Origin of the sequence: Lacinutrix algicola (genome assembly GCF_001418085.1) — a bacterium.
Lineage (GTDB): Bacteria > Bacteroidota > Bacteroidia > Flavobacteriales > Flavobacteriaceae > Lacinutrix > Lacinutrix algicola.
The window spans coordinates 115,344-173,014 of the sequence record NZ_LIQH01000039.1 but is presented as its reverse complement, the minus strand read 5'-3'; the positions used below and the strand labels follow the sequence as shown (position 1 = coordinate 173,014).

General features: G+C 31.0%; 58 protein-coding genes (2 of these 58 cut by a window edge). 31 read left to right on the top strand and 27 right to left on the bottom strand.

Annotation, left to right across the window (positions count from 1 at the left end; all coding sequences use genetic code 11):
- The 6 genes from ASC41_RS11765 to ASC41_RS11745 form a co-directional block, all read left to right on the top strand.
- A protein-coding gene (locus tag ASC41_RS11765) for a hypothetical protein (protein WP_055436844.1) crosses the window boundary here: on the top strand, positions 1-266 show its final stretch. Its footprint begins 649 nt before the window's first position; 266 of the gene's 915 nt are visible here — the last part of the coding sequence; its start codon lies off the left edge, out of view; it ends in the stop codon at positions 264-266.
- A gap of 33 nt (positions 267-299) precedes the next feature.
- Positions 300-830 (top strand): mechanosensitive ion channel domain-containing protein, encoded by a 531-nt coding sequence (locus ASC41_RS11760; RefSeq protein ID WP_055437075.1) that lies wholly within the window; start codon positions 300-302, stop codon positions 828-830.
- Between the two features lie 10 nt (positions 831-840).
- Entirely contained in the window at positions 841-1,920 is a 1,080-nt protein-coding gene (gene corA / locus ASC41_RS11755) for a magnesium/cobalt transporter CorA (protein WP_055436843.1), read from the top strand.
- A gap of 148 nt (positions 1,921-2,068) precedes the next feature.
- A complete protein-coding gene (locus ASC41_RS11750) occupies positions 2,069-2,455 on the top strand; it encodes a DUF2306 domain-containing protein (protein WP_055436842.1) in 387 nt (128 codons plus the stop codon).
- A 75-nt stretch (positions 2,456-2,530) separates the two neighbouring features.
- Entirely contained in the window at positions 2,531-2,695 is a 165-nt protein-coding gene (locus tag ASC41_RS16840; protein ID WP_152971467.1) for a Lacal_2735 family protein, read from the top strand.
- A 39-nt stretch (positions 2,696-2,734) separates the two neighbouring features.
- Complete coding sequence (locus ASC41_RS11745; RefSeq protein ID WP_055436841.1) at positions 2,735-3,850, top strand: SDR family oxidoreductase; 1,116 nt, start codon at positions 2,735-2,737, stop codon at positions 3,848-3,850.
- A 21-nt stretch (positions 3,851-3,871) separates the two neighbouring features.
- Here the strand turns inward: ASC41_RS11745 and ASC41_RS11740 are convergent, their stop codons facing one another.
- Complete coding sequence (locus ASC41_RS11740) at positions 3,872-4,654, bottom strand: alpha/beta fold hydrolase (protein WP_055436840.1); 783 nt, start codon at positions 4,652-4,654, stop codon at positions 3,872-3,874.
- Between the two features lie 9 nt (positions 4,655-4,663).
- Positions 4,664-5,803 carry a cysteine desulfurase family protein gene (locus ASC41_RS11735; protein ID WP_055436839.1) on the bottom strand — a complete coding sequence of 380 codons (1,140 nt, stop codon included), beginning with the start codon at positions 5,801-5,803 and terminating at the stop codon, positions 4,664-4,666.
- A gap of 167 nt (positions 5,804-5,970) precedes the next feature.
- Here ASC41_RS11735 and ASC41_RS11730 point away from each other — a divergent pair, with 167 nt between their 5' ends.
- Positions 5,971-6,927 carry a hypothetical protein gene (locus ASC41_RS11730; RefSeq protein WP_055436838.1) on the top strand — a complete coding sequence of 319 codons (957 nt, stop codon included), beginning with the start codon at positions 5,971-5,973 and terminating at the stop codon, positions 6,925-6,927.
- A 3-nt stretch (positions 6,928-6,930) separates the two neighbouring features.
- Here the strand turns inward: ASC41_RS11730 and ASC41_RS11725 are convergent, their stop codons facing one another.
- The gene (locus ASC41_RS11725) at positions 6,931-7,494 is read right to left on the bottom strand and encodes a Smr/MutS family protein (RefSeq protein WP_055436837.1); all 564 of its coding nucleotides are present in this window, start codon (positions 7,492-7,494) and stop codon (positions 6,931-6,933) included.
- Positions 7,491-7,694, bottom strand: coding sequence for a hypothetical protein (locus ASC41_RS11720; RefSeq protein ID WP_055436836.1), 204 nt, complete (start codon positions 7,692-7,694; stop codon positions 7,491-7,493). Before ASC41_RS11720 ends, ASC41_RS11725 begins: the two co-directional genes overlap by 4 nt.
- A gap of 175 nt (positions 7,695-7,869) precedes the next feature.
- Between ASC41_RS11720 and ASC41_RS11715 the strand changes: the two genes are divergently transcribed.
- From ASC41_RS11715 to ASC41_RS11705, 3 genes are all read left to right on the top strand, one after another.
- A complete protein-coding gene (locus tag ASC41_RS11715) occupies positions 7,870-9,702 on the top strand; it encodes a T9SS type A sorting domain-containing protein (RefSeq protein ID WP_055436835.1) in 1,833 nt (610 codons plus the stop codon).
- A gap of 74 nt (positions 9,703-9,776) precedes the next feature.
- Positions 9,777-10,064 carry a DUF2752 domain-containing protein gene (locus ASC41_RS11710; protein ID WP_055436834.1) on the top strand — a complete coding sequence of 96 codons (288 nt, stop codon included), beginning with the start codon at positions 9,777-9,779 and terminating at the stop codon, positions 10,062-10,064.
- A 14-nt stretch (positions 10,065-10,078) separates the two neighbouring features.
- A complete protein-coding gene (locus tag ASC41_RS11705; RefSeq protein WP_055436833.1) occupies positions 10,079-10,423 on the top strand; it encodes a CCC motif membrane protein in 345 nt (114 codons plus the stop codon).
- A 99-nt stretch (positions 10,424-10,522) separates the two neighbouring features.
- Here ASC41_RS11705 and rocD read toward each other — a convergent pair whose 3' ends face one another.
- Positions 10,523-11,803 carry an ornithine--oxo-acid transaminase gene (gene rocD, locus ASC41_RS11700; protein WP_055436832.1) on the bottom strand — a complete coding sequence of 427 codons (1,281 nt, stop codon included), beginning with the start codon at positions 11,801-11,803 and terminating at the stop codon, positions 10,523-10,525.
- A gap of 309 nt (positions 11,804-12,112) precedes the next feature.
- Between rocD and ASC41_RS11695 the strand changes: the two genes are divergently transcribed.
- The 4 genes from ASC41_RS11695 (at position 12,113) to ASC41_RS11680 (ending at position 16,162) form a co-directional block, all read left to right on the top strand.
- Positions 12,113-13,279, top strand: coding sequence for a mechanosensitive ion channel (locus tag ASC41_RS11695; protein ID WP_055436831.1), 1,167 nt, complete (start codon positions 12,113-12,115; stop codon positions 13,277-13,279).
- Positions 13,280-13,411: 132 nt separating this feature from the next.
- A complete protein-coding gene (gene rlmD / locus ASC41_RS11690; RefSeq protein ID WP_055436830.1) occupies positions 13,412-14,824 on the top strand; it encodes a 23S rRNA (uracil(1939)-C(5))-methyltransferase RlmD in 1,413 nt (470 codons plus the stop codon).
- A gap of 62 nt (positions 14,825-14,886) precedes the next feature.
- The gene (locus tag ASC41_RS11685) at positions 14,887-15,435 is read left to right on the top strand and encodes a DUF6452 family protein (RefSeq protein WP_055436829.1); all 549 of its coding nucleotides are present in this window, start codon (positions 14,887-14,889) and stop codon (positions 15,433-15,435) included.
- Positions 15,407-16,162, top strand: a complete 756-nt coding sequence (locus ASC41_RS11680; protein ID WP_241489661.1) for a DUF6048 family protein — start codon at positions 15,407-15,409, stop codon at positions 16,160-16,162. The genes ASC41_RS11685 and ASC41_RS11680 overlap by 29 nt, the downstream gene beginning before the upstream one ends.
- Positions 16,163-16,198: 36 nt before the next feature.
- Here the strand turns inward: ASC41_RS11680 and ASC41_RS11675 are convergent, their stop codons facing one another.
- Complete coding sequence (locus tag ASC41_RS11675; RefSeq protein ID WP_055436827.1) at positions 16,199-16,666, bottom strand: hypothetical protein; 468 nt, start codon at positions 16,664-16,666, stop codon at positions 16,199-16,201.
- Between the two features lie 8 nt (positions 16,667-16,674).
- The gene (locus tag ASC41_RS11670; RefSeq protein WP_055436826.1) at positions 16,675-17,835 is read right to left on the bottom strand and encodes a THUMP domain-containing class I SAM-dependent RNA methyltransferase; all 1,161 of its coding nucleotides are present in this window, start codon (positions 17,833-17,835) and stop codon (positions 16,675-16,677) included.
- Positions 17,836-17,926: 91 nt separating this feature from the next.
- Here ASC41_RS11670 and ASC41_RS11665 point away from each other — a divergent pair, with 91 nt between their 5' ends.
- From ASC41_RS11665 to ASC41_RS11650, 4 genes are all read left to right on the top strand, one after another.
- The gene (locus tag ASC41_RS11665) at positions 17,927-18,658 is read left to right on the top strand and encodes a class I SAM-dependent methyltransferase (protein WP_055436825.1); all 732 of its coding nucleotides are present in this window, start codon (positions 17,927-17,929) and stop codon (positions 18,656-18,658) included.
- 3 nt (positions 18,659-18,661) lie between these two features.
- Entirely contained in the window at positions 18,662-19,336 is a 675-nt protein-coding gene (locus ASC41_RS11660; protein WP_055436824.1) for a ZIP family metal transporter, read from the top strand.
- A 193-nt stretch (positions 19,337-19,529) separates the two neighbouring features.
- Positions 19,530-19,958: a DUF4268 domain-containing protein gene (locus ASC41_RS11655; RefSeq protein WP_055437074.1), complete on the top strand. Its 429-nt coding sequence runs from the start codon at positions 19,530-19,532 to the stop codon at positions 19,956-19,958.
- A 34-nt stretch (positions 19,959-19,992) separates the two neighbouring features.
- Positions 19,993-20,808, top strand: a complete 816-nt coding sequence (locus ASC41_RS11650) for an alpha/beta hydrolase (protein WP_055436823.1) — start codon at positions 19,993-19,995, stop codon at positions 20,806-20,808.
- 146 nt (positions 20,809-20,954) lie between these two features.
- Here the strand turns inward: ASC41_RS11650 and ASC41_RS11645 are convergent, their stop codons facing one another.
- Complete coding sequence (locus tag ASC41_RS11645) at positions 20,955-22,130, bottom strand: dicarboxylate/amino acid:cation symporter (protein WP_055436822.1); 1,176 nt, start codon at positions 22,128-22,130, stop codon at positions 20,955-20,957.
- A gap of 227 nt (positions 22,131-22,357) precedes the next feature.
- Positions 22,358-22,804, bottom strand: coding sequence for an FKBP-type peptidyl-prolyl cis-trans isomerase (locus ASC41_RS11640; RefSeq protein ID WP_055437073.1), 447 nt, complete (start codon positions 22,802-22,804; stop codon positions 22,358-22,360).
- 364 nt (positions 22,805-23,168) lie between these two features.
- On the opposite strand from ASC41_RS11640, the gene ASC41_RS11635 reads away from it, so the two are divergent.
- Positions 23,169-25,187, top strand: coding sequence for a hypothetical protein (locus tag ASC41_RS11635; protein WP_055436821.1), 2,019 nt, complete (start codon positions 23,169-23,171; stop codon positions 25,185-25,187).
- Between the two features lie 166 nt (positions 25,188-25,353).
- On the opposite strand, the gene trhA is transcribed toward ASC41_RS11635, so the two are convergent.
- Together trhA and ASC41_RS11625 are read right to left on the bottom strand one after the other, a co-directional pair.
- Positions 25,354-25,980 carry a PAQR family membrane homeostasis protein TrhA gene (trhA, locus tag ASC41_RS11630; protein ID WP_055436820.1) on the bottom strand — a complete coding sequence of 209 codons (627 nt, stop codon included), beginning with the start codon at positions 25,978-25,980 and terminating at the stop codon, positions 25,354-25,356.
- Positions 25,981-26,006: 26 nt separating this feature from the next.
- Entirely contained in the window at positions 26,007-26,684 is a 678-nt protein-coding gene (locus ASC41_RS11625) for a DUF4294 domain-containing protein (RefSeq protein ID WP_055436819.1), read from the bottom strand.
- Between the two features lie 124 nt (positions 26,685-26,808).
- Between ASC41_RS11625 and ASC41_RS11620 the strand changes: the two genes are divergently transcribed.
- Positions 26,809-27,897, top strand: coding sequence for a M42 family metallopeptidase (locus ASC41_RS11620; RefSeq protein ID WP_055436818.1), 1,089 nt, complete (start codon positions 26,809-26,811; stop codon positions 27,895-27,897).
- 76 nt (positions 27,898-27,973) lie between these two features.
- Entirely contained in the window at positions 27,974-28,525 is a 552-nt protein-coding gene (locus ASC41_RS11615; protein WP_055436817.1) for an NUDIX hydrolase, read from the top strand.
- Positions 28,526-28,784: 259 nt separating this feature from the next.
- Here ASC41_RS11615 and ASC41_RS11610 read toward each other — a convergent pair whose 3' ends face one another.
- From ASC41_RS11610 to ASC41_RS11600, 3 genes are all read right to left on the bottom strand, one after another.
- The gene (locus ASC41_RS11610) at positions 28,785-29,231 is read right to left on the bottom strand and encodes a hypothetical protein (protein WP_055436816.1); all 447 of its coding nucleotides are present in this window, start codon (positions 29,229-29,231) and stop codon (positions 28,785-28,787) included.
- A 6-nt stretch (positions 29,232-29,237) separates the two neighbouring features.
- On the bottom strand, positions 29,238-30,362 hold the full coding sequence (locus tag ASC41_RS11605) for a GTPase (RefSeq protein WP_055436815.1): 1,125 nt from the start codon (positions 30,360-30,362) through the stop codon (positions 29,238-29,240).
- A 369-nt stretch (positions 30,363-30,731) separates the two neighbouring features.
- On the bottom strand, positions 30,732-31,676 hold the full coding sequence (locus ASC41_RS11600; RefSeq protein ID WP_160318806.1) for a helix-turn-helix transcriptional regulator: 945 nt from the start codon (positions 31,674-31,676) through the stop codon (positions 30,732-30,734).
- 119 nt (positions 31,677-31,795) lie between these two features.
- Here ASC41_RS11600 and ASC41_RS11595 point away from each other — a divergent pair, with 119 nt between their 5' ends.
- From ASC41_RS11595 to ASC41_RS11575, 5 genes are all read left to right on the top strand, one after another.
- Positions 31,796-33,052 (top strand): flippase, encoded by a 1,257-nt coding sequence (locus tag ASC41_RS11595; RefSeq protein ID WP_055436813.1) that lies wholly within the window; start codon positions 31,796-31,798, stop codon positions 33,050-33,052.
- 13 nt (positions 33,053-33,065) lie between these two features.
- Entirely contained in the window at positions 33,066-33,758 is a 693-nt protein-coding gene (locus tag ASC41_RS11590; protein ID WP_055436812.1) for a PrsW family intramembrane metalloprotease, read from the top strand.
- A gap of 148 nt (positions 33,759-33,906) precedes the next feature.
- Positions 33,907-34,392, top strand: a complete 486-nt coding sequence (locus ASC41_RS11585; RefSeq protein ID WP_055436811.1) for an acyl-CoA carboxylase biotin carboxyl carrier protein subunit — start codon at positions 33,907-33,909, stop codon at positions 34,390-34,392.
- A gap of 142 nt (positions 34,393-34,534) precedes the next feature.
- A complete protein-coding gene (gene accC, locus ASC41_RS11580; RefSeq protein ID WP_055436810.1) occupies positions 34,535-35,974 on the top strand; it encodes an acetyl-CoA carboxylase biotin carboxylase subunit in 1,440 nt (479 codons plus the stop codon).
- Positions 35,975-36,072: 98 nt separating this feature from the next.
- Entirely contained in the window at positions 36,073-37,614 is a 1,542-nt protein-coding gene (locus ASC41_RS11575) for an acyl-CoA carboxylase subunit beta (protein WP_055436809.1), read from the top strand.
- A 26-nt stretch (positions 37,615-37,640) separates the two neighbouring features.
- On the opposite strand, the gene ASC41_RS11570 is transcribed toward ASC41_RS11575, so the two are convergent.
- The 5 genes from ASC41_RS11570 to ASC41_RS11550 all read right to left on the bottom strand — a co-directional run bounded on the left by ASC41_RS11570 (position 37,641) and on the right by ASC41_RS11550 (position 44,077).
- The gene (locus tag ASC41_RS11570; RefSeq protein WP_055436808.1) at positions 37,641-38,264 is read right to left on the bottom strand and encodes a MarC family NAAT transporter; all 624 of its coding nucleotides are present in this window, start codon (positions 38,262-38,264) and stop codon (positions 37,641-37,643) included.
- 18 nt (positions 38,265-38,282) lie between these two features.
- Positions 38,283-40,064 (bottom strand): cytochrome-c peroxidase, encoded by a 1,782-nt coding sequence (locus ASC41_RS11565; RefSeq protein WP_055436807.1) that lies wholly within the window; start codon positions 40,062-40,064, stop codon positions 38,283-38,285.
- Between the two features lies 1 nt (position 40,065).
- A complete protein-coding gene (locus ASC41_RS11560; protein WP_055436806.1) occupies positions 40,066-41,514 on the bottom strand; it encodes an alkaline phosphatase PhoX in 1,449 nt (482 codons plus the stop codon).
- A 134-nt stretch (positions 41,515-41,648) separates the two neighbouring features.
- Positions 41,649-43,418, bottom strand: a complete 1,770-nt coding sequence (locus ASC41_RS11555) for an ABC transporter ATP-binding protein (protein WP_055436805.1) — start codon at positions 43,416-43,418, stop codon at positions 41,649-41,651.
- Between the two features lie 212 nt (positions 43,419-43,630).
- Positions 43,631-44,077 (bottom strand): DUF1572 family protein, encoded by a 447-nt coding sequence (locus ASC41_RS11550; RefSeq protein WP_055436804.1) that lies wholly within the window; start codon positions 44,075-44,077, stop codon positions 43,631-43,633.
- Between the two features lie 63 nt (positions 44,078-44,140).
- Here ASC41_RS11550 and ASC41_RS11545 point away from each other — a divergent pair, with 63 nt between their 5' ends.
- Positions 44,141-45,376, top strand: coding sequence for a multidrug effflux MFS transporter (locus ASC41_RS11545; RefSeq protein ID WP_055436803.1), 1,236 nt, complete (start codon positions 44,141-44,143; stop codon positions 45,374-45,376).
- Positions 45,377-45,393: 17 nt separating this feature from the next.
- Here the strand turns inward: ASC41_RS11545 and ASC41_RS11540 are convergent, their stop codons facing one another.
- Positions 45,394-46,461 (bottom strand): proline iminopeptidase-family hydrolase, encoded by a 1,068-nt coding sequence (locus tag ASC41_RS11540; protein ID WP_055436802.1) that lies wholly within the window; start codon positions 46,459-46,461, stop codon positions 45,394-45,396.
- Positions 46,462-46,576: 115 nt separating this feature from the next.
- Entirely contained in the window at positions 46,577-47,338 is a 762-nt protein-coding gene (locus ASC41_RS11535; RefSeq protein WP_055436801.1) for an NYN domain-containing protein, read from the bottom strand.
- A gap of 521 nt (positions 47,339-47,859) precedes the next feature.
- Here ASC41_RS11535 and ASC41_RS11530 point away from each other — a divergent pair.
- The 4 genes from ASC41_RS11530 to ASC41_RS11515 all read left to right on the top strand — a co-directional run bounded on the left by ASC41_RS11530 (position 47,860) and on the right by ASC41_RS11515 (position 52,416).
- The gene (locus ASC41_RS11530) at positions 47,860-49,422 is read left to right on the top strand and encodes a protein adenylyltransferase SelO (RefSeq protein WP_055436800.1); all 1,563 of its coding nucleotides are present in this window, start codon (positions 47,860-47,862) and stop codon (positions 49,420-49,422) included.
- Positions 49,423-49,463: 41 nt separating this feature from the next.
- Complete coding sequence (locus ASC41_RS11525) at positions 49,464-50,408, top strand: aldo/keto reductase (RefSeq protein ID WP_055436799.1); 945 nt, start codon at positions 49,464-49,466, stop codon at positions 50,406-50,408.
- On the top strand, positions 50,399-50,887 hold the full coding sequence (locus tag ASC41_RS11520) for a peptide-methionine (S)-S-oxide reductase (protein ID WP_055436798.1): 489 nt from the start codon (positions 50,399-50,401) through the stop codon (positions 50,885-50,887). Before ASC41_RS11525 ends, ASC41_RS11520 begins: the two co-directional genes overlap by 10 nt.
- 227 nt (positions 50,888-51,114) lie before the next feature.
- Positions 51,115-52,416 (top strand): patatin-like phospholipase family protein, encoded by a 1,302-nt coding sequence (locus tag ASC41_RS11515; protein WP_055436797.1) that lies wholly within the window; start codon positions 51,115-51,117, stop codon positions 52,414-52,416.
- Between the two features lie 97 nt (positions 52,417-52,513).
- Here the strand turns inward: ASC41_RS11515 and ASC41_RS11510 are convergent, their stop codons facing one another.
- The 6 genes from ASC41_RS11510 to acs all read right to left on the bottom strand — a co-directional run.
- Positions 52,514-53,074 carry a YceI family protein gene (locus tag ASC41_RS11510; RefSeq protein ID WP_055436796.1) on the bottom strand — a complete coding sequence of 187 codons (561 nt, stop codon included), beginning with the start codon at positions 53,072-53,074 and terminating at the stop codon, positions 52,514-52,516.
- A gap of 95 nt (positions 53,075-53,169) precedes the next feature.
- Positions 53,170-53,754: a Crp/Fnr family transcriptional regulator gene (locus ASC41_RS11505; RefSeq protein ID WP_055436795.1), complete on the bottom strand. Its 585-nt coding sequence runs from the start codon at positions 53,752-53,754 to the stop codon at positions 53,170-53,172.
- Positions 53,755-53,867: 113 nt separating this feature from the next.
- A complete protein-coding gene (locus tag ASC41_RS11500) occupies positions 53,868-54,611 on the bottom strand; it encodes an acyl-CoA desaturase (protein ID WP_055436794.1) in 744 nt (247 codons plus the stop codon).
- A 57-nt stretch (positions 54,612-54,668) separates the two neighbouring features.
- Complete coding sequence (locus tag ASC41_RS11495) at positions 54,669-55,241, bottom strand: Crp/Fnr family transcriptional regulator (RefSeq protein WP_055436793.1); 573 nt, start codon at positions 55,239-55,241, stop codon at positions 54,669-54,671.
- Positions 55,242-55,279: 38 nt separating this feature from the next.
- Positions 55,280-56,989 (bottom strand): serine hydrolase, encoded by a 1,710-nt coding sequence (locus ASC41_RS17050; RefSeq protein WP_055436792.1) that lies wholly within the window; start codon positions 56,987-56,989, stop codon positions 55,280-55,282.
- Between the two features lie 377 nt (positions 56,990-57,366).
- Positions 57,367-57,671, bottom strand: partial view of an acetate--CoA ligase gene (acs, locus tag ASC41_RS11485; RefSeq protein WP_055436791.1) — the 3' portion only. The gene runs 1,603 nt beyond the window's last position; only the last 305 of its 1,908 coding nucleotides appear in the window; its start codon lies beyond the right edge, outside the window — the gene reads right to left on this strand; it ends in the stop codon at positions 57,367-57,369.

The window sequence follows — 57,671 nt, the reverse complement described above, 5'->3', positions numbered from 1 at the left end:
TTGTTCGTTTAAAACACGATCCTCTAAAAGCATACGACGTTTCTGCTATTTTAAAAACAGGCAACTACACACTTAACTACCCTAGTTTAAAGCGTAAACTTAGTATTAATTTTAATCCAAAATTTCCTTACGAGATATTAGATTGGGAAGAAAATATCGATGGTGCAATTACAAAAGCAACAAGATTAAAAACAATAAAATCTGCATACTGGAATAAAAAAAGTAAGAAAGACGAAGTATTAAGAGAAACGCTTCTCTTACAATAAAATAGTGTTATGTTACTACTTAAAACTTACACCATGTTTCTACAAAAAATTGAACCAGAACTTATAAATACAATAATTCTATTAGCTGTATTTATTATTATTAGAACAGTAGGGAAAATTGCTATTAGAAAAATCGGTATTAAAAGCACTATAAACGATGCACGTATCCGATTAATTTCTAGATACTTCACATTTACTCTATTAATTATTTTTCTATTTATAGAAGCATTTATTGTTGGTGTACAACTAGATGAAATTTCAATTGTATTCTCTTCTGTTTTTGCTGTAATTGGTGTTGGCTTATTTGCTATTTGGTCTATTTTAAGCAATGTTACTTCTGGTGTAATTATGTTTTTTTCGTTTCCTTATAAAGTAGGAGATAAAATAAAAATCCATGATAAAGATTACCCAATAGAAGCTGTAATAGAAGATATTCGTGCTTTCCAATTACATCTTAGAATAGATTCTGGTGATTTAGTAACATATCCAAATAATTTAATTCTTCAAAAAGCAGTAACTTTAGTTCAAAAAGACGCCATAGAAGATTTTGGTGATTTTCATTAACAATTAAACAATGACTAAGAGAAAACCTAAAAAGCGAACTCAAAATTATAAAAAGCAGGTTGGGCAAGTTCCTGGTGCTTTAATATATACAGGTACTAGAGAAACTTCTCAATTATTTATAGAATCGTTTGACTACAATAAAGATTCTTTTGTAGAAAAAGAATTAAAGACTGTAGAAGAGGCTTTTCAGTTTAAATCCTCAGGTACTGTAACATGGATTAACCTTAATGGTTTAAACCAAATTGGAGAGATTGAAAAACTAGGTACGCATTACAACTTACACCCATTAGTTTTAGAAGATATAGTAAGCACAAATCAACGTCCAAAAATTGATGAATATGAAGACTACATATTTATTGTTTTAAAGATGATGTATTATGATGCTGATGAGAAAATTATATCTGAGCAAGTTAGTTTTATTTTAGGTGAGAATTATGTGCTATCGCTTCAAGAAGCTGAAGGCGATGTGTTCGACTCTTTGCGCGAACGTATTCGCCAAAGTAAAGGTCGTATTCGTGGTTTAGGCTCAGATTATTTGCTCTATGCTTTAATAGATTCTGTAGTGGATCATTATTATGCCATTATTGAAACAATGGGTAATAAAATTGAAGATCTTGAAGATAATTTATTCGAAGGCTTAACTAAAGACGAGATTAGTACAGAAATACAAGGACTTAAACGAGAAGTGTTAAAAGTAAGACGTGCTATTTTTCCGTTACGCGAAATTATAAATCGTATCGATAAAAATAACAGTAAACTTATTGATGAAAAAACACTACACTATTTTAGTGATGTTTATGACCATATTATACAAGTGTCTGATACTATAGATATATATCGAGAAATGATTTGGGGATTAATGGATATGTATATGACCACCATTAGTAATCGCATGAACGAAGTCATGAAAGTACTAACCATTATTGCAACTATTTTTATACCATTAACTTTTATTGCTGGTATTTACGGGATGAATTTTGATAACATTCCAGAACTGCATTATAAATACAGTTACCAAATACTTTGGATTGTAATGATTGTTATTTTCTTAGGTATGCTGTATTATTTTAAGAGGAAAAAGTGGCTGTAATTTACCTAGCTATCATCTTAAAGTTCAATTTATAATATTAAAGATAAATAACATACATTTGGTAACTGTTAAACGACAACTCATCCTTTTTTAAATGCAAACCATAAATGAGTTAATGATATTTGAGTAATTAATTAAATTACGAAATATGTCATACAAAATTTTAATGTTCTTGCATTTGTTTACTGTACTTCCCGCATTTATTATAGGAACCATAAGTCTTGCTCTAAAAAAAGGAACTCAATTACACAAAGTATTAGGTAGAATATATATGGTACTAATGCTATTTACAGCTACAGTAACTCTTTTTATGCCTGCTGCAGTTGGACCAACCGTTTTTAATCATTTTGGGTGGATACACCTCTTTAGTTTTTTAACACTTTACACTGTTCCAACGGCATATACTGCTATTAAAAAAGGAAACATAAAAGCCCATAAACGTAAAATGATATTACTATACTTTGGTGCATTAATTATTGCCGGTGCGTTTACTTTTATGCCAGGCCGTTACTTACATTCTGTATTCTTTGGATAAAAATTTAATTTTTCTCTTTTAACAAAAACTTAAAAGTATGTGAATATGATGATTTTACCTTTGTAGAAAAAAACTATGCTTCGTATACTTAAAAGTAAACTTGATATACTTCAGGATTCCTGCGAAAAAACATTAGAACAATCTAATAAACTACCTTCTTCAAATAAAACTAAAAGCGATGCTAAACAACTTGAAGCACAAAAAATATTAGAACAAATAGAAATACTACAGCAACACTAAATATAGTATCTTCGTGCCTAATTTATTTAAAAACAAATTATGAATTGTTTACTTACCGGAGGAACTGGAATTGTTGGAAGTCACGTAATATTCGATTGGCTTAAGCAAACCTTTATTAGTAATTCTCAAGATCATCTATATTTAGTTATTAGAAATAGTCATATTCTAGCAAAAGAGCGTTTAGTCAATATATTAAACAATGCTACAAAGCCAGACTATCTAAAAAATTACAGTTTAGAACAATGTCTAGAAAAAATTACAATAATAGCAGAAGACCTTGTAAGTATAAAAAAAGAGACACTTCAGGCTTATAATTTTTCTACAATTATACATTGTGCAGGTTCTACTAATTTATCTCATGCAACAAATTCTAAAACTGTTGTACATGAGCAAAATTATGTAGCAACGCAACAACTTTTAGAAAACCTTCCAGAAAGTGTAAACCGTTTTATATACATAAGTACAGCCTATTCTTTTGGTATTCAAAACGAAGTAGTAAACGATAGTATTTCAAAATATAACGTTAGTAGTTTTAGAAATCCTTATGAGCAGTCTAAATTCGAAACCGAACAATATGTTATTAAAAAATGTGAAGAAATTAATATCACTTCTCAAATCTTAAGACCAAGTATTATTTGTGGTAGACTTATAGATAAGCCCTTTTTTGAAACGCCTAAATATGATGTTTTCTATTCATGGCCTATGTTTTTAGATAAATATTCTAAAAAGTTTAAAGATGCGTTTAGAATATGGATTGACAAAGAAAGTGGACTAAATATAGTACCTGTCGATTTTGTTTCTAAAGCCATATTGTATGCTGTTGAACATCCTGAAATTAAAGAATTAAATATTGTAAATCCTAAACAAGTGTTACACAAGGACTATGTTGGGAAAGTACTTGAATCTTTTCAAATAAATAATTACGAGTATATAGACCAAATGCCATTAGACCATAATAGCTTTGAAGCTCTATATTATAAAACGATTGGAGAGTTATTTAAAAATTATATCTCTATTCCAGACCTACAGTTTGATGCAAAACGTATTAAAGAAATTATTAATCAGTTAAAATTAGAGGCTACACTTGGTGTACACGATAATTTCATGAATTTAATAAACTTTTCTGTAGAAAAGAAGTTTAAACAGAGTTACTAATTTTTTTTAAAATAGTTTAGCTTAAGCCAAGCTGTTTATAAACTTAATACTCTGAATATTAAACGTTTCAGATTGGTCTACATTTACAACATGCCCACAATCTTCTATTACTAATAAAGTAGATTTAATGTGCTTTGCGACTATGTTTTTTATAGAAGGTAAAAACAGGTGATCCTGTTCTCCCATAACATATAAGGTTGGTATTTTTATGTCTTTAGCCCTGAAAAAACGTAATAATGGATTTATTTCAGATGTTAGTTTAAACCAACGTACAAACTCTTTTTGGTAAAGTTTTTTTGCTTCATTTACAAACAAAGAACGTGACTTTTTATGGTTTTTACGTGGCATAATAATAAATGCAAAAAACTTATAAAGCAACATATAAGGTACTACAGATTTAAATACAACACCTAGTTTTATTAAGACTTGAGAACGGAAGTTTAATTTCATTATCGCGCCTCCCATAATCATGCTTTGTACACGTTCTGGATGTTTTTCTGCTAGATTACGTATTAATATTGTACCCAAAGAAATACCTACAAAATGGCTTTTTTCAATCTTTAAATGGTCTATAACTTCTACAATATCGTTAGTAATAGAATCGAAAGTATATTTAGATTTAAAAGCATCTTTTAAGGCAGGTTTAGAATTACCATGACCTCTCAAGTCTAAAACTAAAACATTAAACTGTGCACCAAAACTTCTTATTTGCTTAAACCAAATAGAAGAGCTTCCTCCTGCTCCGTGAACAAAAGTTACCCACTCGGTTGCTGTTTTATGTAAATAAGTAGAGTAGTTTATCATAAAGCTAAATTACATAAAGTCTTTTAAAACAGCTACAACATAATCAATTTCTGTTGTAGTGTTATATTTACTAAACGAAAACCTAAGAGATGGCTTCTGCATATCGTCATCACATAGTATTTGCGATAATACGTGAGAGCCTTTACTACTACCACTTTGGCAAGCACTACCTCTAGAACAAGCAATACCTTTTAGGTCTAATTGAAATAATAATATTGGTGCTTTTTCTGCTGCAATTGGCAAGCAAATATTAACTACTGTATATGTACTTTTCCCTAAATCCCCTGAACTTCCATTAAAAGTTGCTTCTGGAAAAGCTTCGGTTATAGATTTTATAAAATATTGTTTTAATGAAGTGATGTATGCACGTTCTTCGGTTAGATTAGCATAAGTTATTTTTAACGCTTCTTCTAAACCTACAATATTGTGTACCGATTCTGTTCCTGCTCTTGCACCACGCTCCTGCTCTCCACCAAAAATTAATGGTTTGATACCCGAATTTTTTCTAACAAAAGCAAAACCAACACCTTTTGGTCCATGAAATTTATGTGCACTAACAGCTAAAAAATCAATATTTATGTCTTGTAAATCTAATTCGTAATGTCCAACAGATTGTACAGTATCACTATGAAATAAAGCATTATTCGCTTTACATAATTCACCAACACGTTTTAGATCTAAAATGTTTCCAATCTCATTATTAACATGCATTAGGCTTACCATTTTCTTTTCTGAAGAAAGTAACAATTCTTCAAGATGTGCATAATTTATATGTCCATCGTCTTCCAAATCTACAAACTCAATATTTATACCATATTCAATTTTTAATTGATTTACAGTATATAAAACAGCATGGTGTTCTATACGCGAAGTAATAATTGTTTTTACACCCAAATCTCTAACAGCACTTCTAAGCGCAAGATTATCTGCTTCCGTTCCTCCAGAAGTAAAAATAATCTCTGAAGCCGAACAATTAAGTTGCTTTGCTACTGTTTTTCTTGCACTCTCAATCATAGATTTAGAAGTACGTCCAAAACTATGCGTAGAAGATGCATTACCATAGCACTCGCGCATAACTGTAGTCATTTTCTCTACAACTTCAGTTCTTATTTGCGTAGTTGCTGCACTATCAAAATATACTTGCTTCATTTTTTTGGGAAAACTTTAATATTTATTGTTAATCCTTGTAACTACTGATTTTTAAAAGGAAAAACAACCATTACAAGCCAACAAAAATAAGCCAAATAAAATTAATTACCATAAGCAGCGTTATCATTTACTCAATTCTGTTATTTTTGTTGCATAATCTATAATTTATGAGAATTATCTTTTCTTTTTTAGCCTTAGCTTTTCTTTTTACAAGTTGTGATGATGGTGACGTTATTACTGCAGAACTAAGTTTTGGAGATACTTTTGAAACCTGTGGAGATACAAGTTTAGTCTTTTACAAAATAAAGTCTGATCCTGCAGAAACCTTATCGCTTGAAATGAATATTACTTATGAAGAGTTGTTAGAAACTGAAACAGATGCCGATGCTTTATTATACTATCTTGTTGACGAAACACCAACGGAGACTATTAGTAGTTCTTATCCTTTTTATTATAGAACATATAGTAGTGCAGTAACTGGTAGTATTTTTTGTAATGCTATACCTGCTTCAAATTTAGGAATAACAAACGATTATATTTCCACTATAGGAACTGCAAATTTTAATATTGTTTTAACCGAAGATGATAATGATGGTATTCCTGCTGAATTTGAAGATGACAATGATGATGGTGATAACGATCCAAGAACAAACCCTACAGATACTGACGGTGATGGTATACCAAATTTCTTAGATGCTGACGATGATGGTGATAATGTATTAACAGCTGTAGAAATTGAATTTCAAACTATTACTACATTAGAAGAACTTGAACTAGTTTTAAATACTGATGCTAATTTTACAAATGGAGATAATGATCCAAATTATTTAGATTCAGATGATGATGCTGATGGTGTTTTAACCATAAATGAAGAAGGTTTTCTTACTCCAGACTTAGATCCTACAGACGATATCACAGATCCTAGTGTGGGTCCTGATTATTTAAATCCAGCTGTAAGCAATAATGATGCAGGAACTCTTCTATACATAGAACACACAATAGAACAAAGTTTTCTAATAGAGTTATTTATTAGTAATATTAGTTTATCAATTTTATCGCAAGACTTTATAGATTTTGGTACTAAAACTGTTACAAGTTCTAGAACTGTAACGCCTACATTTTAAAACTTAGTCGTGTGGTTTAATGTTTTGATAGATATAAACCTCTGTAGCGCCTTGTCCGTATTTTTTGTAATCGGCATCATAAAATTTCACATTATTATAACGCTTAAAAAGGTACTCTAATTCCATTTTTAATGTGCCTTCACCAACACCATGAATAAATACAATTTTTTGTATTTTCTTTTGCATGGCGAACTCTAACTTGTGTTTTGCTGTATCTAGCTGAATTAGTTTTTTATCATGACTAGTCATGTTTCTTTCAGATTTTACTAAATGATGTAAATGCAAATCGACTTCCATTGTAGGCTGAAAGCGTTCTTTAGGTTTTACTTTAGGCAGTGTTCTTTTTTTGTTCGATTCTTTTTCTGAAAGTACTTGATTTATACTCTTACTACTAAAAGCGCTTTTTCTAAGACTATCGCCTTCTTTTTTTACAATTTCATGAGCACTAAAAGACAACTCAAAACCATCTTGATCTTCTATTGTAATTTCAGAATTAGAAATTTTAATAACCACACCAGAAAGTGCTTCGTCTAAAACATATACGTAATCACCAATTTTAAAGCTCATTCTTCTTCGTCTTTTATTTCATAATCGTTTTTAGGTTTATTACTTGATAAGCTGGTATTAAGCATAAACAAACCAGCCATTAGTGTAAAAATCCCTAAAACCAAAAGTAAAATACTCTGGTTTTCGTTTGCTTTAGCATAAATAGCAATGCTTCCTCCTATTAAAATAAGCAAGTAGCTTATGGTGTTTTTATGTTTCATTTGTATATAAAAAAGCAAATATAAACGTTTTCTATAGGACCAAATTGAATGATTTAAAATAAATACGCTAAAACAACACTAAAATACTATGAAAACCAACACGTTAACTACATATAATTTTTTATATTTGCCTAGGCTCCACATCAAACCTAGTAGTAACCAAATTAACAACACTATGAAAACCTACCTTAACACCTTTATCCTATGCTTTTTATGCAGCTACACCTTTGCACAACTCTCTGTTAGAAATAACGCTTATGTTTTTGTTAAAGATGCATTTGTTTATGTTAAAGACGATGTAAAACTAGAAGAAGCTACCACAAGAATTTATCTTAGAGACGAAGCACAATTACTACAAGGAACAGGAACGACTGGGAATTCTGGTGTTGGTAAACTTAGTGTTTATCAAGAAGGAACCGTTAATAATTATGCTTATAACTATTGGGCTTCGCCTGTTGGTGAAATTAGTGTAAACGATAATACAAACAGAGATTTTATAATTGGAGATGTTTTAAACGATGCTACTGGCCTAATCTCTAGCCTTCCTATAGCATTAGGCACATCTTATGATGGTACCGCTTCTCCTTTAACCATTTCTCAGCATTGGCTTTATGGTTATAGTCCTGGTGCTACATATAGCGATTGGGATTATATAGGAGCGGGAGCACCTTTAAAACCTGGTTATGGTTTTAGTATGAAAGGTTCTACAGGTTCTACAAGCCAACAATACGATTTTAGAGGTAAACCAAATTCTGGAAATATAACTGTTGATGTTATTGCAACGCAATTTACTTTAGCAGGAAATCCTTATCCTTCTGCTTTAGATGCATATGCGTTTATTCATGATACAGATAATTCTTCAAAAATGTTAGGAAGTTTATTGTTTTGGGAACAGGATCCAACTGTAAATTCACATAATCTTGCTGCTTATGTGGGAGGTTATGCCACTTACACTGTTGCAGATATTGGATCAGGTACTCTTCTAGGGACTTATGTGCCTGCTACATTTCAAACACTTGGCAATGATGGATTTCCTGCTTCTGGAGCGGGTACAGTAAGTGACCCATCTAAAAAAGTAAAACGTTATTTACCAATTGGACAAGGTTTTATGATTGAAGGTGATCCTGGAATTACAGGAACACAATCTGTGACTTTCAAAAATACGCACCGTGCATTTTCTAAAGAGTCTGGTACAGAAAGTGAATTTTTTAGAACTTCTAGTTCTAGTTCTAGCTCTAGTACTGTTTCTAACGTTACAGAAAATACTTTTAATGATATACAATATAATACTGAGGGATTTCAAGTACTACCTCAGAGTGAAGATTTAAGACGTTTTAGACTAAATATTGATTTTAATAATGAAATAACTAGACAATTAGTACATAACTTTGTTCCTTCGGCTACAACCGGATTCGATTATGGTTTAGAAACTAACAATAGTTCTCCTAATGGTAGAGATGCCTATTTTATTGATGAAACTACAATGGCATACATTGCACAAGCAAATGTGTATGATATCGATTTAAAAATCCCTTTAGTTGTTACTATTGATGCAGATATGCCTTTACGTGTAAGAATTTACGACATACAAAATTTTAATGATGAATCAATTTACCTACACGATAAAGTAACAGACATTTATTACGATTTAACAGTATTAGATTACAATACAAATTTAGATACAGGTACTTATACTGATCGTTTTGAGATTACTTTTACAGGCACTACAGATACATTATCTACAGATGAGTTTACAGATTCTAATTTTATGGTGTTTCAAAACAATACAATCTCTCAATTAGTTGTTGCCAACCCTAATTCTTTAGCAGTAAAATCTGTATCATTAATAGATATTAATGGTAAACAAATTTTTAAGAAAGTGAATTTAAGTAATACTTCACGTCACGAATTTTCTACTAGAAACTTAAGCGACGGTGTATATGTAGCAACAGTAACTTTAGAAAACAATAATGTAATAAGTAAAAAAGTTGTTATTGCTAACAAATAAGACATAACTCAAAAAATAAAAAGCTGCTATTTAAATAGCGGCTTTTTTTATGAATATTATTTACATTTGCCTACATGATTATATTACAAGAACAATACATGTTACCTTGCTTAAACAAAAGACTATTTGGTTTTGAGTGTATGGGCTGTGGTTTGCAGCGAAGTCTTTCTTTTTTATATCATGGAGAATTTATAGCTGCTTTAAAAATGTATCCAGCTATTTACACGCTTCTTCCTTTAGCACTTATAATAGTAATCTCTTTTTTTTATAAACTTAAACATATAAATAAAATTATTAATGGACTTGCAATAGCTTCCGTTTTAATTATTATTATTAGTTTTATAGTCAAGAAAATAATTTAAAAAACCAACAAAAAATGGAACAACAAAAACTACCAAACGCATTAATAAGTATTATTTTAGGAATAACATCTTTTATTGGTTGCTGCTGTACAAGTGGATTTGGAGGTATCGTTTTATCTGGTGTTGCTCTATTTTTAGCAAAAAAAGATGAAAAGAAATACTTTGAAAACCCAGAGAATTATAGCAATTACGGACAAGTAAAAACAGCCAAAATTATTGCAATTATTGGATTAATTTTAGGAGCTATTACAGCTGCTGCATACATTTACTTAATTTCAACAGGTCAATTAGATGAGCTTAGAGAAAACTATATGGAAATGTTAACAGAAATGCAAGAAGCACAGCCTACTGCAGAGTAAATGAAAACATTATTAAAATAAAAAAGCTCATTAATTTAAGTTTTATAAGCTTTTTTTTATTCTATTAGTTAAAACTATTAGCTAACTGTATTGGTGATTCTACTTTTCAAATTGCGCTAATGTCTTTGTAATAATAGACACACAATCTAATAATTGCTCTTTAGTCATAACTAAAGGCGGAGCAAAACGTATAATGTTTCCATGTGTAGGTTTTGCTAATAAGCCGTTATCTCTTAAAGCCATACAAATGTTCCAAGCGGTATCGCTATCTTCTGTATCGTTAATTAAAATAGCATTTAATAAACCTTTACCTCTTACACCGTTTACAATGTTTGACGTTTCGATAAATTTAGCTATTTCTGCTCTAAATAATTCTCCTAAAACTTGAGCATTTTCAGCAAGGTTTTCGTCTTTAATTACTTCTAAAGCCGCCATACCAATAGCAGCTGCAACAGGATTACCTCCAAATGTACTACCGTGGTTTCCTGGTTTAATAACATCCATAATAGCATTATTTGCTAAAACAGCAGATACAGGATATGCACCTCCAGATAAAGCCTTACCTAAAATAAGGATATCTGCTTTAACTTCTGGTGTTCCAGAACAATGCTTATCTGCACAGGTACAATTTCCACAAGTTGCTAATAAACGACCTGTTCTTGCAATTCCTGTTTGTACTTCATCTGCAATAAATAAAACGTTATACTTTTCGCATAATGCTTTAGCCGCCGCTAAATAACCTTCTGTTGGAACATAAACACCAGCTTCACCTTGAATAGGCTCTACTAAAAATCCAGCAATATTATTATTACTAGAAAGTGCTTCTTCTAAAGCTTTAAGGTTATTGTATTCAATTTTTATAAATCCTTTTGTATAAGGACCAAAGTTTTTTCTTGCAACAGGATCGTTAGAAAAAGAGATAATTGTAGTTGTTCTTCCGTGGAAGTTGTTTTCACATACAATTATTTCAGCTTCATTTTCATCGATTCCTTTTACTTCGTAAGCCCATTTTCTACACAGTTTTAAAGCTGTTTCTACAGCTTCTGCACCAGTATTCATTGGTAATAACTTATCGAAACCAAAAGTTTCTGTAGCGTATTTTTCAAACTTACCTAACATATCGTTATAAAATGCACGAGAAGTTAAGGTTAATGTTTTAGCTTGATTTGTCATTGCCTCAATAATTCTAGGATGACAATGTCCTTGGTTTACTGCAGAATAAGCCGAAAGAAAGTCGTAATACTTTTTTCCTTCTACGTCCCAAACATAAACGCCTTCTCCTCTACTTAATACTACCGGAAGCGGATGGTAATTATGTGCTCCATACTTGTTCTCTAAATCCATCGCTTCTTGCGATGTTAATTGTTCTAAAACAGCCATTTTAAATGTGTTTAATTAATGAATAAAATATCCATTCCTTATCTACCTTTATCCTTTCGAAGAGTCGAAAATTCAGCGTGGGAAAGAAATCATCCCTAAGGCTCGCAAAATAATCATTATTTATTTCGTAATAAATAAAAAACAGAAATATATCTATATTGATAATTCTCTTTTTTTTTACACGTTGTCTTATTTTTTTTACTTTTCATCGCAAAGACCTCTTAATTAATTTAAAAAAATATGATTTATTTTAATAGACCCTACCTTTATTTTATCTAAAAATAACACTAATCATCTAATAATTAAATTATGGACTTTTTAAACAACATTCAAAATAGCCTTTCTTCATCTTTAGGAGGTAATCTAACTAATGCAATAGCTGCATTATTAATACTAATTATTGGCATATTTGTTGCGAAATTTGTAAAAAAGATAATAACAAAACTAATAGCAAAAATTGGTATTGACAGTAAACTTAAAAGTGATAAAGTAATATTATCTAATTTAATTGGTAAAATTATTTATTTTCTTTTAATGATTATTGTATTTATGCTAGCATTAGAAAAATTAGGAATGACTAATGTATTAGAGCCATTAAAAATAATGCTTAATAAATTTTTAGGATTTATACCTAATATTATTGGAGCTGGATTAGTTGCTTATATAGGTTATATGCTTGCAAACGTAGTTTCTGAATTTGTAGGATTATCTGGAGATACAATACAAAAATTTGTTCCTAAATTTAAATTACCAGAAAACTTAAATCTTGTTAAAATTTTAAAGCAAGTTGTTTTTATTTTAATATTTATTCCTTTACTAATTTCGGCTTTAAATATTTTAAATATAGAAACAATCTCTAAGCCAGCAACATTAATGCTTACTACATTCTTTGCTGCAATTCCTAAAATACTTTTAGCTGCTTTAATTTTAATAGTTTTTGTTGTAGCTGCTAAGTTTATATCGTCTTTATTAAAAGACTTATTAAACGGAATGAATTTAGATAACACAATAGAGAAAATGAATTTAAATAGCTTATTTGGCAATACCAATATAGCAAATGCTGTTTCTAAAATTGCATACACTTTTATTGTACTTTTTGGTCTAGTTACTGCTTTAGAGAAGTTAGAGTTTTCTCAACTTACTAATATTATAGATACTGTAATATCTTATGGTGGTAAAGTATTATTTGGTATTGTTATAATTGCTATTGGTATGTGGTTAGCAAACTTATTAACTAGTACAATTGCTAAAGGTAATAGTGTATTTGTTACATCAATTGTAAAAATTGCAATTATTGCTATTTTCTTAGCTATTGGATTACGCTCAATGGGTATTGCAGACGAAATAGTTAATCTAGCTTTTGGTATTACATTAGGAACCGTAGCGTTAACTATTGTACTATCCTTTGGACTTGGTGGTCGTGAAGCAGCTGGGAAACAAATGTCTAATATCTTAGAAAAATTCAATAAAAAATAAACCTTTTTTCTTCCCAAAAAAAACTGCTCTAAAACTTTAGAGCAGTATTTTTTTTTGAGTTTTATTTTTAAGTTTTTTAAAAAACTTCATTTTACACACATTTTATTTATTCCTATTAGTATTTTTGCATCTATGGCAAGAAAGAATAAAAGAAAGCAAGTTTTTACAGAAGTTGAAGTTTTTGATACTGCTGCAAAAGGAAAATCGGTTGCAAAAGCACCAGATGGAAAAGTAATTTTTCTACCAAATGCAGTACCTGGAGATGTTGTAGATGTGCAAACATTTAAAAAACGTAAAGCTTATTATGAAGGAAAAGCAACTGTATTTCATACTTTAAGTGATAAAAGAACAGAGCCTGCTTGCGAGCATTATGGTGTTTGTGGTGGTTGTAAATGGCAAGATATGGCTTACGAGCACCAGCTATATTACAAGCAAAAAGAAGTAACCAATAATTTAATTAGAATTGGACATATAGAATTACCAGAAATAACACCTATAAAAGCTGCTGCAGAGCAGTACTTCTATAGAAATAAAATGGAGTTCTCTTTTAGTGATAGCCGTTGGTTAACACTTGACGAAATACAAAGTGATGAAGATTTAGGCGATAGAAATGCTTTAGGTTTTCATATTCCAGGAATGTGGGATAAAATATTGGATGTAAAAAAATGTCATTTACAAGCAGATCCTTCGAATGCTATTAGAAATGAAATCAAGAATTTTGCTTTAGCAAATGGCCTTGAATTTTTTAATACTAGAAACCAAACTGGATTGTTACGTACTTTAATGTTACGTACATCTTCCACTGGAGATATAATGGTATTGGTTCAGTTTTTTAAAGACGATAAAGAAAAACGTGAGTTATTATTAAACCATGTCTCTGAAGTTTTTCCGCAGATAACATCATTACAATACGTTGTTAACGAAAAAGCAAACGACACTATTTACGATCAAGATGTAATTTGCTATAAAGGACAAGACCACATTTTTGAAGAAATGGAAGGCTTAAAATTTAAGATTAATGCTAAATCTTTTTACCAAACCAATTCTGCGCAAGCATTCGAATTATACAAGCTTACACGTGAATTTGCTGGATTAAAAGGTGACGAATTAGTTTACGATTTATATACAGGAACAGGAACTATAGCGCAATTTGTTGCCAAACAGGCAAAAAAGGTTGTTGGTGTAGAATCTGTACCAGATGCAATTACTGCTGCTAAAGAAAATGCACAATTTAATGGCATAGATAACGTTGAGTTTTATGTTGGTGATATGAAAAACGTTTTTAACGAAGCGTTTATTAATACACATGGCCAACCAGATGTTATTATTACAGATCCTCCAAGAGATGGTATGCATAAAGACGTTGTTAAACAAATATTAAACGTTGCGCCACAAAAAGTAGTTTATGTAAGTTGCAACAGTGCTACACAAGCTAGAGACTTAGAGCTAATGGATGCTGTATACAAAGTAACAAAAACGCAGGCTGTAGATATGTTTCCACAAACGCACCATGTAGAAAACATTGTACTTTTAGAAAAACGTTAAGATTTCTATTTTGCAAAAGAGTTAATAATAAAATAAGATTACCGCTTTCGCGGAAAGTAAACATGAAAAAAATAACAACCTTACTTCTACTCTTAGTTTGTATTGCTTTTAGTTGCGAACGAGACGATATTTGTCCAGAAGATACGCCTACCACTCCAAGGTTTATTGTAGAGTTTAGAGATATTTCATCGACAGATAATATAAAAAGCGTTCCTGGATTACGTATTGAAGATTTTGATGATGCCACACGTACTCTAGATGAAGATCATAGTATTACAAGTGAAGATCAAATGTTATTACCTTTAAATACTAATGCAAATGAGACTAAGTATCGTGTGTATAGAGATTATGAAATTGATGATAATGATACTCCTGATGATGAGAGTGACGATTTTCAAACAGGTAATCCAGATGTAATAACAATTACTTACGAAACTTCAGAAATATATGTTTCTAGAGCTTGTGGTTATAAAACTATTTTTGAAAATGTAGAAATAATTATCACACAAGAAATCCCAATAACTGATAACTGGATGCTATTTGCCGTACCAGAAAATGATAACCAATCTGTAATAAATGAAGATGAGATACACTATACAATACGTCACTAGTTGTTTTTTACTGTTTTGTTGCCTATTTGTTAATGCGCAAGAAGAAAAAGAAACACAAATTGTAGACTCAATACAATACATTCAAAAATATGGTCTTAGAGTTGGCACAGATATAGGAAAACTTATTCGTACAGCTACAGATGATGATTATTCTGGATTTGAGATTAATGGTGATTTTAGATTAACAAAAAAACTATTTATTGCGGCCGAATTAGGTAATGAAGAAAAAACAACAACTACAGATTTTTTAAGCTCAACTGCTAATGGTAGCTATATTAAAGCTGGTGTAGATTATAATATGTACACTAACTGGCTGGACATGAATAACATGATTTATAGTGGTTTTAGAGTTGGTTTTAGTTCTTTTTCTCAAACTAGAAATAGCTATACTGTTTACAACCAAAACCAATTTTGGCAACCACAATTTACAAATAACGAACCTCAAGAGTTTAGTGGACTATCTTCAACATGGTTAGAGCTAATAATTGGTATTAAAGCCGAAATTGTAACCAATTTATTTATTGGATTAAATGCACAATTAAAGAGCACAATATCTAATAAAGATTTAGACAATTTTGAAAGCCTATACATTCCAGGTTTTTACAAAACTTACGATAGTGGGAATTTTGGTGTAGGCTATAGTTATACTATTTCATATTCGATACCTTTATTTAAAAAAGGTAAGAAAGAAGCTAAAAATGAAGAAGTAAAAGAAGAAAAGGAATAAACACTTTAACACAAAACCTTTTAGTAAGTTCTGGTATTATACAGTTTTAAAAGAATGCCAAGCAGTCTTTATTTTATCAACCTTAAGTAAATAGGGTATTAAAAGTGCTATTTCAAGTCTAATTACAACACCTTGTTCTTCAATTAGAAAAGGCAATACAAACATACTAAACACGCAAAAAAAAATCCCAAAAACAGCATCTATTTTCGCCCAAATAATGGCCCAATCTTTTTCAAAAAGTAGGCCATAACTTGTAACACCTTTATAAATAAATAGAATTATTATTAGTAAACCTATTAACGAATGTGGATTTGTTTCTTCCAATCCATAAAGCGAAATACTAAAGCTTATATTAAAAAAACCAGCTATTAGTCCAAAAACAGCTAGTCCACCGGTAATCATAAAAAACCAACTAAAAAAACGAATCCACCAAGGCAACAATCCTCTTCTTCTAAGAGGCAATAGTTTAGCATCTGCTTTAAATGCTTTATCGGTTTTCTCCATTATGGTTTCTAATTATCCATATACTTGCCTTTCTTACTTCCTGCGTACATTACATACTTTAGTAAACGAGACTCAAGTTTCGCATTCATTAATTTAATTTTACGAGAAGGTCTTAAACCTACGTGTTTAATTGCTTCTAAATTAGAAGTAATAAACCAAGCATCTGTATTTGGATACCCTTGCTTTAAAGTATCTCCAATCTCCTTGTAAAAACTTTCCATTTCAATATCTAAACGTTCTCCATAAGGCGGATTGAAAACAATATGTAACTTCCCTTCTCCACCTCTTTGTGTTTTAAAGAAATCTTCATGTTTAATAGTTATAAACTCGTCTAAATGTGCATTTTTTATATTGTCTGTTGCTTTTGCTACAGCACTTGGTGATTTATCAAAACCAATAATTCTATGGTGGAAATCTCTAGTTTTTTTCAATAGAGAAGCTTCAATTTTTTCAAAAAGGTCAACATCCCAATCGTTCCAACGTTCGAAAGCAAATTCTTTACGCATTAAATTTGGTGGAATATTACAAGCTATCATTGCTGCTTCGGCTAAAACAGTTCCACTACCACACATGGGATCCATAAAATCCGATTGTCCATCCCAACCAGAAAGCATAATTAATCCAGCGGCTAGCACCTCGTTAATTGGTGCAATATTAGTTGCTGTTTTATAACCACGTTTGTGTAACGATTCTCCAGATGTATCTAAAGAAATAGTACAAACCGTACGGTCTATATGTACATTTATTTTTAAATCTGGAAAACGTAAATCTACATTTGGACGCTCACCAGTTTCATCTCTAAACTTATCTACAATCGCATCTTTTGTTTTTTGTGCTATATATAAAGAGTGTGTAAAAACAGTTGAATTTACGGTAGCACTAACGGCTAATGTTCCAGTAGATTTCATGTACTGACTCCAATCCATTTTATACACATTATCGTATAAATCCTTTTCATTGTTAATACGAAATGTCTTAATAGGCTTTAAAATTTTTATTGCCGTTCTTAAAGCTAAGTTGGCTTTATACATAAAACCTTTGTCTCCAGAAAAACTAACATTTCTAACACCTTCTTTTACACCCATAGCACCAAGCTGCGTTAATTCTTTTGCTAATATTTCTTCAAAACCAAATAAGGTTTTGGCAACCATATTGAAATTATCTTCCATTCTTTTCGTCTAATAGAATACAAAAATACTCTATTTTTGTGCTAACTAGTAATAAACTAAAATCAGATTCCCATTTTCATGGGAAATAATTATGATAAAAGACGACACAACATGGTATGCTTCATGGTTTAACACTCCATTTTACCATATTTTATATAAAGACAGAGATTATGCTGAAGGAGAAAACTTTATGTATAATCTTACAGAATACTTAAATATTCCTGAAAACGGAAAAATATTAGACCTTGCTTGTGGTAAAGGTAGACATGCTATTTATTTAAATAAAATAGGTTACAATGTTACTGGAGTAGATTTATCTGAAAATAGTATAAAACACGCAAAGCAGTTTGAAAACGATACGTTGCACTTTAATGTTCACGATATGTGTAAACCATATCACGAACAGTTTGATGCTGTATTTAATCTCTTTACTAGCTTTGGTTACTTCGAAAATGAAGAAGATAACCTTAAAACTATAAAAGCAATTAAAGCCAATTTAAACGAAACTGGTTTTGGTGTAATAGACTTTTTAAATAGTGATTTTATTATAGATAACTTAGTGCCTGAGGATACAAAAACTGTAGATGGTATCGACTTTTTGCAAAAAAGACGTGTAGAGAACGGTTATATTATTAAAGATATTTCTTTTATTGCTGATGGTAAAGATTACGAGTTTCAAGAACGTGTTCGTGCATTTACTTTAGCAGATTTTGAAGCACTTTTTGAAAAGGCTGGTGTTTATTTACTTGACGTTTTTGGCGATTATAAATTAAATAAATTCCATAAAAAAACATCTCAACGTTTAATACTTATTTTTAAGTAAACTATGCTTGTAAATATTATACTCCCAATACTATCTGTTGTTTTAGGCTTCTTTATCGTTTTTGCATTTAAACCTAATAAAGCTAAGTATTTGAAATTACTGCTTGCTTTTAGTGGTGCATTTTTATTATCTATTACTGTTTTTCACTTTCTACCAGAAGTCTATAATAGCGATTATAAAAGTGTAGGACTCTTTATTATGATTGGTATTTTACTACAAATCATACTAGAGTTTTTCTCTAAAGGTGCCGAACATGGTCATGTGCATATTAGTAAAAACGAAACAACCTTTCCTTGGTTACTGTTTATTAGTTTAAGCATACATAGTGTATTAGAAGGATTACCAATAGATGGACATACAAACTTAATTTATGGTATCATTATCCATAAATTACCTGTTGCTATTATATTATCGACGTTCTTTTTGGCTTCAAAAATGTCTAAAGCTAAATCTTTAGCATTCTTGTTATTATTTGCTTTAATGACACCTTTAGGCGTGTTTTTATCTGCTAATTTCAATTTTTTCGAAGACTATCATATTCAAATTTCAGCAATAGTAATAGGTATCTTTTTACATATTTCTACTACTATTTTATTTGAAAGTAATGAAGATCACAAATTCAATATCACTAAGTTAGCAACTATTATTAGCGCAATTATAATTGCTTATTTTATTTAGCAAATTCCTGCGAAAGCAGGAATTTATTTTAATTTAGATTCCTTCTTTCTCAGGAATAACAAAATAGCCTGAAAACGTTAAGTATCGAGAACAAGCTAATTAACCAAACCACCTTCTCGATACAAATTGTTTCATGCTTCAACAATTTACTCGAAGTAACAACAGAATAAATTTTAATCATAAACTTGAAAACGTGTTTAGCAAAGAAGAATCAAGACAAATAAAGCAATTATTCTGGACCAGTTTTGGGAAATCTTTTCCAACAAAATGGATTTTATACAATACTAAAATAAAAGGTTTTAGCTTTAAATTTTATTTCGATAATAAAAGTGCACACGTTAGTTTAGACCTAGAAGACGATTTAGAAAACCGTATCAATTATTGGGAAAAACTACAACAAGTAAAATCTATTTTAACTACAGATTTTTTACCAGATGCTATTTTTGAAGAAGAATACTACCTCGATAATGGTAAAGAAATCTCTAGAATTTATGTGCCTTTAGGTTATAAAGTATCCATCCATAATAAAAATACTTGGCAAGAAGTTATGGTATTTTTAAACGAAAAAATGAGTGCTTTTGAAGCCTTTTATTATGAGTATGAAGATTTTATAAAAGCCTAAATAATTGGTACCTTCGTTTTTTAAAGCATAGAAAATGAAGACACTACTCTATTATTCCTTTTTAGTATTATTAGCTTTTAACTGCACAAATAAGCCAGGAAATAGCGATCCAATACCTAAACACAATAACTTTACAATCCACTCTCAATTCGTAGATCAAGAAAGAGTAATAAACGTATGGGTTCCCGAAAATTATAATGCTATTACAGATTCACTTCCTGTACTATACATGCCAGATGGAGGTATAAAAGAAGATTTTCCGCATATAGCGAATACCATCTCTAAGTTAATAGCGTCTAAAAGTATTCCGCCAACAATTTTAGTAGGTATTGAAAACACTGAACGTGGAAGAGATTTAACAGGCTTTTCTGAAATTAAAGACGATGAGCAATACTGTCCATTAACAGATGGCGCTAAAAACTTTAGAGCTTTTATTACTCAAGAATTAATGCTTAAAATTGATAGTGAGTATAGAACAACTACTAAAAAAGGCCTTATAGGCGAGTCTTTATCCGGATTATTTGTAATGGAAACCTTGTTTTTACAGCCCGAAGCTTTCGATTATTATATTGCCATGGATCCTTCCTTATGGTGGAATAATCATTATTTAGAAAGAAAAGCTAGCGACTATTTAAAACAGTTTCCAAACAAAGACATTACACTTTGGTTTGCAGGTTCTGCGGTAGAGGATATTTCAATCCACACAAAAAACCTTGCTAAGACTTTAGAAAACGACCATCCAAATAATCTAATTTGGAAATACTCTAATGAGCCTAACGAAGAGCACAGTACTATTTTTAGAGCTACAAAAGAAAAAGCTATGATTTGGGCTATGAATAAAAACGAATAGTTAGAAAAGCATTCCAATTAAAAACAAAATAGACTTTTAATAAATAGACTTCACAAAAAAGCCTCAGTTATACTGAGGCTTTTTTACGTTATCACTCCTACTCTTACAGGAAATGATTTATAAATATTTAAAGTTACTTCTTAAAACTAAGCAGTAACCTTTTCTTGCGTTATTTTATTTACCACTAGAGAAATAGCGCCATCACCAGTAACATTACAAGCAGTACCAAAACTATCCATTGCAATGTATAAAGCAATCATTAATCCTAACATTTCATCATTAAAACCTAGCATCGACTGTAAAATACCAACAGCAGCCATAATTGCACCTCCAGGTACACCAGGTGCAGCAATCATAGCGATTCCTAACACAAATATAAATCCTGCAAAAAGTGTAAAGCTAAATGGCATACCATGTAAAATCATTAATGCCATAGCACAAGCTGTAATTTTCATAATACTACCAGAAAGATGTATTGTAGCACATAAAGGAATAACAAAACCTGCTATTTTTTCTGAAACACCATTCTTTAAAGCTTGCTCTAAAGTCACAGGAATAGTAGCTGCCGAAGATTGAGTTCCTAATGCTGTAAAGTATGCAGGCATCATAGTTGCCAACAATTTAAAAGGATTCTGTTTTGTAAGTATACCTGCAATAGTATATTGAAGCAATAATAATAAAATATGTAAGGCAAAAATTACACCTATAATACTAATGAATACAGAAAGAATTGAGAACACTTTTCCGCTAAAAGACATGCTTGCAAATATGCCTAAAATAAATAATGGTAATAATGGTACAATTACCTTTTCTATTAATTTCATTATAATCTTCTGAAAATCTTTAACCACTAATTTTAAAGTAGATTTCTCTTGAGAAGCAAGACCTAAACCTATTACAAAGGCTAAAACTAAAGAAGTCATAACATCTAATGCTGGTGGAATAGTAATACTAAAATATGGTAGTAATTCGCGTCCAGCATCGGTAATTTGTGCAGCGTCATTAACATGAGATTCTAAAAGTGCTGGAAATATATTGGATGCCGTAAAATAAGTCATAAACCCAGAAAATAAGGTCGAACCATAAGCAATACCGGCTGTAAGTAATAATAATTTACCTGCTCCTTTCCCTAAATCGGAAATGGCAGGCATTATTAAACCCATTATAATTAATGGTATTGCAAAATTTAAAAACTGACCAAAAAAGGCATTAAAAGTTGCGAAAACTCGGTTTAAAGATTCTGGAAAATACTGACCAAAAACAATACCTAATACTATGGCTAAAAAGACTTTAAATAATAAGTTCGAAAATATACGTTTCATAATATCTACAAATTAATAGAAAGCAGTAATTGCCTTGCTATAGGTTATTTTTAAGCTCGCTAATATACAACCAATCTAAGGATAGAACATTTATAATATTGCTTTTTTTGAACACTAAAAACAATAGAGATTTGTAGTATTATCTTGAAAAACAATAACAGATACTTAAAATAAAACAGCCTTTGCTAATTAAAGCAAAGGCTGTTTTATTCTATATTATAATTGCTTTATTCGGCAACTTCTGTTTCCAGAATCTCTACAACTTCAAGATCAAAAATAAGGTCTTTACCTGCTAAAGGATGATTTGCATCTACAACAATACTTTCTTCCTTAACTTCTACAACCAATAAATTCATTTCTCTACCATCTGGAGCTTTAGAAACTAATCCCATACCCACTTCTGGAGCCATATCTTGAGGAAGTTCAGATTTGTTTACTTCGTGAAGTAATTCTTTATTAACCTCTCCATAAGCTTCTGCTTTAGGAATAGTAATGGTTTTCTTTTCGTTTACTTTCATATCAATTAAACCTTTTTCAAAACCAGGAATTAATCTTCCTTGTCCTAAAACAAATTCTATTGGTGCTTCTCCTTCAGACGTATCAAAAATCTTTCCATCAGATAATTTACCTGTATAATTTACTTTTACTGTACTATTCTCTTTTACTTGACTCATACTATATTCTTCAATTTTTAAAAATACATTTTGCATAATTATTACACAAAATTATTTTAGTTTAAACTTATACTTTCGGTTTCTGCCAAAATCAAGCCAAAATACTAAAATGATGATTTACAAATTGATAATACATACGTTCAAAATAAATAAAATGGTTTGTAAGCCTATTATAGTAGGTAACAGTAACTATTACTATGCAGTTTAAAATAATTTATTCACGTGCAATTTAATCAGCAACTATGTCAGTTAAATCAATAATTGTTTTAAAAAGTATGTCAACTCTGCAAAAATGCTATTCGATTATATATTTGAATTTACTAATAATATCCTCTATTTTAGCTAAAACAACCTACTCCAAACTATGAACAGATTATTATTATTTTTAAGTTTTATTTTAATCCTATCTAGTTGTAGTGAAGATGATGAAAATACTATAACTGATTCCTTCTTTAACGGTGCAGTAACCTCTGCAAATAATCAACAATTAGAAGGTATATGGGCTATTTATCAAATTAAATTTGAAGGACAGATATCCGATGTACCTGTAGATTTCGAAGAATGTGGTAGAGATTTTTTTTACTTTCAACCACAAAGTAATTATACAGATTACGTTTTTAATGATAACTACGAATGTACACCATCCATAAATATGCTAAACTGGACTCTTTCTAATGGTGTAATAACGTTAGACAATGGTTCTGAAATGGAGCAATGGGTAATTACCGAACTAACAGCAACCAAATTGGTTTTTAAGTTTAAGTTTGATGTAGATTCCAATGGCGATTTAAAAACCTATGAAGCCATATGTAATCGCTACGAACCTCCAATGGAACTAGATAGCTACTCAGCAACTTTTAATTGGGATTACACCATAGATAATAATGATAAAATATTACTTGAATGGAATGGTTATCAAGGCTATAATCAATTTGAAAAATATGAAATCTATAGACTAGACCAAAACTGCTCTACCTCTAATCCTGAGTTAATTTCGACAATAACTAATGTAAACGAAACCTCTTTTATAGATCTAACACCACCTCCATATGAAGAAATATGCTACGTGTTTAAAATTTATACTAACCAAGGTCTTTTAGGAGAAAGCAATCCCGTAAATGTACCTACGAGTTCGTTAAAAATACCAAATGTAAATTTGGTAGAACCTGTATTAAGTGGTAATACAGTACAATTAAATTGGGAACAATATCAAGGTTATTATTTTTCTTATTATGAAGTTCAAGTTAAAAACTATAGTTCTGGCTCTGGAGGAGGATATCAAGAACAACAAATTGCAGTAATTAATACTATTGAAACCACCAATTACGCTTTCGAGTTGCCTTATATTTCTAATCCTGTTTTTGTAATTAATGTTTATAATATTTTTGGGCATAAAAACACTTATGTAATTGAAGGCGAAAACCAAAAAAGTACAGATTTTGTTAGAGAAGGAATACTGCCTATAAACTCAATAAAATATTCTGCGTTTTCACCAGATGAAACTGTGCTTTATTATTCAGATTATTCAGATTTGTATAAATATAATTACAATACATTTACGGTCGAAAATTCTACAACTCTAAATAGTTCTTCAATTATTTTTGTAAAAGTATTCGAGTCTAACTTTGGAACCGAAGTTATTGTTAATATTGGAGGTACTTTAAAAGTGTACGATGGTGACTTAAATTTTAAGTACAATCTTCAAATTTCTAATCCTTCTCTTAACCCAGACCATCTTGTAATAGGCCAAAGCGGTTATTGGGTTTTTGCAGATAGAGAGAAACTTTATTCGTTTTCACGAACAACCAATAACCTAAATTTAATAAGCACTCAAAATTTATACAATCAATATTTCAGTTCTAGCATAATTAATATAATGGATATAGGCTTAAATAGAATACTAGTAGGGAACGCTACCCAATCTCAAGGTTTAATAGTAGATATTGATTCTAATACTGGTGTTTTATCTAATGTTACTACTGTAAATTCTAACTTGACTTCGGAATGGAATAATAATGGTTTATATTCTCAAGATTTAGCTTATGTTTTAAATACGGAAGACAACACTGTGTATTCTACTAGTACTAATAATTTAATAACTACCTTAAGCTCAAACTTCTTTGCCTCTGGTATTAGTAATAACGGTAATCTTATTTTAGGAACAAATAATAATCCTGTATCTACAACCGATAGTTTCCATGAAAAGAAGGTAAGAACGTTAAGCTATCCTGATTTTAATGAGCAAATTTATGATGCTAAAGGTTATCCACACATTGTATATCAAAACCATTTAGGACAGTTAATTTCAATTTCTAAAGGTCTCATTGGAAATATAAATGGATATACTCCCGAAAACGATATCTTTATTGAAGTTATTGAATAACATATAGTTAATAGTCATTAATTTCAAAATTTTAAGTACATCTATTTGAAGAATTGCAAACTTGACTTTCAAAATTATTTCCGCTACCTTCGTTTAACGTATGATATAAAACATTGAAACGATTTTATATCAACGAAACATTAAACGAAACTAAAATCCTAAACCTCTAAATCACATAAAAGTACACCATTAAAAAGTGAAAAATAGCGCCAGCTAGTACAAACAAGTGCCAAATAACGTGATAAAACAATTTCTTTTCAAGCGTATAAAAAATAATTCCAATAGTATAAGCTGCACCGCCAAGCATTAATAATGTAATACCTTCAGGTGGCATTGTGTTTTTTAATTCCGAGAAATCGAAAACAATTAACCAACCCATTACTAAATACAAGAGTGTAGAAAACACATTAAACCTACCTGTAAAAAATATCTTTAAAACCACACCAAAAGCGGCAATTCCCCATACAACGGCAAATAATGTCCAACCTAAACTTTGCTCTAAGTTTATTAATAATACTGGAGAGTATGTTCCTGCAATAAGTAAATAAATACTAATGTGGTCTATAATTCTAAAAGTATGTTTATACTTATCGTTTGAAACGTAATGGTAAATTGTAGATGCCGAAAAAAGAACAATTATAGAGATACCGTAAATAATAACACTAAATAAACTATAGCTTGTTTTCTCTGTATCTTTTAGTACAAATAATACTAAGGCTATAATTCCTAAAATAGCTCCTACTCCATGTGTAATAGTGTTCCAGAACTCTTCGCGTTTAGTTTGTATGCGCATTTAAAATTTAGTTTTTTGTTTGGTTTTTATAGTTCTTTCTTATCGTTTAACCACTTACTAGTAAGCTTGAAAAAATCTATATCTAAAGCCGATTTTTGTTTTTCTAAAACACCGTTTTGAAAGTTACGTTGTAGAATATCTTCTATTAAATAATCTTCTTTTACATTTTCGGGATCGAACTCTCGTTTTAGAGAAATATCGAAAAAATAAGCTGTATTATTAAACCAAAATGCTCTCCAACCGCTACGCAATTCTTTTATTAAAGAAAAAGCAGTTTCTCCTGTTTGCCTGTGAATAAGCTTTATAAGAATTTGACCTTCGGTTCTGCTCATTTTTTTTAATTCGGCAGAAAATTCATTTTCAATATATTTTTGAACTTTCTTAGCATAACGTCTTTGCTTTCTTTTAGAATCTAAAGTTGCTAGTTGCTTGGTTAACGAATCTAGTCTTTCGGCTGCCATTTTAGCATAAGGATAGACTTTTAGCGTTTTTCGTCTTAAAATATAATAACGTCTTCTATTTTCTTTACTATCAAATTTAAGTCTATGTAATAATTGTACCTCGTCAAGACCTATAGCTTCACGAGGTATCGAATCTCCTTCAACAATCATGAATTCAACTTGCGTTGAATCTTGTTCTATTTCTAGAGCTTGTCCGAAAATTAACATCGGAAACACTAATAAAAGTGGTAAAATATACTTCATATTAAAGTTTAAGCTAAAACCGTTCCAAAAAAAAGTTAGTGGTATTACAGCAAAATTAATAATTATACTAATCTTAACTATTAAATAGCAGCGATTATTGTTATTTTAGTAAAAAATTAAAATAATGACAAAAAAGAGCATACTTAACAAAAAGTCTATGGACTTTTTAGAAAAATATTTAAACAATGCTGCACCTACTGGTTACGAGTGGGATGGGCAAAAAATATGGATGGATTACTTAACACCATATGTCGATGAGTTTTTTACAGATACTTATGGTACAGCAGTAGGTGTAATTAACCCAAAAGCAAAATATAAAGTAGTTATTGAAGGTCATGCAGATGAAATCTCTTGGTATGTTAACTATATTAGTGAAAAAGGACTTATTTATGTGGTAAGAAACGGTGGTAGTGATCACCAAATTGCACCAAGTAAAATTGTAAATATCCATACTAAAAAAGGCATTGTAAAAGGTGTTTTTGGTTGGCCAGCAATACATACAAGAAGCAAGGCTAAGGAAGAAGCTCCAAAACCAAACAATATCTTTATAGATTGTGGTTGTAAAACTAAGGAAGAGGTTGAAGCACTTGGTGTACATGTAGGTTGTGTAATTACGTATCCAGATGAATTTCATATTTTAAATGAAAACAATTTTGTTTGTCGTGCTTTAGATAACAGAATGGGTGGTTTTATGATTGCTGAAGTGGCACGTTTACTTAAAGAAAACAAGAAAACATTGCCTTTTGGTCTTTACATTACAAATTCTGTACAAGAAGAAATTGGTTTACGTGGTGCACAAATGATTACCGAGACTATTAAACCTGATGTGGCTATTGTTACAGATGTAACACACGATACCACTACTCCAATGATTGATATGAAAGTTCAAGGAGAGGTAGAAATTGGTAATGGACCAGTAATAGCTTACGCACCTGCTGTACAGCAAAAATTGCGTGATTTAATTACAGATACTGCAGATGCTAACAAAATACCTTTTCAACGTGCTGCTTTGTCTAGAGCAACAGGAACAGATACTGATGCTTTTGCTTATAGTAATGGTGGTGTTGCTTCGGCATTAATCTCTTTACCTTTACGTTACATGCATACAACAGTAGAAACTGTGCATAGAGATGATGTAGAAAACGTAATTAAATTAATTTACGAAACATTACTTAAAATTGAAGATGGTGAAACATTTTCTTATTTTAAATAACTTGCTAAGCTAGATTTGGCAAATACCCGAATAATAATTAAGCCTCTTTTAGAGGCTTTTTTTAATCTTATAAAGTATGGATGAATTAATTGACATAGTTACCAAAGATGGTAAACCAACAGGTGAATCTGCTTTAAAAAGTGAGATTCACAGTAAAGGACATTACCATAATACTGCACACATTTGGTTTTATACCAGAGAAGGCGAAGTATTATTAGCACAACGAGCAGCTTCAAAAGTAATCTTCCCTTTACTTTGGGATGTATCTGTCGCCGGACATATTGATGCTGGTGAAACTATTGAAATTGGTGCTCTAAGAGAAATTGAAGAGGAAATTGGTTTACAAATAGAAACATCAGATTTAGAAAAAATTGGTGTTTTCGAGTGTTTCCAAACTTACCCAAATGGTATTAAGGATAACGAGTTTCATCATACTTATATAGCTGAATTAATACTACCTGTTTCATCCTTAACTCTTCAAAAGGAAGAGGTTGAGGCTTTAAAGTTAGTTAGTATGTTCGATTTTTTAGAACTCTTAGTAAATAGCGAAACTAACGGTCATTTTGTAGCAAGCAACTACGACTATTATACAAAGGTTTCCGATGCTATTTTAGAAAGAATAACATAGTTAACGCTTACCATAAAAACAAAAAACTCAACTTTAAAAAAAGTTGAGTTTTTTTTTAATCTACTCACGATAAAAGCATAAGCCCTTGTTGATTAATAGCTTTATCATCTTATGTTATTTACACCGCGAATATTAAAAAATGAAACAGTCGATATTGGTTAAATACCTCCTCTTATTTTTCATACTACAAACATATATTTGAAATAGACAGAATGTGTCTGTTTTAAGATTTATTTTACTTTAATTAAAATATTTTATTCTACTTGGTAGATAAAACGTGATTGAACTTTAATTTAATTCCTTTATCTGCGTTTACTAAACACTTTTTAACCAAACTAACGTTTATAGCATGATTTGAAATATTATTAACGTTAGCCATCCAAACTTCCATTCTCAGCTTACCTTTAGATTGATTAATACTTCTTAAAGTAACAGCAACGTTTTCTGGACAGTTTACAACTTTAGCTATTTCCGAATTAGTTAATCTGTCTCGATAGGTCATAAAGATTTCTTCTGAAGATCTTATATGCTCATAATCGTATCTATCACCTCCTCGTAAGGTTTCTCCTGTGTAACAATCGGTATAAAGCGCTATGTCATCTCCACCTCTTTTTAAAGCTTGTTGATGCATTTGTGCTTTTACTTTTGTAAAAAGTAGGTCTATTTCAGCGCGGTGGTATGGGCGGTTTGAGTTTGAAATATTCAAAAAAAATTAATATTTTAAGGTTTCATTTTCATAAAAATGATTACTTGTTTTATTTTTAGCTTCATCTAAAATTTTATATGCTAAATCATATGCTTCTTCAAGTAACTCCTGACCGAAAGAAAAAGTCATTTTATAACCTATACCAGCAGCGATAGCTTGGCCTGCAAAAGGAATCAACTTAAAAATTGTTTTAGAAGCAGTACTTGCACTATATCTTTTTAATAGCAATAAAACTCCTTCTTTTGCAATAAATTTAGCAGCAAACTGTTTTCCACTTACAACATATTTTCCATCCAAACCATATTTTGTAGTAGTATAGTTTATTTCTTTCTCGTTAATACCAAAAATATCACCAATTTTTTTAGATAACTTTATTAAGATTGCTACATCTACTGAAATATCAAGCCCAATAATTGGGTTTAAACCATTTGCTGCTGCTACAGTAGCTGAGTATGAAATTATTTTTCCTGCAGCTACTTTTTTAGCTTGTAGAACTTCTCTGCTGTATGGAGTAACATCCATTAAAAAACGTTCCTTCTTAATTCCGTCCAAATTATTCTCTATATTATCCAACAATTCTTTAAAGTCATTTTTAATACCATCTACAGAAGATATTAAATAAATTCCTTTAATATCAATTCCCTTAGTACTTTTTAGGATGTTATCTCTTACTTTTAAATAGACTTCTTCTTTTTCTAAATCGTTATCTCTTTTTTCATTAGCAATAGATTCGTCCATCTTAGTTCGAACAACATAAACAGAACGTCCAGAATCAACCATCTTATTAATTAACCATTCATCATTTTCATAAAAACGATTACTAGTCACAATTATAAATGAATCAAAACTTAACAAGTTGCAATCTTCAATATAAGTTTCGATTGGAAATTTTGATGTCCCACAACCTGGCAAATCGTAAAACTCAAGACCATTCTGTTTGTAGGATTCAATTTCTAGCGTAGTCTCAACACTCCCAACTGATGCAACTTTTTCACCAAAAATAGTGTTAATCATAGATGATTTCCCTGAGCCACTTTGGCCTGAAATTGCAATTTTAACCTTTACATTTTCTAATTCTTGCGCTTTGATTTTCATTTCCTTAACAATATCCTCAATGCTAATGTTTTTCATAATTCTAATGTGTTTAATATTTAAATTAGTTAAATTCTAAACACCCAAAAAATCAAGAAACTATAAGTTTTATAATATTTTTTTATAAAAACCTTATGTCTCTTATTTAGAGAAAAAGCAAGACAATAAAATATAATATATGGACTCAAATTTTAAATCTATTTCAATCAAAAATATTTTTGTTCTTTACTCTTCCAATTCCTAAAAAGCAAAATTTAGAAGTTCATTTTTGGGCATTAACTGTAAGAAAACAAATCTATCTACCAAACAGACAAAAGGTGTCTGTTTTAAAATTAAAAAAAAATAGATTGAATATAATTAACTTTAAAAGTAAAAAAATGTAAAAATTAAGAAGAGTATATTTATACTTTAATAATAACTCGCAATAAACTCTAAGTGTTCCTTTACATAAGCCTTAACATGAGCCGGGCCAACAACCTTAACCCAAAGGTTATACTTTAAAATCTCCATTAAAAATTCATAATTAGGTTCGATATAAATTTTTATTTCGCCCCAAATATTAGCATTCTTATAATCTAAAGATTCTGTTTCGGCAGCTTTAGGGCGCGTAATAATTTGTTGAGAATGATGGAATGGATTACTCTCTAAATATTTAAAATGATGATTAGCAACTTGAATATGTATCCACTCTGCTTTACTATCCGTTTTTAAAATACCAATAACATCCTTAAAATAGCTTTTAGGATTAAAAGGTGTAGCTTTCTTAACAGCGTGTGTAGTTATATCTAAAGACTTAATTCTATCATCTAAGCAAAACGCATAAACGCCGTATTTATCGTTATGTGCTATCAAGTACCAAGCTTTATTAACCTCTTTAATATGCAACGGCTGAAAAAAACCTGCTATGGTTTCAAAACCATTATCATCGTACCAACCATGATAAGAGATTTCTATTAAAAATTGCAGCTCAATAGCTTGTATTAAAGGTACAAGGTCTATATAAGAACTTAAAGAACTTCGTGTAGTAGTAACGTGTTCTTTCCAGGAATGTGCATGATGATGTAGGAGATAAAGTTCTGTTTTTTCATAAATCTCCTTTAATGCATCACTTAATTCGTATCCCTCTAAATAATAGCCATAATTACGTTTGTGTAATATTATGGTTTGGTAATAAGACTTTATTTTTTCTAAATCGCGTTTAATCGTTTTTTGAGAAAACTGATTTAACTTATCGTATAACGGATCATCAATATTGTCTACACGCAATCGGTCTAGCGCATTTTGTAAATCTTCTAACGGTACAAAACCATTTTTTTCAACTCCATAAACTTTAGGATTTGAAATAACTCGCAAAATATAATAGCGTCGAAGAAACTCTGGTGTCATATAAAAAAAATGAAAAACGAAAGTAATACTAATCTTTCAAACAGCTAACGGAACGCTTTTATATATTTGAGCAATAATTATAATTTATGACATCGGTTTTTAGTAAAAAAGACTTTATCGCTACCAAATGGTTTACGCTAGAAAAACTGATTCAGTTTGCAACCGGTGTGTTTATTGTTCCTCAAATTTTTAGTACTTTAGGTACTGTAGATATTGGTAAACTTAAGTTTGTAGAATCCGTTTTAGGATTATTTGCTCCTTTATTTTTTTTAGGGCTTACCGCTATATGTATTAGAGAAATTGTATTTAATCCAAAACGAAGCGAACAAATTCTAGCTACTGCATTCTATTTAAGACTTGCCAGTTGGATTGCTATATTTATTGGAATTACAATCTACTTTTATGTTATAGAAAGTAGTCCATTAACGAGCTTATATATTATAATTACTTGTAGTTATTTCTTTAAACTTACAGATGTTTTCGAGTATTATTTACTTGCAAAAAAATGGACAAAAATTATATTTATAAGTAAAATATCTAGCCTTATTATTATAGTGTCTTTGCAATATTATGGTGTTAAAAATAATTTTGACGTTAATTATTTTGCGAAGCTTATTGCTTTAGATTTTTTAATTCAAGGCAGTATTTATTACTTCATATTAAAATATAAAAAACAGTTTTTATTCAAGCAATGTCGATTTTCTTGGACTTTAGGCAAGTCGTTATTAAAAATGTCTTTTCCGCTTATAGTATCCAGTGGTTTAATTATGTTCTATATCTCTATAGACGAGCTGTTTTTAAAGCATTTTTTAGGAGATCATGCTAACGGTATTTTTGCAACCGTTCAGTTTTTAGTAATAGCATTAAGTTGGAATATTGGCTTTTCGATAATTAATGCATTATACCCATCTTTAGCTGAATCTTATAAACAAGATAGTATACTTTATGCTAAAAAAATAAAAAAGTTATTTAAAATCATGTGCATATTAGGCCTATTAATTGGTATACTTTACACGCTATTTGGCAACGCTATATTAAACACTTATTTTACTGAAAGCTATGCTGAAGCAAAAAGCCCGCTATTAATATTTTGCTGGGCGCCACTTATTATATTTATAGGAATGATATACGAAAAACACTTGATTAACGCAAATCAACTACAAAAAAATGTTTACCGTTTTGCAATTGGCTGTACATTTAATGTGGTATTGTGCTATTTATTAATTCCAATTTGGCAAGTTTCTGGCGCTGCTATTGCCGTATTAGCAAGTCATTTTATTACTAATATTGCTTATCTCTTTTTAGACAAAGAAAGCAGAAAGGAATTAGTATCTCTTTTTTAATTACTTTTGAATTATGCAACTACTCTTAATGGCATTAGCGCCAATTGTTATTATAATATTTTACATCTATTTAAAGGATAAATACGAGAAAGAACCAATACGCTTATTATTAATATCGTTTTTATTAGGTGCCATTGTTAGTATTATTATAACCACACTACTCTATTATGCGTTTAACATACTAGTACCTTTAGAAAATGAATTAAGTATTTGGGAGCAATTTAAACAAGCCTATTTCGTGGTTGGTTTTTCTGAAGAATTAAGTAAATTTTTAATTGTATTACTATTTGCTCAACGTCGTAAAGAATTTAACGAACCTTTCGACGGTATTGTATATGCCGTAATGGTATCTATGGGTTTTGCTGCGACAGAAAACATTATGTATGTTATGCAAAGCGGACCAGCAACAGCGTTAGCGAGAGCATTTACGGCAGTGCCAGCGCACGCTACTTTCGGAATTATAATGGGTTATTTTATGGGTAAAGCAAAATTTGCACCTAATAAATTATACTTAAATCTATTAGGTTTATTTTTTGCTGCTTTGTTTCATGGCACTTACGACTTTTTCTTATTTATAGACTTTGTTCCAGGTATTTGGGTTGGTGCTTTTGTGTCTCTTGCTATTGGAATCTTTCTATCTAGAAAAGCTATTAAATACCATCAAAACAGTTCTGTATTTAAAGACGATTTTGAACCTATTTCTTGATGAATTTTAAGAGTTTAATAGTGTTTTTATTATTATACGTTTCAAAATACAGTCCATTTACTAATTAACAAACTTTCATAAAATATATTAATCTGTATTATGGATTTCTATATTATACATATATTTACTTGCATTTAAATTGAATAAAATGAATAAATCCTATAAAGTAAAGGTCAATACTACTACAGAAATTGATATTACCAATAATGATGTTTCAGCTTTAGATACTATAGAAGTTTCTTCGTCTAAATTTCATATCCTTCAAAATAACACGCCATTTAAAGCCGAGATTATTGAAGGTGATTTCAACAATAAAACATACAAAGTAAAAGTCAATAACAATACTTATTCTGTTTTAATTCAAAATGATTTAGACGAATTAATAACAAAAATGGGCTTTGAGGTTGGAGCTACAAAGCAGATAAACGACATCAAAGCACCAATGCCTGGACTCATATTAGACATTAGTGTAGCCGTTGGACAAGAAGTTAAAGAAGATGAGCCGCTTTTAATTTTAGAAGCTATGAAAATGGAAAACGTTTTCACTTCGCCAAGAGATGGTATTATTAAATCTATATCTGTAAGCAAAGGAGATGCTGTAGATAAAAACGATTTATTAATTGAGTTTGAATAAATACTATCAGTTCTAATATTTTGCGAAGAAATAAGCAAAATGTATCAAGAACTTATAATGAATTAAAAATAAGATTTCCTTGTTACGGAAATAAAAAACAAATAGATTCTCGTTTTCACGGGAACGATAAATAAATTTATCGATGAAAAAAATACTAATAGCAAATAGAGGAGAAATTGCAATTCGCGTGATGCAAACTGCAAAAAAAATGGGAATTAAAACAGTTGCAGTCTACTCTACTGCAGATAGAAATGCACCACATGTAAAGTTTGCAGATGAAGCTGTTTTAATTGGCGAAGCACCTTCTAATCAATCCTATTTATTAGGAGATAAAATTATTGAGGTCGCAAAAAGTTTACATGTAGATGCTATACATCCTGGTTATGGTTTTCTATCTGAAAATGCTGATTTTGCTGAAGCTTGCGAAAAAAATAACATCATATTTATTGGTCCAAAATCTAAAGCCATTAAAATTATGGGTTCTAAGCTAGCGGCAAAAGAAGCTGTAAAAGCTTATAATATACCTATGGTTCCTGGAACAGACGAGGCAATTACAGATATACCTGAAGCTAAAAAACTAGCAACACAAATTGGATTTCCTATTTTAATTAAAGCTTCTGCGGGAGGTGGAGGAAAAGGCATGCGTGTTGTAGAAAAAGAAGCCGATTTTACCTCGCAAATGGATAGAGCAATTAGTGAAGCTGTAAATGCTTTTGGTGATGGTTCGGTTTTTATAGAAAAATATGTAACCTCTCCAAGGCATATAGAAATACAGATTATGGCAGATGCTCACGGCAATGTTGTTCATTTATTTGAGCGAGAATGCAGTGTACAACGTCGTCACCAAAAGGTTGTAGAAGAAGCACCTTCTGCTGTATTAACACCCGAATTAAGAGAACAAATGGGAGAAGCTGCCATAAAAGTGGCTAAATCTTGCGATTATCTTGGTGCCGGAACTGTTGAGTTTTTATTAGATAATGATAAAAATTTCTATTTTCTTGAAATGAATACACGTTTACAAGTAGAGCATCCTGTAACCGAATTAATTACAGGAACAGATTTAGTAGAGTTGCAAATTCGTGTTGCAAGAGGTGAAGCACTTCCTATAAAACAAGAAGACTTAAAAATTAAAGGCCATGCACTAGAATTACGTGTTTATGCCGAAGATCCTTTAAACGATTTTTTACCAAGTGTAGGAAATCTAGAAGTTTATAAATTACCTGTTGGCGATAATATTAGAGTAGATAATGGTTTCGAACAAGGCATGGATATTCCTATTTATTACGATCCAATGTTGGCTAAATTGATTACCTACGGAAAAACTAGAGAGGAAGCCATTGAGCTTATGATTAAGGCAATACAAGACTATCAAGTAGAAGGTATCCAAACAACATTGCCTTTTGGAAGTTTTGTTTGCGAGCATGATGCTTTCCGTTCCGGTAATTTTGATACGCACTTTGTAAAAAAATATTATTCAGCGGAATCTTTAAAAAGCAAGCAGGATGAAGAAGCAAAAATTGCTGCGCTTATTGCTGTAAAACAATATATCGAAGATCAGAAGTTATTACGAGTACCTAATTAATTTAAAATATAAATTGTCTTTCTGTACTTGATACGGAATCCGCAATAACATAATATAGATTCTGCATAATATCGCAGAATGACAAAATTGAAAATAATATGGAATCTAAAATAAAAAATCTTAACGAAAAACTTGCTCAAGCCTATTTAGGTGGCGGACAAGCACGAATAGATAAACAACACGAAAAGAAAAAACTAACCGCCAGAGAACGCGTTATGTATTTACTAGACGAAGGTTCTTTTGAAGAAATTGGAGCTTTAGTAACCCATAGAACCAAAGACTTTGGTATGGATAAGCAACAGTTTTATGGTGATGGTGTTGTTACTGGTTATGGTACCGTAAACGGAAGACTTATTTACGTTTTTGCTCAAGATTTTACCGTTTTTGGTGGCTCACTTTCCGAAACTCATGCCGAGAAAATTTGCAAGGTTATGGATTTGGCTCTTAAAGTTGGAGCGCCTATAATTGGTTTAAACGACTCTGGTGGTGCACGTATTCAAGAAGGTGTGCGCTCGCTTGGTGGTTATGCCGATATTTTCTACAAAAATGTACAATCTTCTGGTGTAATACCACAAATATCTGCAATAATGGGGCCTTGTGCTGGAGGAGCGGTTTACTCTCCTGCAATGACGGATTTTACCATTATGGTAGAAGATACAAGTTACATGTTTGTAACTGGACCAAACGTTGTAAAAACAGTAACTAATGAAGAAGTTACAAGTGAAGAACTTGGTGGAGCAAGTACACATTCTACAAAATCTGGAGTGGCTCATAAAACATCTTCTAACGATATAGAATGCTTAGAAGATGTAAAAAAACTATTAAGCTATTTACCACAAAATAATACCGAAACACCTACTCTACTTCCTTTTAAACTAAAAGATGAAGTACGAGAGAGTTTATCGACTATTATTCCTGCCAATGCAAACCAACCTTACGATATGCATTCGGTTATCGCTGGAATTATAGATGAAGATTCCTTTTACGAAATACATAAAAATTATGCCGAAAATATTCTAGTTGGTTTTGCACGCTTAGGCGGAAGAAGTATTGGTATAGTTGCCAACCAACCTATGTATTTAGCTGGTGTTTTAGATGTAAACAGCTCAAAAAAAGCAGCACGATTTGTTCGTTTTTGCGATGCTTTTAATATTCCTCTTCTTACTTTAGAAGATGTCCCTGGTTTTTTACCGGGAACAGACCAAGAATGGAATGGTATTATTGTGCATGGTGCAAAGCTTTTATATGCCTTTAGTGAAGCTACAGTACCAAGAATTACTGTAATTACACGTAAAGCTTATGGAGGTGCTTACGATGTAATGAACTCTAAACATATTGGTAGTGATATGAACTTTGCTTGGCCAAGTGCAGAAATTGCTGTTATGGGAGCCAAAGGTGCTGCAGAAATTATCTTTAAAAAAGAAATTAATGCAGCTGATGACAAAGAAGTAAAATGGAAAGAAAAAGAAGCAGAATATGCTGAGCTTTTTGCAAACCCTTATAGTGCAGCAGAACGTGGTTTTATAGATGAAGTTATCTTACCAAAAGATACCAGACGAAAACTAATAAAAGCGTTTGCAATGCTTGAAAATAAAGAGGTAGAAAGACCTAAACGTAAACATGGTAACATTCCGTTATAAATTATATTTAATGTCATATTTAAGGCTTATAAGCCAAATATTGCAGTAACCGAGGAGATTATATACTCTACGCCTATTGCAATAACTATAAACCCAATTATTCTTGAAAGTGCATTTATACCAGAAGCTCCTAAAAACTTCACGATTATATGTGCACTTTTAAGTACTAAGTAAATAGTTAATGTTGCGAGTATAACTGCTCCAACTATAATACCAATTTCATAAGCTTTTTCAAATTCTTGATTATAGGTAATTAACAAAGAAATAGTTCCAGGACCTGCTAGCATTGGTATTGCTAATGGTGTTAAACTTATTGCTTCTCTACTATGAATATCGTCTTGTACTTTTTGACGTTTCATACCTTTATGCTCTCTAAACTTACCTGTTAATAAAGCAAAACCAGAAGAAGCAATTATTAAACCTCCTGCGATTTTTAAAGCATTTAAACTAATCCCGAAAAAAGCCAAAATATACTTACCTGCAAAAAAAGATAATAACAAAATAATAAGCACATCTATTGCGGTCCAAAACGCAGTAATTGCACGTTCTTTTTTTGTATGATCCATTGTTAATCCCACAAAAACAGGTACTGTTCCTAAAGGATTCATGATTGAAAATAATGCGCCAAAAGCGACTAAAAATAACTCCATTGTTGTAATATATTGTATTTAATTATCGGTTAAGCTATTCATGAAGTTAACCAAATCTTTAATTTCGTTTTTTGAAAGATTTAAACTATCTGTTGGTAATGTTTGGTATTCTAAATCAAATCCTAAGCCTGCTCCACCTCCATTATTATAAAATGTAACCACTTCTTCTAAAGAGGAATAAACGCCATTATGCATATAAGGTGCTGTTTTCTCAATATTTCTAATAGTTGGAGTTTTAAAAAATAATTTACGCTCGTTTGTTTTAAAAACATGATAACGCCCAAGGTCTTTACTTACTTTAGAATCTAAATCTGTAGAATTTGGTACGCCTAATAATTCCATTTCACTTTCATTAAATGCTGGTGGTACTGTACCATTAAAAACTGGAGCAAAATGACAAGTCGCACATTTTCCTTTGCCACTAAAAATATTAAAACCATTAATTTCACTTTCTGTAAGTGTATTTTCTTCATTATTAATATTTCTATCAAATTTAGAATTAAAGGTATTTAAGCTTCTAATGTATGTTGCTATGGCGTGCCTTATTTCTCTATCTGTAGTTTTTTTGTAGAGTGTATTAAAGGTCTTTACATATTCTGAATTCTTGGAAACTGCTTCGGTAATATTTTCCAAATTAGTATGAAATTCATTTTCATTATCAACCACACTTATAATTTGTCCTTCTAAACTTCCTGCTCTTCCATCGTAAAAGAAACTTTGTTGCAGAGATGAATAATTTAATGTTGGTGTATTCCGTTTTTGCTTTGGAAAAACAACCATTCCATCAGTAAACGCCTTGTCTTTATGATGACAAGTAGCACAACTCATATCTTTAGTCGCTGATAAGTTTTCATCGTTAAACAGTTGTTTACCCAATGCTATTTTTTCTTTTACGTTTTTTACAGGCTTATTACTGTCGCTAAAATAATTTACATTAAACGTTTCTTTAGAAAACAAAGAAGTCATATTATTAGAAAAAGCAAGTTCAAAAGGAAATACTACTTGCCAATCTTTTTGCGTCTTTACCAGGAGCTCTAATTGCTTATGGGTATGGTTTTTAATAAAGCTATAACGATCAAAATCTACAAACTCTTCATTTAAATCTATAATGGTTTTAGTTATTTCATCTTGCCATCCTTTTAAAAGATCCTTATTAATAAAATGATCTTTACTAATTTCTAAAATGGTATTAATAGTTTTATAAGATAATTGTGCTTCTGCTAGAGATTGTTCTAAAACAGGAGAATCGAAACCTGTAATACCTGTTAAGGCTACGCGCGCAATTTGATCTCTAATAAGCCATATTACGTGATGCTTCTTTAAATTTAGCTTCGTATTCTTATGTATTAACCCTAAGCGGTTTTTAGTAGTTTTTACATTTTTTTTTATCTGATTTAAAGCAATAGTATCATCGAATAAAGATTCTTCTAAAACTTGAAATCCTTTAGGTTGCCTTATTTTAATATCTGTAGCATCTTCTTCTTCAATTTTAAGAATATTTGGTGCGTTTAAAAACTTATAATTGTCTTTATCTACAAATGCTAAAATTGGTTCTAATGTTTTAAAAGTTGCTCTTGCTTCTTTATAGTTAACAATAGCTTCATCTTTACTTGTAGCAGCTTCTATGGTTTCTAACTGACTAATACATTGCTCTAGTTTTGTTTTATAATGAGCTTCTAATATCGAAAGCGAGTCTACTTCTAAGGTTTCCTTTTCTTGTTTACAACCTAGAAACAAGAATAAAAACAAACACGCACAAAATGTGCGTGTTTTGTTAAGTTTATTATTAAAAAATAACATACTATCTTTCTAATCCGTTTATAGTAAAAAGCATACTTCCTTCTCCTGTAGCAGGTGTAGCATTTGCATTTGGATCTGTGAAATTATTATTCCATCCATGGTTTTGTGTAATTAAAAGGAATGTTTCATCAACACCAACAGTTTCAGATATATCTATCATTCCTGTTAGCTCCCAAATACTATTACTTGTACCATAACCTTGAGCTGCTGCATTATCTTGTCCACATTCTAAAACCGTTTTTAAAACTCCAGTATTTAAATTGTATTGGTAAAGTTGAGCATAATGTTGCTTATCTGCAGTATCAAAATAACCATTAGGATCTTCTTGAATGTACGCGTAGTTTTCTGTTACTAAAATATTATCTGGACTGTGAAACATTTTAGCTTTTCCGTTTTCTAAATCTCCATCAAGTACACAAGTAATTGTTCCTACTGAAGATGGATCGTTTTCATTTAAAGTTACTTTATAAACACGTCCGTAACTTGTTCCTTTACCTACTAATCCTGGTTTTTTTCTTCCTGTAACACAAAAATAGATTTCTCTGTTATTTACAGCTGAACCTCTTCTCCAATCAATATCTTCTAATCTAGAAAAGCCCATTGCTCCTTTAGTTTTAGCTTCTGTATCTAACATACTAATTTCTGTTTCCTCTAATGGAACAAAATCAATATTATAAGATTGGCCTTCTTGCATATCAACTTCAAAATCTACAGTATCATCTGTAACACGTAAAGCATATAATTGACCTCCAAATAAATCACCACGATTACCAACATACATTCCTAATTGACCTGAAGGAACTTCATTATCAGCATGATCATCTCCAATAAATACTACCGTTTTATCGGCATATGCTTCTTTACCAATTACAACAGCATTTTCTGTTGACCATTGACCTAAAGTTGGAAGCATTTGTGCAAATGATGAATTGCCCGAGCTTTTAAAAGGATCTGTTGCAAAAACACCTTTACTTGCTCCTCCCCATTCTCCACCTGATAAATACAATGGTCCGAAACCATGTTCTTGAGGTGTTACTAAAGATCCTGAACATTGTGCTGTAGATGCTGTTGCATTAGCATTTAAAATATACTCACCTTTTACCGGTTTAAAGGTTTCATCTAATTCTATACGTGCAATTGCATAATCTGCTTCTATATTATTTATTAATGTAAATGTACCATCGTCATTTTTTAATAAACCAGCGCCATCTGCCATAGAACCGTATACAAAATCTGGTGATTGCTCTAATTGATCTTCTGAAGTTAATAGAGGATAAATATTAACATTACTAAACTCTGAAGAAAGATTTAAAAACGATGGAGTTATAGACCTAGCCTTTAACTCTACTAAATTTACGTTTTCTACTTCAACACTATTATCATCTTCTTTACAAGATGCTAAAGCCAAAAGTGATAAAAATCCTAAGGATAATTTAAAATAGTTTTTCATTGTATTTTTTATGGTTTGTTATTTGCTACAAAGCAAAACAAACGACATTAACACAATGTATAATTAAAAACATCTAAACATTAAGCTTAGTTTAAGCGAGTGTAAATTGTAAATTTAACATCAATTAATAGTTACTAAATCTTAGCCTGGTAAGTGTATAAATCGTAATATCTGCCTTGAGCTGCAATAAGATCGTCATGGTTACCACGTTCTGCAATTTTACCTGCTTCGATAACCAAAATTTGATCTGCTTTACGAATAGTACTCAATCTGTGTGCAATAACAATTGTAGTTCTGTTTTTTGTTAACTGAGATAAACTTTTCTGAATTAGTGCTTCACTTTCAGTATCTAAATTCGAGGTTGCTTCATCTAAAATAATAACTTTAGGATCTGCTAAAATCGCTCTTGCAATGGCAATACGCTGCCTTTGTCCTCCAGATAGCTTCACTCCTCTTTCTCCTATTAAAGTCTCTAAGCCTTCATCAAATCTATCTGTAAATTCATTAACATACGCTGCTTTAACTGCTGCTTGTAATTGTGCTTCTGTTGCATTTGGCCTTGGAAACATAATGTTTTCGCGTATTGTACCTTCGAATAAGAATTCGTCTTGTAAAACAACACCTAAATGCTTTCTAAAACTATTCAGTTTAACTTTAGATAAATCTTTACCATCTATAGTTATCTGTCCAGATTCTGGATTTAAAAATGTTGCAGATAAACCTGCTATTGTCGATTTACCCGATCCACTACTTCCAACTAAAGCAATTACAGAACCAGATGGTGCCTTAAAATCTATATTATGCAATACCGGTTTTCCTTCTTCGTAAGAAAAATTGACATTATTAAATGCAATATCACCTTTAACATTTTCTAGTTCTACCGTTCGGTTTTCGTCATCATCTTCAGCAGCCATATTCATAAGCTCTTCTGTTCTGTCTAAACCTGCTAACGCTTCGGTTAACTGACTTCCAATATTACTCATTTGAATAATTGGAGCAATCATAAAACCTAACACTAAAGTGAAGAAAAGAAAATCTCCTGTGGTCATTTCACCTTGAATCATATAATAGCCACCAATTCCCATAATTCCGGTAGTAGCAACACCAATTAAAAACGTTGAAGAACTCGTCATTAAAGCCGTAGCCGTTAAACTCTTTTTCACATTTTGATACAATTTATCTACACCTTTTTCGAAAGCTACATTTTCTTGTTCTTCGGCATTAAAAGCTTTAATTACTCTAACACCAGCCAACGTTTCGGTAAGACGACCTGTAACCTCAGCATTAATTTTTCCTCTGCTTCTAAAAATTGGTCTTATGTATTTAAAGGCTTTTAGTGCTATTATTCCAAAAATTGATAAAGGGACGAATACAAAAAGTGTCATCCATGGATTTAAATTAATTAGGATTACTAGAGAAACAACTGCGGTAAATGTACCACCAACCAATTGTACTAAACCTGTACCAATAAGGTTTCTTACACCTTCTACATCTGTCATTATTCTAGAAACTAAAGCACCCGATTTTGTATTATCGAAAAAACTAATAGGGAGTGATAATACTTTCTTTTGTACTTGAGCACGCAGCTCTGAAATAAGGTATTGCGCTTGTACACTCAATATTTTTGTAAGTAAATAAGAGGTAACTGCTTGCACTGTTATTGCTGCAATTACAATAAGAATAAGCGTCCATAGTTTACTTGAATCTCCACTTGGCACGACATCATCTAATAATACTTTACTTTGCCAAGGCAGTATTAAACCAGAGATACTTTTAACTATTATTAATACTAACCCAATAAACACCAATTTACGTCTAGGCCAAATAATGGTTTTAAACGCTTGCTTTAAGGTTACTTTTGGTTTGGTTTTATTTTTAGAATCTTGAGTTTTTAAATGTCGCATATTATAGAATTGTTACGCAAAGATACGCTCGAAAAAAGCAATAAACTTCTACTAATAATTTAATGTTTTGTTAATTGATAATAAACTCTATATAATATTAAATAAAGCTTGTTTATTTCTTTTAATAGACTCAACATTACACTCCTTCGTATTAAAATTTAAATTATCAAATAGTTATATTATTAATAGTGCTAAAACTTATAGTTTAAAAGCTATTTATCTAATAATCTTCTGTGATAATTTATTTGCCCTAAATGATAAGAGAGATGCATTGTTAGGTGTATTAAAAAATACTCTGTATTCATTATATCTTCATTTACACGACGTTTATATTCCTTTTTCAAGTCGTTTTCCGATAGTGAATTTAAAGTGTTTTCAACAACAATAATAGTATATTCTACTAGCTTAATTAACTCTGCTTTCGGAACGTTTTTAAGCGAAAACTCTAAATCTCTTTGCCTTACATAGCCAGTATTACCTAATGCAGCACCAATAAAAGCATTTAAATTACCTACTAAATGCAGACCTAAGTTTCCTGCTGAGTTTTTAACTGCTTCGGTAGTAATCCAAAGGTTCTTTTCATCTTTATATGCTTCAATTTCAGTAATTAAAATATTTAAGTCTCTTTTAAAGAGTTTTATTAAACTTTCTACTATCATTATTTAATTTTTTATTAAGATTTGAATTCCAAATATGGTTAATAATTAAATTACTTTTGTACCATGCAAGATAACCAACCTCTAGTACAAACAAAACAAACTGTTAAATTTGAATTCATAGCATTAATGGCTTCTTTAATGTCTATTGTTGCTTTGGCTATAGATGCAATATTACCTGCAATTTCTTACATAGGTATAGATATTAATAGTGTCGATACTGGTAACAACCAATTACTAATTACCATGATTTTTCTAGGCTTAGGTTTTGGACAATTATTATTTGGACCACTGTCTGATAGTTTTGGAAGAAAACCAATAGTATACATCGGTTTTAGTGTTTTTACTGTTGGTAGTATTGTGTGTGTATCATCTCCTAGTTTAGAGTGGATGATTTTTGGTCGTATATTACAAGGTATAGGTTTATCTGCACCTAGAACTATTGCCATAGCTATTATTAGAGATAAATTTAAAGGTGATTACATGGCAAAAATTATGTCTTTTGTAACAACCTTTTTTATTCTAGTTCCTGTTATAGCTCCTATGATGGGTAAATTTATATTGAACCATTACAATTGGAGAGGCATTTTTTATGTGCAATTAATTATGTCATTGGTAGTAAGTATTTGGTTTTGGAAAAGACAACCAGAAACACTAAAACTAGAATATAAAATTAAGTTTAGCAAACATGTTTTTATAGACGGTTTAAAAGAATTAATTAAGCATAAAATAACAATGGGTTTCACTGTTATTTCTGGTTTTATATCTGGTGCTTTTATTGTGTACTTAAGCGCCTCTCAAGTTATTTTTGAAAATCAATATGGTTTGGTAGACGAGTTTCCATATATTTTTGCCGGTTTAGCTGCTGGTATTGGTTTATCCACTTTTTTAAACGGCTCTTTTGTAATGCGTTTGGGTATGTGGCGTTTATCTTTTATAGCAACTATTGTATTTTGCTTAAACTCTTTATTGTACGTGATATTATTTTGGAATGCTGCAACAAATCCATCACTAGTAGTTATCTTAATTTTTATGGCTATTCAGTTTTTTACAATAGGTTTTCTTTTCGGAAACATTAGAGCTATTGCAATGGAGCCTATTGGGCATATTGCAGGAATAGGAGCTGCTATAACTGGTTTTACATCTACAATAATGGCTGTACCAATTGCAAACTTTATTGGTGGCTATGTAAAAGAGACTGCTCTACCTCTATTTCTTGGTTTTGTTGTTTTTGGTGGACTCTCTCTATTAATTTTCATTAGAATGCGAATTTTAAGAGATAGAGAACTAGCTTTAGCATAATTATTTATGTAGTAGCACTATTGGTTTTCATATTCACCATAATCTACATCTTTAATAAACTGTATTAAGCCTTCAAAAAACACTTTTTGATCGTCGAATTGAGATAAATGACTCCCATTTGGGCATAATAAAAAACTACCATTTTGTACCTCTGTACTAATCCACTCCATATGTTCTGGGTCCATAGTATCGTGAGTTGCACCAATAGTTAAGGTTGGCACTATAATTTCGTTTAAACGATCTTTAATATCCCAATTTTTAAGCGTAGCATTACCTTTAATTCCAAATTCACTTGGGCCTTGCATTGTTACATAAACATCTGTATTTAAATGTTTAAAACTTCTATTAATAGGTTCCGGCCATTCGTCAACAGGCATTCTAATAACATGTTCTGTATAATAGTTATTTACAATAAGCTCCATGTATCTTGGGTTACTGTAATCTTCGGCATTTTCGTATTTCAAAATTTCTTTTAAAACTTCCGGATTCATTTTTGGAGCTAGTACTTCATCACTATATTTTTGATAATCTGGTATAGAAGCTACCATATTAGAGATTATTAATCCTTTTAAATTTTCTTGATATTTTAAGGCATATTGCATACCTAAAATTCCTCCCCAACTTTGTCCGTAAAGATAGAAGTTGTCTTTATCTAAATTTAAAGCAATACGCACCTGCTCTACTTCTTCTACAAAACGGTCTAAATCCCAAAGACTTAAATCTTTTGGCTGATCGCTGTAATAAGATCCTAATTGGTCGTAATAATAGTATTCTATATTTTCCTGTGGAAAGTACCCATCGAAACATTCGTAAATCTCATGTGTCATTCCTGGTCCTCCATGTAACAATAATACTTTCATGGTTGGATTATTACCTACACGCTTAGTCCAAACATTAAATTCGCCTTTTGGTGTTTGGATTGGTATCATTTTTATACCACCAAGAAACTGATCTTCTTTATTAGGGATTAAATAGTTTTCTGCGGAAGTACTCTGTACTATAACATGTTCTTGAACTTCTTTTTTACAGTTAAAACATATTACAATAATTAAACTAAGATATAAGATTTTGGTTTTGGTTTTCATATAACAGGTATTAGAATACTAAGTTAAGCAAATAAATATTTGATTAAAACCATGTCTATTTAGCTAATAATAACATGAAATTACTATTTATCATTTTATATAAACTAGACTAAACTTATTTTTTTCGAGCTTTATTTTTCTTCTCAATTAGCTTTACATAAATTAGTTTTTTATGACCTCTAGAATCTTCTCGTCTTTCAATTTCAAAAGCTGTAATAGATTTTATTAATGGAGTTAATTTTTGAAACCCATAATTTCTAGAATCAAAATTAGGTTGCTTTTTCTGTAATAAACCACCAACATCTCCTAAAAAAGCCCAACCATCATCATCGGCAACATCATCTATAGTTGCTGCAATAAATTGAATTTCTTTTTGGGTAATTTTATCATAGTCATTTTTAGAAGCTATCGATTTATCTACAGATTCTAATTCGCTTTCCGATGCTTGCTTTTTTAGAATCTCGATATAAATAAACTTATCACAGGCTACAATAAAAGGATTTGGTGTTTTCTTTTCTCCAATACCATACACTTTCATTCCTGCCTCTCGTAGTCGTGTTGCTAACCTTGTAAAATCGCTATCACTAGAGACTAAGCAAAAACCATCAACTTTCTCCGAATATAAAATATCCATAGCATCAATAATCATTGCAGAGTCGGTCGCGTTTTTACCCGTAGTGTAACCGTATTGTTGAATTGGTGTAATTGCATTTTCTAACAATAAACTTTTCCATTTATTTAAATTAGGTTTAGTCCAATCTCCATAAATACGTTTAATTGTTGGGTTGCCATATTTAGCAATTTCCTCCATCATTTCTTTTACATTCGCTGATGGTATATTGTCTCCATCTATAAGTACTGCAAGTTTTATATCCATAAATTTAAAAAGTAATTGTTATACACACATAAAGATAATTGCTTTAAAGCAAAAAACCACTCTAAATTAGAGTGGTTTTTAAAATTTTATAATTTATATATTATTTTCTTGTTGCTTTTTTAGCTGCTTTAGCTGCCTTTTTTTCTTTAGGAGATAATGCTGCTTCTTTTTTTACATTCTTTTTAGAATCTTGCGACTTTGCCATAACTTTATGTTTTAATGTTTATTTTTAATTTGATTGATTAAATATAGTGAATGGTTTCGATGATAGTTTATTTAAAATGATTTTATTTTTTTACATAAATACAATACTAACTTTTACTATAACATTAGCTATTGAAATTAAACTCTAAATCATACGACCAATTATAAAATAACAAGTCAAGACTCTAAAAATGTATCAGTTATAAAAAGTAAATAATAACTTATAAAAGATGCTTATTAGGCTGTCGTAATTTGTTCTTATATTAGTACAATTACTTACTAAAAGTAAAAATTGAATAGAAACAGAAAGCACAAGAATGCAACTAAATATAAAAGATAGATTTAATAAAGAATTACCAGCAGATCCTATTCTTGAAAACACAAGAAGACAGGTTGAAAAGGCTTGTTTCTCTTATGTTACACCAAAGCAAACCGCAAAACCAGAACTACTCCACGTCTCCCCAGAAATGCTTAAAAATTTAGGTCTTACCGAAGCAGATGCTAAAAGTGAAGACTTTCTAAACGTTTTTACTGGAAATAGTGTTTTACCAAATACCAAGCCTTATGCTATGTGTTATGGTGGACACCAATTTGGAAATTGGGCTGGGCAATTAGGAGATGGTCGTGCAATAAATTTAACCGAAATTGAACACAATAATAAACATTGGGCAATACAATTAAAAGGTGCAGGAGAAACACCTTATTCTCGTACGGCAGACGGTTTAGCCGTGTTACGTTCTTCTGTGCGCGAATATTTGTGTAGCGAAGCTATGTATCACTTAGGAGTACCTACAACAAGAGCATTATCCTTAGCTATATCTGGAGATCAAGTTTTAAGAGATATGCTTTACAATGGTAATGCTGCTTACGAGAAAGGTGCTATTGTTTGTCGTGTTGCTCCTAGCTTTTTACGTTTTGGTAATTACCAATTGTTAGCGGCTAGACAAGATAATGAGACTTTAAAAACACTTGTCGATTATACCATAAACAATCATTTTTCGTATTTAGGAGAACCAAATAAAGACAGCTATTTACAGTTTTTTGAAGCCGTAACAAATAGTACTTTAGAAATGATTGTACATTGGCAGCGTGTCGGTTTTGTACATGGTGTTATGAATACCGATAACTTATCTATTCTTGGTCAAACTATAGATTACGGACCTTATGGTTGGTTAGAAGGTTTCGATCTCGATTGGACACCAAACACAACAGATAGCCAATATAAACGCTATCGTTTTGGGTCGCAATTAGACATTGGCCATTGGAATTTATACCAATTAGCAAACGCTATATATCCTTTAATTGGAGAAGCCAAAGGCTTAGAAGCTATTTTAAATGGATACTTCGAAAAAGCATCTTCTCAATATATAAGCATGATGCGAAGCAAATTAGGTTTACATACTGAAGAAACCAACGATGCAGAACTTATTTCTAGTTTAGAAACCGTTTTACAGTTAACTGAAACTGATATGACACTCTTTTTTAGAAATTTAAGTAATTTCTCTGCTATTAAACCTTCCGAAGGATTAACCGTTATTAAAGATGCTTTCTATCTTTTAGATGAAGTAACCAGTACTATTGAACAACAATGGAATACTTGGTTTGAAAGTTATGCTAAACGCTTACAAAATGAAACACTTTCTTTTGAAGATAGAAAGCTTGCAATGAACAAAGTGAATCCTAAATACGTATTACGAAACTATATAGCACAATTAGCAATAGACGATGCTAACAGAGGTGATTACAAGTTAATAGATAATTTATTCAATCTTCTAAAAAAACCATACGATGAGCAACCAGAAAACGAAAAATGGTTTGTAAAACGTCCAGATTGGGCGAGACATAAAGTCGGTTGTTCTATGCTATCTTGTAGTTCATAAGCTATACTTTACTCAGTAAAATTGACATCAAAATTTAAAATATGACATTAGGATTAGGAACAGCGGCTCTTGGAAGACCACAATATATCAACATACGTCAAAAGCAAGCTAACAACTCTAATATTGAAACCTTTAGAAAACATAGTTTTTCTGTTTTAGAGAATGCTTACAATTTAGGTATTAGGTATTTTGACACCGCTCCAGGTTATGGTTTGGCTGAAGATTTACTTATAGAATGGTTAAAAACCAAAAACGATTCTAGTATTGAAATCGCAACTAAATGGGGATACACCTATGTTGCTAATTTTAATGCTAATGCAAAAGTTCACGAAGTAAAAGAACATAGCTTAGAGAAACTAATCGAGCAATGGGAAGTCTCTAAACAGTTTTTCCCTTATTTAAAAGTCTATCAAATTCATTCCGCGACTTTGCAAACTGGTGTTTTAAAAAATGAAGCTGTATTAAAACAATTGGCATTTTTAAAAAAGGAACACAATTTAAAAATAGGATTAACTACAACAGGAACGAACCAGGTTGAAGTTATAAAAGAAGCTTTAAATGTATTGGTTGATGGTGAACAATTGTTCGATATGTTTCAAGTGACGTATAATTTTTTAGATCAAAGTTTAAGCGATATTTCTAATGAATTAATAAAACAAAACAAATCGATTGTTATTAAAGAAGCTGTGGCAAATGGTCGTGTTTTTAAGAATAACAAATACCCTCATTATAAAGCGCTATATACTGTTTTAGATACTTTATCTGATAAATATAAAGTCGGCGTAGATGCTATTTCACTAAAATATTGTGAGCAAACAATTCCTGAAAGTATTGTTTTAAGCGGAGCGAGTAATAGCGATCAATTAGACGAAAATTTAAAAGCGAATTCTTTTTCTCTTTCTAAAACCGATATCGAGTTATTAAACACTTTTAAAACGACTCCCGAATTGTATTGGACAGAAAGAAAGAATCTACAATGGAATTAACAAAAGTAGCATTTGGTGGTGGTTGCCATTGGTGTACAGAAGCAGTGTTTCAATCGTTAAAAGGTGTAGAAAAAGTAGAACAAGGCTTTGTGGCTTCTATAGATGAAAACAGTAGTTTTTCTGAAGCTGTAATTGTGCATTTTCAAGTTGAAGACATTACTTTAAAAACCTTAATAGAAGTGCATTTACTAACACATAAAAGTACGAGTAATCATTCTATGCGAAAAAAATACCGATCGGCTATTTATAGTTTTTCAGACAGTCAAAACAAAGAAGCTACAGCTTTACTTGATAATTTTCAAGAACAGTTTAATAAAAAAATTATTACACAGGTTTATCCGTTTTCAGCATTTAAAGCTTCGGAAGAAGCTTTTCAGAATTACTATTTAAAAAATCCTGCTAAACCGTTTTGTAAACAATTTATTAATCCTAAATTAGAGGTTATAAAAAAGAAATTCTCGAATTATGCGTCATTGTAATACTGATAGTTATCGGGATCGCAATGACAGTTTAAATGGAGTGATTTTTTATGCATTAAGGATTGAACAATTGTTGGAGCTCCTCGCAGAGAGCGACTTGTGAAAGCCTGACGTTTTGCCTTTTTTAGGCAAAAGGTAATGCCCAAATTATTATTAGAAAATATTAATTTATTGAGTTTCCCACTTTCGTGGGAATTACGAAATTTCTGCTAAGGCCGAAAATTCTTATGAAAAACAACAAAAAAATAGGATTAAGCTTATCTGGTGGTGGTTATCGTGCGACTATTTACCATTTAGGGACTTTAAAGAAACTTAAGGAATTAGAAATACTTGATACGGTTGATGTTATTTCTACTAATTCTGGTGGTTCTATTACTGGAGCAACTTATGGTTTACATGAAGGTGATTTTGAGGCTTTCGAGGATACCATTAGAAAAGGTGTAAAACGTAGTGTTATTAAAGGTGTTTTGTCTTCTTGGCGCTTTATATTAGTGTTTATTGCGTCTCTTTTTTGGGTGTTAACTATACTCTATTTATTGGCTAATGGTTATGCTTGGTCTAGTTTTGGTTTGCTAATTGCTTTAATTATTGTGTTTTTATTGTTTCAGTTTAACCTCTTCCCTATTAGCAAGTTAAACGAAAGGATGTATAATAGGTTTTTCTTTAAAAACAAAACACTAAAGCATTTACGTAAAGACGTTAGGTTTGCTATAAATACTACAAATTTAGAAAGTGGGCGCTTGTTTACGTTTAGTAATGATACTATGGGAGATTCGGCTTACGATTTTCCTTCGGATGATGATGAACCTATAAAATTTGAGTCGGATAATTTTCCTATCGCTCGAGCTGTTGCAGCTTCTACGGCTGTACCGTTTGTGTTTACTCCTATTAAAATTGATAAAAAGTTTTTTAGTACTATCGAAGATACCAAGCGTGTAAAACCACGATTAGTAGATGGTGGTGTTTACGATAACCAAGGTGCGCATAAAATTACGCAGACCAAAAGTGCTTATGGAAGTCAGATTGTTATTATTAGCGATGCTGGAAATGCGATGCCTTTTAAAAACTCGTATAGAAATACGTTAACCATGCTTATTAGAACCAGCGAAGTGTTTATGAATAGGATTAAAAACCTACAAATGGTACAATATCTATATGAGAATCATAACAACCAAAAACGTGAGATTGCCTACCAATCGCTTGGTTGGGAGATTGAAAATTCTATTCCTAAATTTATAGATGGTGTTAAAGATGGTATTATTTTACCTCAGGTTTTAGAGCACCATAACATTACAGAAACAGATATTACCAATAAAGATTGGACTACCATTAAAAACAAGTTAAAAGCGAGTATAGACTACAAAGCTATAATTGCTAATGCGAATACAAAAGTGCAACTAGAAATTGCAAGAGGTGTAAGTACTAATTTAACGCCTTTAAAAGACGAAGAGATTGATGCTTTAATAAATCATGCTTCGGTTTTAACCGAAATACAAGTAAAATTGTATTGTGTGAGTTTGTTTGAGTGATAAGCTAAAACCAGAATATATTAAACGAAAAAAACCAGAACAATTGCTGTTCTGGTTTTTTAATATTTATTATTCTGTTTATAGAAATACGGTTTGCTTAAAACTGTAAGTCTACTACTAGATCAAACTCGTCGTAAATTGCTTTGTCTTTTAAACCATCGAAAAAGCTAGTAGAACCATATCTTACATCAAATTTTGTTCTGTCTACTTTTAATGTTGCAGTTGCTTTACTTCCATATACAGATACATTTACTGTTACTGGATTTGTTTTTCCTTTAATAGTTAAATCTCCCGTAACTGTGTATGAGTTTTTACCCGAAGCTTCTGCTTTTGTAAATACTAACTTTGCTGTTGCAAATTTCTCTACTCCAAAAAAGTCGTCTGATTTTAAATGTCCATCTAATTTCCCTTTGTATTCACCTTCTAAATCTGTAGCGCTAATAGTCGTCATGTCTATAACAAACGCTCCTCCTGTTAATACATCGTCTTTAAAAGCTAAATCTCCAGATTGTAAATTAATTGTTCCTTCGTGAGAACCAGTTACTTTGTAACCTTTCCAAACTACTTTACTATCTGCTGTGTTAATAGTTTTTGATTGTGCATCAATTGTTGATGTAAATGCTGCAAATGCTATAATTGCTGTTAAAACTTTTTTCATTTTTCTATGTTTTTATATTATGCCACAAAGATCTCACAACAATAGAACATAAAAGATGACCTAGTTTATTAAATAATGTTAATCTAGATTAACATTTACTGTTCTGTAGCAATCTGACTCTTAATTTTACTTAAAAATTCTTTAGTAACACCTAAATAAGAAGCTACCATATATTGTGGAATGCGCTGTTCTATTTCTGGATAATTTTCTTTAAAAATTAAATATCTATCTTTTGCAGACATACTAAAATTTCTGACAATTCTTTTTTGTGAAGCAACATACGCTTTCTCGATTATTATACGAAAACAACGCTCTAGCTTTGGAATTTTAGAATACAAGTCTTCAATATCATTATACGCCACTTGAATTAATGCTGTGTCTTCAATACATTGCACATTAAAGTCTGATGGTGCTTGCGAAATATAACTTCCTAAATCTGAAGCCCACCAATTTTCGACACCAAACATAAGAATATGTTCTTGCCCTAAATCGTCTACATAAAACATTTTAACACATCCCGATATAATAAAACATATTTTATTATTTACATCTCCTTGCTGTAAAATATACTGCCCTTTTAAATACTTACGATAGACTATTTTTGAAGTAAAATAAGTTTCCTCTTCTTCTGTTAATGTTATTATTTTATTAATGTAAGATAAGAGTGGTTGGCTATTCATTATTATATTTTGATTGCCTAACAAATATAAAAAAAGCCATTACAAATAATGGCTTAATTCTTTAGTAATTGGTATTAAATACAATTACTCTTATTTTAAAATATAGTCTACTATTAAGATACTTTTACAGTCGATTTTTTAAGTTTAATCAGTCTTAATTTATCTAAAACTACCATAATTAAATATGTAAAATCTACCTCATGCCATTTTACTCCAAAATTAGCACGACCAGAATGTGTGTGATGGTTATTGTGATAACCTTCTCCCATCATTAAAAAATCGAATGGTAATAAGTTTTTAGAAGTGTCGTTAACTTTAAAGTTTACATAACCATAAATATGTGCAAACCAATTAATTATTACACCATGAATTGGTGCCATAAAAAAGGCGATAGGTAGAAATAACCATTGCCACCAAGCTGTTGCAAACACAATAAAAAACACAGTATAAGCTGTAGCCCAACCTAGTCTAGAAAATTTTGAACTTGCAAATTTATCAAAACCTTCCCATTGTGGAACGTTTTTAGTAAACTTATCTGCTACTGCAATTCTTTTGTTATTTATGTCTTGGTAAATGTTTTTTGTACGCCACATCATAGAAAATACAGTTGCATCGTATTTTGGTGAGTGTGGATCTTTTTCGGTATCTGCATACGCGTGGTGCATTCTATGCATTACGCCATAACCATAGGCGCTTAAGTAGTTAGAACCTTGTGTTACCCATGTTAATACGTAACATATTTTCTCCATTGCAGGAGACATTGTATAGGTTTGGTGTGCCGCGTAACGGTGTAAAAAGAACGTTTGAAAAAACAGTCCTGAGTACCAAAGTGTTATTATTAATATTATAATCATCATAGTCTTTTGCTTTTCGCAAAGGTCGGTGCTAATAATGGTTTACACAATGAACCTAAGTTAAGAAATTCGCTTTCTAATGCGGCTTAAGGCTTGTGCTGTAACACCAATATAAGACGCGATGTATTTTAATGGAATCTCTTTTATTAGGTTTGGTCGTTCTGTAAAAAGATTAAGATAACGCTCTTCGGCAGTTTCGTTTAAAAGGGATTGTTCTCTTTTAGATTTTATAAGAAATAACCGCTCTGAAGACAAGCGACCAATAACATTACCGGCAAAACTTTTCTCGTAAACCTCTTGTAAATCGTCATACGAAATACTCCACATGGAAACCTCTGTTAAGGCTTCTAATCTGTATAATGATGGTTTTCTGGTAAGGAAAGAATCGTAAGCGCTTACAAATTCGTTTTTAAAACAAAAACCAAATGTAATGTCTTTTTCCTTTTCTTCCTTCGGAATTAAAAAGCGTGCGATACCTTCGTCTATAAATGAAATATAGTTTTCGGTCTCTCCAACACTAACAATAGCGCTCTTTTTCTTGAAGATTCTATTTTCTAATTTAGATGAAAACAGTTGCCAATCTTTATCAGAAATAGCAACTGTTTTCTCTATGTATTCTCTAATGTTTACCATATTCGCTTATCCATTGCAAATATCGCGATATATTTTAACTATTCTACTCGTTTTCCAGGTAATACTTGTCCGTTTTGAAACAAAGTCATACTATCTATCTTGCCTTTAGAGTTCGCATTAAACTCTACTCTTGCTTCTACAACTTTTAAGAAAAAGATATTATAATCTGAAGGGAAAATTTCGAATTGAGGTTGTCCTGTTGCTTGTAAAAACAAACGCCCTTCTTTTGTTGTAATTGTAATAGCAAATGTTGGTGCTAGCTGGTATTTACCAGTGTAACTTTCTAACATTTCTTTAGATACTGTTACTTCTTTTATATCGACCTTTAAGCTTTTTAAAACATCGCGAGCATTATCGTTTGCAGGATTTAAATCTAAAGATTTCTTATAATTTTCTATTGCTAATTCTTGTTCTCCATTTTCTAAATAAGCCTCTGCTAAAGAATCGTAAGGATTTGATGCTTCTGGAAACTCTGCAACATTTAGTTTGAAAATTTCTAATGCAATGTCCTTTTTATCTTCGGCTAATAATTGATAACCTAAAGTATTTAATTCTTCAACTTCAAAATTATAATTATTTGCTTGTTTGGTTTTAGCTTCTTTGTAAAAAGCAATAGCTTTAGTAATACCATTTACTTTTATTTCTTTTGCTAACACTTTAGCAATAGATGGTTTAATAGGTTTTAAAGGATAAGAAGGTACCATTAATTTTATAGCAATAGCATCTACGTTTTCGTTACTATTAGTTAAAACAACAACGCCTCTTTTTGATGCTTTATCTATTGCAGACATTGCGCAATAACCACCTGTTGCTCCATTATGCATTAAAAACGATCCATTTTCTATGTGCCAAGCTAATGCCATTTCTGCGTTTTGCTCTTCACTTTTAAATGCTGATTTATGAGCCAATGCCATTGCATTATGTAATTCTGAATCTATAGTGTTTGCGTTAATATTTGCTTGAATGTATTTTACCATATCGCTAACTGTAGAACGTATGCCTCCTGCTCCACCAAGTGTAATAATATCCCAATTTTCGGTTTCACTAAGTCCGTCGTGCCCTTTTGCTAATTGGTTTTTCATTGTTTGGGTTAATACTAATCTTGTATCGTCCATTTGCAATGGTTTAGCAATATTCTCTATTACTAATTCTTCGTATGTTTTACCGCTTTGCAATTCCAGAATATGACCAAGTAAACCCATTCCTACGTTAGAATATTCTTTCTCAGCTCCAATATCTCTTGTTAATTTGTAATTAGAAATAAAGCTATATAGATTCTCGTAAGTATAATCTTGAAAAGGATTTTTATCGTTTGCTGGCGACCAATTATCTGGCATTCTTGGTAAAGCAGATGTATGTGTTGCTAAATGTTTTAAGGTAATTTCCTTTCCGTTTCGCGTTGGTACTTTTACTGTTTTAGGCAAATACTTAGAAATAGGATCGTCTAAACTCATTTCTCCACTATTAACTTTTAAGGCTAAAAGTGTTGCAGTAAATGTTTTTGAAATTGAACCAATCTCGAAAACAGATTCTTTATTTACAGGTGTACCGTTCTCTATCGCAGTGTTACCAAAACTGTAATAATTTACAGTATCTCCATTTATATAACCTACAACGATACCAACATTTATTTGGTTTTCTACTCTAGATTGTATGTACTCTTTTACTTCGGTTGGAATTTTGGAATCTTGTGCTTTAACTTGAAAACTTAATAGTAAGGTTAATGCAATGAATAGTAGTTTTTTCATTTTTGATTGGTTTTGAATGCTGTTATAACAAAGTTAGTTAGAAATACTTTACTTATTTATTTAATGCGACTAACAACCAATTTACAATTGGTATTAACTTGGTAAAGAATGTGAGTTACTAACTAGTACTTAATAATAAGACGCATACTATTGGTTTATGTTACATTACTAAATAGTGTAACGAAAAAACGCAACCTAAAAAGGTTGCGTTTTTTCGTTTTGCATTAGGGATTGCAGTGGCATCCTTTTGCTTTTTCTGCAAAAGATATAACGGAAAGCCCGACACTTTGTAGCTTTAGCGAAAAAGTGTAATGCCCAAATAATAGTTTTATAAATTATTTTTTAATATTACTTCGTCGTGCCTTCTCGCAATGACATTATAATACATTATCCATAATATCTTGCACACATTCTGGATTTAGCAATGTACTTGTGTCTCCTAAATTATCGGTTTCATTACTAGCGATTTTACGTAAAATACGACGCATAATTTTACCGCTTCGTGTTTTTGGTAATCCGTCTGTAAATTGGATTTTATCTAACTTCGCGATAGGTCCTATTTGCTCTGTAATTAACTGATTAATTTCCTTACGAAGGTTATCGTGTTTTCTACTTTCTCCTGTTTCTTTTAAAGTAACGTAAGCGTATAGCGCGTTTCCTTTAATATCGTGAGGAAAACCTA

What these genes read in the sequence shown, in the direction of transcription:
- ASC41_RS11550 (WP_055436804.1), bottom strand. Translation starts at nt 44,077, where the DNA reads ATGATAGTAGAAAGTTTAATAAAACTCTTTAAAAGAGACTTAAATATT.
- ASC41_RS11615 (WP_055436817.1), top strand. Translation starts at nt 27,974, where the DNA reads ATGGATGAATTAATTGACATAGTTACCAAAGATGGTAAACCAACAGGT.
- ASC41_RS11675 (WP_055436827.1), bottom strand. Translation starts at nt 16,666, where the DNA reads ATGGAGAAAACCGATAAAGCATTTAAAGCAGATGCTAAACTATTGCCT.
- ASC41_RS11740 (WP_055436840.1), bottom strand. Translation starts at nt 4,654, where the DNA reads ATGATAAACTACTCTACTTATTTACATAAAACAGCAACCGAGTGGGTA.
- ASC41_RS11620 (WP_055436818.1), top strand. Translation starts at nt 26,809, where the DNA reads ATGACAAAAAAGAGCATACTTAACAAAAAGTCTATGGACTTTTTAGAA.
- ASC41_RS11575 (WP_055436809.1), top strand. Translation starts at nt 36,073, where the DNA reads ATGGAATCTAAAATAAAAAATCTTAACGAAAAACTTGCTCAAGCCTAT.
- ASC41_RS11555 (WP_055436805.1), bottom strand. Translation starts at nt 43,418, where the DNA reads ATGCGACATTTAAAAACTCAAGATTCTAAAAATAAAACCAAACCAAAA.
- ASC41_RS11590 (WP_055436812.1), top strand. Translation starts at nt 33,066, where the DNA reads ATGCAACTACTCTTAATGGCATTAGCGCCAATTGTTATTATAATATTT.
- ASC41_RS11660 (WP_055436824.1), top strand. Translation starts at nt 18,662, where the DNA reads ATGCTTGTAAATATTATACTCCCAATACTATCTGTTGTTTTAGGCTTC.
- ASC41_RS11605 (WP_055436815.1), bottom strand. Translation starts at nt 30,362, where the DNA reads ATGAAAAACATTAGCATTGAGGATATTGTTAAGGAAATGAAAATCAAA.
- ASC41_RS11685 (WP_055436829.1), top strand. Translation starts at nt 14,887, where the DNA reads ATGAAAAAAATAACAACCTTACTTCTACTCTTAGTTTGTATTGCTTTT.
- ASC41_RS11750 (WP_055436842.1), top strand. Translation starts at nt 2,069, where the DNA reads ATGTCATACAAAATTTTAATGTTCTTGCATTTGTTTACTGTACTTCCC.
- ASC41_RS11715 (WP_055436835.1), top strand. Translation starts at nt 7,870, where the DNA reads ATGAAAACCTACCTTAACACCTTTATCCTATGCTTTTTATGCAGCTAC.
- ASC41_RS11705 (WP_055436833.1), top strand. Translation starts at nt 10,079, where the DNA reads ATGGAACAACAAAAACTACCAAACGCATTAATAAGTATTATTTTAGGA.
- ASC41_RS11540 (WP_055436802.1), bottom strand. Translation starts at nt 46,461, where the DNA reads ATGAAAACCAAAACCAAAATCTTATATCTTAGTTTAATTATTGTAATA.
- corA (WP_055436843.1), top strand. Translation starts at nt 841, where the DNA reads ATGACTAAGAGAAAACCTAAAAAGCGAACTCAAAATTATAAAAAGCAG.
- ASC41_RS11680 (WP_241489661.1), top strand. Translation starts at nt 15,407, where the DNA reads ATGAGATACACTATACAATACGTCACTAGTTGTTTTTTACTGTTTTGT.
- ASC41_RS11650 (WP_055436823.1), top strand. Translation starts at nt 19,993, where the DNA reads ATGAAGACACTACTCTATTATTCCTTTTTAGTATTATTAGCTTTTAAC.
- ASC41_RS11745 (WP_055436841.1), top strand. Translation starts at nt 2,735, where the DNA reads ATGAATTGTTTACTTACCGGAGGAACTGGAATTGTTGGAAGTCACGTA.
- ASC41_RS11720 (WP_055436836.1), bottom strand. Translation starts at nt 7,694, where the DNA reads ATGAAACATAAAAACACCATAAGCTACTTGCTTATTTTAATAGGAGGA.
- ASC41_RS11565 (WP_055436807.1), bottom strand. Translation starts at nt 40,064, where the DNA reads ATGTTATTTTTTAATAATAAACTTAACAAAACACGCACATTTTGTGCG.
- ASC41_RS17050 (WP_055436792.1), bottom strand. Translation starts at nt 56,989, where the DNA reads ATGAAAAAACTACTATTCATTGCATTAACCTTACTATTAAGTTTTCAA.
- ASC41_RS11495 (WP_055436793.1), bottom strand. Translation starts at nt 55,241, where the DNA reads ATGGTAAACATTAGAGAATACATAGAGAAAACAGTTGCTATTTCTGAT.
- ASC41_RS11725 (WP_055436837.1), bottom strand. Translation starts at nt 7,494, where the DNA reads ATGAGCTTTAAAATTGGTGATTACGTATATGTTTTAGACGAAGCACTT.
- ASC41_RS11640 (WP_055437073.1), bottom strand. Translation starts at nt 22,804, where the DNA reads ATGAGTCAAGTAAAAGAGAATAGTACAGTAAAAGTAAATTATACAGGT.
- ASC41_RS11525 (WP_055436799.1), top strand. Translation starts at nt 49,464, where the DNA reads ATGACATTAGGATTAGGAACAGCGGCTCTTGGAAGACCACAATATATC.
- ASC41_RS11670 (WP_055436826.1), bottom strand. Translation starts at nt 17,835, where the DNA reads ATGGAAGATAATTTCAATATGGTTGCCAAAACCTTATTTGGTTTTGAA.
- ASC41_RS11585 (WP_055436811.1), top strand. Translation starts at nt 33,907, where the DNA reads ATGAATAAATCCTATAAAGTAAAGGTCAATACTACTACAGAAATTGAT.
- ASC41_RS11545 (WP_055436803.1), top strand. Translation starts at nt 44,141, where the DNA reads ATGCAAGATAACCAACCTCTAGTACAAACAAAACAAACTGTTAAATTT.
- ASC41_RS11520 (WP_055436798.1), top strand. Translation starts at nt 50,399, where the DNA reads ATGGAATTAACAAAAGTAGCATTTGGTGGTGGTTGCCATTGGTGTACA.
- rocD (WP_055436832.1), bottom strand. Translation starts at nt 11,803, where the DNA reads ATGGCTGTTTTAGAACAATTAACATCGCAAGAAGCGATGGATTTAGAG.
- trhA (WP_055436820.1), bottom strand. Translation starts at nt 25,980, where the DNA reads ATGCGCATACAAACTAAACGCGAAGAGTTCTGGAACACTATTACACAT.
- ASC41_RS11500 (WP_055436794.1), bottom strand. Translation starts at nt 54,611, where the DNA reads ATGATGATTATAATATTAATAATAACACTTTGGTACTCAGGACTGTTT.
- ASC41_RS11505 (WP_055436795.1), bottom strand. Translation starts at nt 53,754, where the DNA reads ATGAATAGCCAACCACTCTTATCTTACATTAATAAAATAATAACATTA.
- ASC41_RS11760 (WP_055437075.1), top strand. Translation starts at nt 300, where the DNA reads ATGTTTCTACAAAAAATTGAACCAGAACTTATAAATACAATAATTCTA.
- ASC41_RS11730 (WP_055436838.1), top strand. Translation starts at nt 5,971, where the DNA reads ATGAGAATTATCTTTTCTTTTTTAGCCTTAGCTTTTCTTTTTACAAGT.
- ASC41_RS11560 (WP_055436806.1), bottom strand. Translation starts at nt 41,514, where the DNA reads ATGAAAAACTATTTTAAATTATCCTTAGGATTTTTATCACTTTTGGCT.
- ASC41_RS11625 (WP_055436819.1), bottom strand. Translation starts at nt 26,684, where the DNA reads ATGAAGTATATTTTACCACTTTTATTAGTGTTTCCGATGTTAATTTTC.
- ASC41_RS16840 (WP_152971467.1), top strand. Translation starts at nt 2,531, where the DNA reads ATGCTTCGTATACTTAAAAGTAAACTTGATATACTTCAGGATTCCTGC.
- ASC41_RS11595 (WP_055436813.1), top strand. Translation starts at nt 31,796, where the DNA reads ATGACATCGGTTTTTAGTAAAAAAGACTTTATCGCTACCAAATGGTTT.
- ASC41_RS11665 (WP_055436825.1), top strand. Translation starts at nt 17,927, where the DNA reads ATGATAAAAGACGACACAACATGGTATGCTTCATGGTTTAACACTCCA.
- rlmD (WP_055436830.1), top strand. Translation starts at nt 13,412, where the DNA reads ATGGCAAGAAAGAATAAAAGAAAGCAAGTTTTTACAGAAGTTGAAGTT.
- ASC41_RS11635 (WP_055436821.1), top strand. Translation starts at nt 23,169, where the DNA reads ATGAACAGATTATTATTATTTTTAAGTTTTATTTTAATCCTATCTAGT.
- ASC41_RS11735 (WP_055436839.1), bottom strand. Translation starts at nt 5,803, where the DNA reads ATGAAGCAAGTATATTTTGATAGTGCAGCAACTACGCAAATAAGAACT.
- ASC41_RS11530 (WP_055436800.1), top strand. Translation starts at nt 47,860, where the DNA reads ATGCAACTAAATATAAAAGATAGATTTAATAAAGAATTACCAGCAGAT.
- accC (WP_055436810.1), top strand. Translation starts at nt 34,535, where the DNA reads ATGAAAAAAATACTAATAGCAAATAGAGGAGAAATTGCAATTCGCGTG.
- ASC41_RS11515 (WP_055436797.1), top strand. Translation starts at nt 51,115, where the DNA reads ATGAAAAACAACAAAAAAATAGGATTAAGCTTATCTGGTGGTGGTTAT.
- ASC41_RS11645 (WP_055436822.1), bottom strand. Translation starts at nt 22,130, where the DNA reads ATGAAACGTATATTTTCGAACTTATTATTTAAAGTCTTTTTAGCCATA.
- ASC41_RS11535 (WP_055436801.1), bottom strand. Translation starts at nt 47,338, where the DNA reads ATGGATATAAAACTTGCAGTACTTATAGATGGAGACAATATACCATCA.
- ASC41_RS11710 (WP_055436834.1), top strand. Translation starts at nt 9,777, where the DNA reads ATGATTATATTACAAGAACAATACATGTTACCTTGCTTAAACAAAAGA.
- ASC41_RS11510 (WP_055436796.1), bottom strand. Translation starts at nt 53,074, where the DNA reads ATGAAAAAAGTTTTAACAGCAATTATAGCATTTGCAGCATTTACATCA.
- ASC41_RS11695 (WP_055436831.1), top strand. Translation starts at nt 12,113, where the DNA reads ATGGACTTTTTAAACAACATTCAAAATAGCCTTTCTTCATCTTTAGGA.
- ASC41_RS11570 (WP_055436808.1), bottom strand. Translation starts at nt 38,264, where the DNA reads ATGGAGTTATTTTTAGTCGCTTTTGGCGCATTATTTTCAATCATGAAT.